The 57,671-nt window shown below is 42.7% G+C and carries 56 protein-coding genes and 1 riboswitch (1 of these 57 running past the window's edge); of the genes, 43 read left to right on the top strand and 13 right to left on the bottom strand.

Translation table 11 applies throughout. From position 1 onward, the window contains the following. On the bottom strand, positions 1-342 hold the 5' end (the start) of the coding sequence (locus tag TY49_RS12485) for a TetR/AcrR family transcriptional regulator (RefSeq protein ID WP_041966241.1). 528 nt of this gene lie to the left of the window's left edge; the window shows 342 of its 870 coding nt (coding positions 1-342); its start codon is at positions 340-342; its stop codon lies off the left edge, out of view. A gap of 181 nt (positions 343-523) precedes the next feature. Between TY49_RS12485 and TY49_RS12480 the strand changes: the two genes are divergently transcribed. From TY49_RS12480 to TY49_RS25000, 3 genes are all read left to right on the top strand, one after another. Next, entirely contained in the window at positions 524-2,062 is a 1,539-nt protein-coding gene (locus TY49_RS12480; RefSeq protein ID WP_041966240.1) for a DHA2 family efflux MFS transporter permease subunit, read from the top strand. Between the two features lie 70 nt (positions 2,063-2,132). Continuing rightward, complete coding sequence (locus TY49_RS12475; protein ID WP_041966239.1) at positions 2,133-2,471, top strand: nuclear transport factor 2 family protein; 339 nt, start codon at positions 2,133-2,135, stop codon at positions 2,469-2,471. A gap of 268 nt (positions 2,472-2,739) precedes the next feature. Then, positions 2,740-2,889 carry a hypothetical protein gene (locus TY49_RS25000; RefSeq protein WP_198135616.1) on the top strand — a complete coding sequence of 50 codons (150 nt, stop codon included), beginning with the start codon at positions 2,740-2,742 and terminating at the stop codon, positions 2,887-2,889. Between the two features lie 24 nt (positions 2,890-2,913). Here TY49_RS25000 and TY49_RS12470 read toward each other — a convergent pair whose 3' ends face one another. Continuing rightward, positions 2,914-3,750: a GDSL-type esterase/lipase family protein gene (locus tag TY49_RS12470; RefSeq protein WP_041966238.1), complete on the bottom strand. Its 837-nt coding sequence runs from the start codon at positions 3,748-3,750 to the stop codon at positions 2,914-2,916. Positions 3,751-3,923: 173 nt separating this feature from the next. Between TY49_RS12470 and TY49_RS12465 the strand changes: the two genes are divergently transcribed. Together TY49_RS12465 and TY49_RS12460 are read left to right on the top strand one after the other, a co-directional pair. Continuing rightward, complete coding sequence (locus TY49_RS12465) at positions 3,924-5,291, top strand: MATE family efflux transporter (protein ID WP_041966237.1); 1,368 nt, start codon at positions 3,924-3,926, stop codon at positions 5,289-5,291. A 177-nt stretch (positions 5,292-5,468) separates the two neighbouring features. Then, complete coding sequence (locus TY49_RS12460; RefSeq protein WP_041966278.1) at positions 5,469-6,029, top strand: DUF1572 family protein; 561 nt, start codon at positions 5,469-5,471, stop codon at positions 6,027-6,029. Here the strand turns inward: TY49_RS12460 and TY49_RS12455 are convergent. Next, entirely contained in the window at positions 6,026-6,457 is a 432-nt protein-coding gene (locus TY49_RS12455) for a DUF4395 domain-containing protein (RefSeq protein ID WP_041966236.1), read from the bottom strand. The genes TY49_RS12460 and TY49_RS12455 overlap by 4 nt on opposite strands. A gap of 173 nt (positions 6,458-6,630) precedes the next feature. On the opposite strand from TY49_RS12455, the gene TY49_RS12450 reads away from it, so the two are divergent. The 3 genes from TY49_RS12450 (at position 6,631) to TY49_RS12445 (ending at position 8,302) form a co-directional block, all read left to right on the top strand. Further along, positions 6,631-7,650, top strand: a complete 1,020-nt coding sequence (locus TY49_RS12450) for a VanW family protein (protein WP_041966235.1) — start codon at positions 6,631-6,633, stop codon at positions 7,648-7,650. A gap of 110 nt (positions 7,651-7,760) precedes the next feature. Continuing rightward, positions 7,761-7,916 (top strand): hypothetical protein, encoded by a 156-nt coding sequence (locus tag TY49_RS24670; RefSeq protein WP_156972677.1) that lies wholly within the window; start codon positions 7,761-7,763, stop codon positions 7,914-7,916. Between the two features lie 35 nt (positions 7,917-7,951). Further along, complete coding sequence (locus tag TY49_RS12445) at positions 7,952-8,302, top strand: hypothetical protein (protein WP_156972676.1); 351 nt, start codon at positions 7,952-7,954, stop codon at positions 8,300-8,302. A gap of 16 nt (positions 8,303-8,318) precedes the next feature. Here the strand turns inward: TY49_RS12445 and TY49_RS12440 are convergent, their stop codons facing one another. From TY49_RS12440 to TY49_RS12405, 8 genes are all read right to left on the bottom strand, one after another. Beyond that, entirely contained in the window at positions 8,319-8,537 is a 219-nt protein-coding gene (locus TY49_RS12440) for a hypothetical protein (RefSeq protein WP_041966233.1), read from the bottom strand. A gap of 63 nt (positions 8,538-8,600) precedes the next feature. Beyond that, positions 8,601-9,449 carry a hypothetical protein gene (locus tag TY49_RS12435; RefSeq protein WP_041966232.1) on the bottom strand — a complete coding sequence of 283 codons (849 nt, stop codon included), beginning with the start codon at positions 9,447-9,449 and terminating at the stop codon, positions 8,601-8,603. Beyond that, on the bottom strand, positions 9,439-9,978 hold the full coding sequence (locus TY49_RS12430; protein WP_041966231.1) for a sigma-70 family RNA polymerase sigma factor: 540 nt from the start codon (positions 9,976-9,978) through the stop codon (positions 9,439-9,441). The genes TY49_RS12435 and TY49_RS12430 overlap by 11 nt, the downstream gene beginning before the upstream one ends. Before the next feature lie 286 nt (positions 9,979-10,264). Then, on the bottom strand, positions 10,265-13,717 hold the full coding sequence (gene metH / locus TY49_RS12425; protein ID WP_041966230.1) for a methionine synthase: 3,453 nt from the start codon (positions 13,715-13,717) through the stop codon (positions 10,265-10,267). Then, the gene (locus TY49_RS12420) at positions 13,698-15,560 is read right to left on the bottom strand and encodes a bifunctional homocysteine S-methyltransferase/methylenetetrahydrofolate reductase (protein WP_041966229.1); all 1,863 of its coding nucleotides are present in this window, start codon (positions 15,558-15,560) and stop codon (positions 13,698-13,700) included. Before TY49_RS12420 ends, metH begins: the two co-directional genes overlap by 20 nt. After that, the gene (gene metC / locus TY49_RS12415) at positions 15,560-16,741 is read right to left on the bottom strand and encodes a cystathionine beta-lyase (RefSeq protein ID WP_041966228.1); all 1,182 of its coding nucleotides are present in this window, start codon (positions 16,739-16,741) and stop codon (positions 15,560-15,562) included. Before metC ends, TY49_RS12420 begins: the two co-directional genes overlap by 1 nt. Beyond that, on the bottom strand, positions 16,738-17,853 hold the full coding sequence (locus tag TY49_RS12410) for a methionine biosynthesis PLP-dependent protein (protein ID WP_041966227.1): 1,116 nt from the start codon (positions 17,851-17,853) through the stop codon (positions 16,738-16,740). Before TY49_RS12410 ends, metC begins: the two co-directional genes overlap by 4 nt. 177 nt (positions 17,854-18,030) lie before the next feature. After that, a riboswitch (SAM riboswitch) is annotated at positions 18,031-18,146 on the bottom strand. Between the two features lie 466 nt (positions 18,147-18,612). Next, a complete protein-coding gene (locus TY49_RS12405) occupies positions 18,613-20,244 on the bottom strand; it encodes a M4 family metallopeptidase (protein WP_041966226.1) in 1,632 nt (543 codons plus the stop codon). 315 nt (positions 20,245-20,559) lie between these two features. On the opposite strand from TY49_RS12405, the gene gvpA reads away from it, so the two are divergent. The 13 genes from gvpA (at position 20,560) to TY49_RS12340 (ending at position 29,805) form a co-directional block, all read left to right on the top strand. Then, complete coding sequence (gene gvpA, locus TY49_RS12395; RefSeq protein ID WP_041966224.1) at positions 20,560-20,793, top strand: gas vesicle structural protein GvpA; 234 nt, start codon at positions 20,560-20,562, stop codon at positions 20,791-20,793. Between the two features lie 72 nt (positions 20,794-20,865). Then, positions 20,866-21,750 carry a gas vesicle protein GvpN gene (gene gvpN / locus TY49_RS12390; protein ID WP_052442180.1) on the top strand — a complete coding sequence of 295 codons (885 nt, stop codon included), beginning with the start codon at positions 20,866-20,868 and terminating at the stop codon, positions 21,748-21,750. After that, entirely contained in the window at positions 21,747-22,499 is a 753-nt protein-coding gene (locus tag TY49_RS12385) for a GvpL/GvpF family gas vesicle protein (protein WP_041966222.1), read from the top strand. Before gvpN ends, TY49_RS12385 begins: the two co-directional genes overlap by 4 nt. Positions 22,500-22,501: 2 nt before the next feature. Further along, positions 22,502-22,744 (top strand): gas vesicle protein GvpG, encoded by a 243-nt coding sequence (locus tag TY49_RS12380; RefSeq protein ID WP_041966221.1) that lies wholly within the window; start codon positions 22,502-22,504, stop codon positions 22,742-22,744. A 12-nt stretch (positions 22,745-22,756) separates the two neighbouring features. Then, entirely contained in the window at positions 22,757-23,584 is an 828-nt protein-coding gene (locus TY49_RS12375) for a GvpL/GvpF family gas vesicle protein (protein ID WP_041966220.1), read from the top strand. 1 nt (position 23,585) lies between these two features. Then, positions 23,586-23,912 (top strand): gas vesicle protein, encoded by a 327-nt coding sequence (locus tag TY49_RS24265; RefSeq protein WP_084135462.1) that lies wholly within the window; start codon positions 23,586-23,588, stop codon positions 23,910-23,912. Further along, positions 23,797-24,060 (top strand): gas vesicle protein K, encoded by a 264-nt coding sequence (locus tag TY49_RS12370; protein WP_041966219.1) that lies wholly within the window; start codon positions 23,797-23,799, stop codon positions 24,058-24,060. The genes TY49_RS24265 and TY49_RS12370 overlap by 116 nt, the downstream gene beginning before the upstream one ends. A 19-nt stretch (positions 24,061-24,079) precedes the next feature. After that, positions 24,080-24,466, top strand: a complete 387-nt coding sequence (locus TY49_RS12365; protein ID WP_041966218.1) for a gas vesicle protein — start codon at positions 24,080-24,082, stop codon at positions 24,464-24,466. 259 nt (positions 24,467-24,725) lie between these two features. Continuing rightward, a complete protein-coding gene (locus TY49_RS12360) occupies positions 24,726-26,468 on the top strand; it encodes a carbon starvation CstA family protein (RefSeq protein ID WP_041966217.1) in 1,743 nt (580 codons plus the stop codon). A 59-nt stretch (positions 26,469-26,527) separates the two neighbouring features. After that, positions 26,528-26,791, top strand: coding sequence for a cory-CC-star protein (locus tag TY49_RS12355; protein ID WP_041966277.1), 264 nt, complete (start codon positions 26,528-26,530; stop codon positions 26,789-26,791). 11 nt (positions 26,792-26,802) lie between these two features. After that, on the top strand, positions 26,803-27,762 hold the full coding sequence (locus tag TY49_RS12350) for an ArsA family ATPase (RefSeq protein ID WP_041966216.1): 960 nt from the start codon (positions 26,803-26,805) through the stop codon (positions 27,760-27,762). Between the two features lie 111 nt (positions 27,763-27,873). Next, entirely contained in the window at positions 27,874-28,551 is a 678-nt protein-coding gene (locus TY49_RS12345; RefSeq protein WP_041966215.1) for a hypothetical protein, read from the top strand. 72 nt (positions 28,552-28,623) lie between these two features. Further along, positions 28,624-29,805 carry a thermonuclease family protein gene (locus tag TY49_RS12340; protein ID WP_052442179.1) on the top strand — a complete coding sequence of 394 codons (1,182 nt, stop codon included), beginning with the start codon at positions 28,624-28,626 and terminating at the stop codon, positions 29,803-29,805. A 503-nt stretch (positions 29,806-30,308) separates the two neighbouring features. On the opposite strand, the gene TY49_RS12335 is transcribed toward TY49_RS12340, so the two are convergent. Next, on the bottom strand, positions 30,309-31,088 hold the full coding sequence (locus TY49_RS12335; protein WP_041966214.1) for a hypothetical protein: 780 nt from the start codon (positions 31,086-31,088) through the stop codon (positions 30,309-30,311). Positions 31,089-31,374: 286 nt separating this feature from the next. Between TY49_RS12335 and TY49_RS12330 the strand changes: the two genes are divergently transcribed. From TY49_RS12330 to TY49_RS12320, 3 genes are all read left to right on the top strand, one after another. Continuing rightward, positions 31,375-32,625 carry an ATP-binding protein gene (locus tag TY49_RS12330; RefSeq protein ID WP_052442178.1) on the top strand — a complete coding sequence of 417 codons (1,251 nt, stop codon included), beginning with the start codon at positions 31,375-31,377 and terminating at the stop codon, positions 32,623-32,625. A 293-nt stretch (positions 32,626-32,918) separates the two neighbouring features. Then, positions 32,919-33,119 carry a cold-shock protein gene (locus tag TY49_RS12325; RefSeq protein ID WP_023614341.1) on the top strand — a complete coding sequence of 67 codons (201 nt, stop codon included), beginning with the start codon at positions 32,919-32,921 and terminating at the stop codon, positions 33,117-33,119. A gap of 136 nt (positions 33,120-33,255) precedes the next feature. Next, positions 33,256-34,212 carry a UCP032817 domain-containing protein gene (locus TY49_RS12320; RefSeq protein WP_052442177.1) on the top strand — a complete coding sequence of 319 codons (957 nt, stop codon included), beginning with the start codon at positions 33,256-33,258 and terminating at the stop codon, positions 34,210-34,212. A 33-nt stretch (positions 34,213-34,245) separates the two neighbouring features. Here TY49_RS12320 and TY49_RS12315 read toward each other — a convergent pair whose 3' ends face one another. Further along, on the bottom strand, positions 34,246-35,088 hold the full coding sequence (locus TY49_RS12315; RefSeq protein WP_041966213.1) for an STAS domain-containing protein: 843 nt from the start codon (positions 35,086-35,088) through the stop codon (positions 34,246-34,248). A 283-nt stretch (positions 35,089-35,371) separates the two neighbouring features. On the opposite strand from TY49_RS12315, the gene TY49_RS12310 reads away from it, so the two are divergent. The 19 genes from TY49_RS12310 (at position 35,372) to TY49_RS12220 (ending at position 57,522) form a co-directional block, all read left to right on the top strand. Continuing rightward, positions 35,372-36,517, top strand: a complete 1,146-nt coding sequence (locus tag TY49_RS12310) for an exonuclease SbcCD subunit D (protein WP_041966212.1) — start codon at positions 35,372-35,374, stop codon at positions 36,515-36,517. Further along, complete coding sequence (locus tag TY49_RS12305; RefSeq protein WP_041966211.1) at positions 36,514-39,651, top strand: AAA family ATPase; 3,138 nt, start codon at positions 36,514-36,516, stop codon at positions 39,649-39,651. The genes TY49_RS12310 and TY49_RS12305 overlap by 4 nt, the downstream gene beginning before the upstream one ends. 145 nt (positions 39,652-39,796) lie before the next feature. Then, entirely contained in the window at positions 39,797-40,858 is a 1,062-nt protein-coding gene (locus TY49_RS12300; protein ID WP_041966210.1) for a DUF3900 domain-containing protein, read from the top strand. A 146-nt stretch (positions 40,859-41,004) separates the two neighbouring features. Beyond that, positions 41,005-41,496, top strand: a complete 492-nt coding sequence (locus TY49_RS12295; protein ID WP_041966209.1) for an NUDIX hydrolase — start codon at positions 41,005-41,007, stop codon at positions 41,494-41,496. Positions 41,497-41,520: 24 nt separating this feature from the next. Continuing rightward, the gene (locus tag TY49_RS12290; RefSeq protein WP_041966208.1) at positions 41,521-42,300 is read left to right on the top strand and encodes a class I SAM-dependent methyltransferase; all 780 of its coding nucleotides are present in this window, start codon (positions 41,521-41,523) and stop codon (positions 42,298-42,300) included. A gap of 144 nt (positions 42,301-42,444) precedes the next feature. Next, a complete protein-coding gene (locus tag TY49_RS12285) occupies positions 42,445-43,197 on the top strand; it encodes an SDR family NAD(P)-dependent oxidoreductase (RefSeq protein ID WP_041966207.1) in 753 nt (250 codons plus the stop codon). Between the two features lie 40 nt (positions 43,198-43,237). Then, a complete protein-coding gene (locus TY49_RS12280; RefSeq protein WP_041966206.1) occupies positions 43,238-44,851 on the top strand; it encodes a long-chain-fatty-acid--CoA ligase in 1,614 nt (537 codons plus the stop codon). A 79-nt stretch (positions 44,852-44,930) separates the two neighbouring features. Continuing rightward, positions 44,931-45,494 (top strand): TetR/AcrR family transcriptional regulator, encoded by a 564-nt coding sequence (locus tag TY49_RS12275; protein ID WP_041966205.1) that lies wholly within the window; start codon positions 44,931-44,933, stop codon positions 45,492-45,494. A 125-nt stretch (positions 45,495-45,619) separates the two neighbouring features. Further along, on the top strand, positions 45,620-46,021 hold the full coding sequence (locus TY49_RS12270) for an acyl-CoA thioesterase (protein WP_041966204.1): 402 nt from the start codon (positions 45,620-45,622) through the stop codon (positions 46,019-46,021). 39 nt (positions 46,022-46,060) lie between these two features. Next, entirely contained in the window at positions 46,061-46,840 is a 780-nt protein-coding gene (locus tag TY49_RS12265) for an SDR family NAD(P)-dependent oxidoreductase (RefSeq protein ID WP_041966203.1), read from the top strand. Positions 46,841-46,878: 38 nt separating this feature from the next. Continuing rightward, on the top strand, positions 46,879-47,670 hold the full coding sequence (locus TY49_RS12260) for an enoyl-CoA hydratase/isomerase family protein (protein WP_041966202.1): 792 nt from the start codon (positions 46,879-46,881) through the stop codon (positions 47,668-47,670). An 11-nt stretch (positions 47,671-47,681) separates the two neighbouring features. After that, positions 47,682-48,656, top strand: coding sequence for a quinone oxidoreductase family protein (locus tag TY49_RS12255; RefSeq protein WP_041966201.1), 975 nt, complete (start codon positions 47,682-47,684; stop codon positions 48,654-48,656). Positions 48,657-48,672: 16 nt separating this feature from the next. Continuing rightward, on the top strand, positions 48,673-49,671 hold the full coding sequence (locus TY49_RS12250) for a phosphotriesterase family protein (protein ID WP_041966200.1): 999 nt from the start codon (positions 48,673-48,675) through the stop codon (positions 49,669-49,671). Positions 49,672-49,721: 50 nt separating this feature from the next. Then, complete coding sequence (locus tag TY49_RS12245) at positions 49,722-50,666, top strand: MBL fold metallo-hydrolase (protein ID WP_041966199.1); 945 nt, start codon at positions 49,722-49,724, stop codon at positions 50,664-50,666. 42 nt (positions 50,667-50,708) lie between these two features. Next, positions 50,709-52,226, top strand: coding sequence for a class I adenylate-forming enzyme family protein (locus TY49_RS12240; RefSeq protein ID WP_041966198.1), 1,518 nt, complete (start codon positions 50,709-50,711; stop codon positions 52,224-52,226). A 24-nt stretch (positions 52,227-52,250) separates the two neighbouring features. After that, entirely contained in the window at positions 52,251-53,144 is an 894-nt protein-coding gene (locus TY49_RS12235) for a R2-like ligand-binding oxidase (RefSeq protein ID WP_041966197.1), read from the top strand. 281 nt (positions 53,145-53,425) lie between these two features. Beyond that, positions 53,426-54,955, top strand: coding sequence for an aldehyde dehydrogenase family protein (locus tag TY49_RS12230; protein WP_041966196.1), 1,530 nt, complete (start codon positions 53,426-53,428; stop codon positions 54,953-54,955). A 30-nt stretch (positions 54,956-54,985) separates the two neighbouring features. Continuing rightward, positions 54,986-56,200 (top strand): iron-containing alcohol dehydrogenase, encoded by a 1,215-nt coding sequence (locus TY49_RS12225; protein ID WP_041966195.1) that lies wholly within the window; start codon positions 54,986-54,988, stop codon positions 56,198-56,200. Positions 56,201-56,307: 107 nt separating this feature from the next. Further along, on the top strand, positions 56,308-57,522 hold the full coding sequence (locus TY49_RS12220) for an acyl-CoA dehydrogenase family protein (RefSeq protein ID WP_041966273.1): 1,215 nt from the start codon (positions 56,308-56,310) through the stop codon (positions 57,520-57,522). The last annotated feature ends 149 nt before the right edge of the window (positions 57,523-57,671 follow it).

Below are 57,671 nucleotides of genomic sequence, written 5' to 3'. Positions count from 1 at the left end.
TTGTTTGAGCTCTTTATCACCTGAGAAAAATACTTCTTCAAAAAGCGGAACGATCTTATTTTCCCGGTTTGCGGTCATCTGTAATTCGATTTGGCTTATAAAGATTTCCGGGTCACCAGGATCCTTGCCAAACAGCAATCCATTCCTGTCAATCTCTATCTTCTTGAAGGTTGTTCTAAAAATATCCATGAGCAGTTGATTTTTGGAAGAAAAATAATTATAGAATGTTCCTTTCGATATTCCGCTGTAATCGAGGATATCCTGAATAGAGGTGGTCTGGAATCCTTTTTCTATAAAAAGCTGATGTGCTTTTTCAATAACATGGCGTTTTCTGTCGTTCATTTCATCACCTTAACCTTTTTGTACCGATTGTATAAAAATATACTACATTAAATTTTCGGACTTTACAAACCCCTAGTAATGGCTGTTTAAAAACGTTGCAAAAATTGTACCGATGGTATATGCTAGTGTCTATGCAATTACATTGTTTACAAATTTGTGAACAATATAGGGGGAAACTAGAATGGAACAAAATATGAATACACCTGACAAACCGCCCTATGGAATATTGGCGGTATTAATTGTTGGAGCGTTTATAGCCTTTTTAAATAATACATTGCTTAATATAGCTTTGCCTTCCATAATGACTGACTTGAAGGTAGAGGCAACGACAGTACAATGGCTTACAACTGGATTTATGCTCGTCAGTGGCGTGATGATTCCGCTAAGTGCGTATTTGATTCAAAAGTATTCGGTAAGAAATTTATTTTTGACAGCAATGGGTTTATTCACAGTTGGTACAATTATTGCGGGTTTATCGCACGTTTTTCCTCTTTTATTAGCAGGGCGAATGATTCAGGCCTCGGGTACGGCAATCATGATGCCTCTGTTGATGAATGTTATGCTTGTAAGCTTTCCAATCGAGAAACGTGGTACGGCAATGGGAGTATTCGGTTTGGTACTTATGTTCGCCCCGGCAATAGGTCCAACACTTTCAGGCTGGCTTATTGAGCATTACGACTGGAGAATGCTTTTCCATTTTGTAACGCCAATCGCAGCCACGGTCTTGTTACTCGGATTCTTCCTGTTAAAAGATAAAAAAGAGAAAGTGCATATGCGTCTGGACTTTATATCATTATCACTATCGAGCGTTGGATTTGGCGGACTTCTATACGGCTTCAGCTCTGCCGGTTCGAAGGGATGGGACAGTCCACATGTTTATCTTACATTAGCGATAGGGGCAGTTTCACTTATCGTCTTTATCCTTCGTCAATTACGCCAGGATAATCCGATGTTGAATTTCAAAATTTATAAGTATCCGATGTTTGCTTTATCTTCAGTAATTTCGATGATCGTGACAATGGCGATGTTCTCCGGCATGCTGTTACTGCCAATTTACGTGCAGACAATACGCGGAATTTCACCATTGGATGCAGGCTTAATGCTGTTGCCAGGCGCGATTGCCATGGCAATTATGTCACCGATTACCGGAAGATTATTTGATAAATTTGGCGGTCGTGCAATGGCGGTCATTGGCCTGACCATCACGCTTGTGACAAGCTACTATTTCAGCAAGCTTTCAATGGAAACAACTTATACTCAGCTAATCATCCTTTATACGGTTCGCATGTTCGGTATGTCGATGGTTAATATGCCTGTTAATACGAACGGACTAAACCAATTGCCTGCACGTTATTATCCACACGGCACAGCAATGAACAATACGATGCAACAGGTTTCCGGTGCAATAGGAACAGCGTTGTTGGTGACGGTTATGTCGATGCGTGCAGAAACCTATGGAAAAGAATTAGCTGCCTCAGCGCTCAAAGAGGCTGCTGCTGCAGGTAAAGCTGTTACACCTGCTGTTCAAGCTGAACTGGAACAGCAGATAGCAATGCAAGCGATGCTTCACGGAATCAATGATGCTTTTTATGTGACAGTATTTCTTTCCTTCATCGCTTTGGTGCTCGCATTCTTTATCAAAAGGGCAACACAGGCAGAGGACACAATTGGCAAAAAAGCCCCAGCAAAGAAACACTCTCATAAGTTGGTTAATAACTAATTACTTCCTCCTGGATTCCAGGGGGTTTTGTAAAAGTAAACAAATTTCTATATAAAGGGGGGACATATTTATGGAAAGAATCTCAGAAATGCTCGCACAAAAACAGCTCGATGCTTATAACAAACAAAATTTAGAAGATTTTTTATCAGTGTATAGTGAAAATGTAGTAATCATGGAATTTCCGAGCAACGAGGTAACCACCAGAGGTATAGATGAAATGCGTACCAGATATGGCAAGCTTTTTAAACAGCATCCAAATAACCATGCGGAACTTTTGGGCAGGGTGGTTCATGGAAACAGGGTTGTTGATCATGAACTCGTTACAGGCAGGGAAAATTCCGAGCCGAAAAAAGCGGTTGCCATATATGAAATTGAAGGCGAAAAGATCGTGAAAGTTTGGTTTTTGTAACACCTCCTAATAGTAAGCTAGCCCCTGTACTCTACAAGGCGCTGGCTTTTTTTTATTCTTAGGACTTTTTGGAGTATTGTAATATACATCATAATACTGTAAAAGCCGACCATAAACGGTGTAGTAATACCATTATAATTTCGTTTTTAAGGGGGGAATCTATCCTTAAACTCTTGTAGGGTATGTATGAAGACACACTGCTGTTGGTACATTCTGAACCAAACCCGGCCCAGACTAAGACTGACCAATAGAAAGGAGGAGTATAGAAATGAAGAAAGATAAGGCAGATCATGCCTATGAGAATGAAGTAGCTAAATTATTCGGATTAGATGAAGAAACGAGTCTGCAATCCGTCAATTTTGCCACAACTGAAAACTCCTTGTTAAATGAACATTTCCAGGAGGAACAGCAAAAATAAAAAAAGCCAGGCTTATAGCCCAGCTTAATTTTGGCGGTTTGCCAGGACGGCATCCGCTTTATGCTGTTGTTGGAATTGCTCAAGCATCTGACTTGATATAGCTGTATTGCCTGAAGGGTTTGGATGCACTCCATCGCTAGCCAGGAATTCCAAATTCTCGCTGTTGATGACATTTGTAGTTTGTACCACTATGGAAGACGATGTACCTTTTGAAGCTTCGTAAATCATTAAATTCCACTTTGGAAGAAGTTTATCCGCAAAAGAATAGAATTGATGATCGGCTGGCATCGGGTTATAAAGCTCAAGAAGGACGATTGTCGCCGAAGGATTCAACTCACCAATTTTTGAAGTGATCTCAGCAAGGTTTTGTGAAAAACCTTCTTGCAGACTTTCAAAGGATTTCAGCGCACTATAGATATCGCTTTTTTTGACTACTTTGAGGATGTCATTGCCACCAACATTAACGGTAATAAGGTCAGCTTCCTTGATCGCTTCGTCATACACACCATCCTGTACCAGAAGATTCAACCTCTCACTGGTAATCCCGATCACTCCTTCGTTTTGTGAAAGAACTTGTTTGCCAGTTTCTGCACCGAGTTGGGTGGAAAATTGACTGATGAAATTCTCTTCCTCTGGAATACGGTAACCACGTATGATGGAATCTCCGAGAGCGAGATGGTTAATGGTACTGTCCGTAATTGTTCTGTAGTAATCTATATAAGTAAGCTTATTTGTCTTTTCAACAGTAGGTGCAGTTTCCTGCTTTATTTTATTGATTTGGTATTGGGGATAGTAAATCCATGCTGAAAATGACAGGACGGCAAGCAGAGACGAAAGCAATAGAATTTTTATGATTTTCATGATGATTCACTCCTCGATATATTTCTATTGTATCAAGGATTTTGAAGGAAATAATCAGGGGGGTATTTCCATTTTTAAAAATAGTGATAATATTTAGGGATCCGAAAAAACTTCCGTTATCGGAAAGATATTTTGTTATAATTATATAATTAATATATTCAAGGAGTACACAGATGTACCAGACTTTTTCGACAAAGGAAAAAATAAAACAGATTTTTGTCATGTTGATTCCTATCTTGATCACTCAATTAGGGATGTTTTCAATGGTCTTTTTCAATACGATCATGTCAGGGAAATATAACTCTTCAGACCTCGCGGGTGTAGCCATAGGGTCATCGATTTGGAGCCCGGTCTTCACAGGTCTCAGCGGGATACTCCTTGCTGTTTCTCCAATAGCAGCCCAGCGCTTTGGTGAAAAGAAAGGGAAAGAAGTTTCATCGATCCTCACTCATGGAATATATTTGGCATTAATCATCGCAGTAATTGTCATCATTTTAGGTGTTTTTCTGCTAGATCCTATATTAACAGCGATGAACCTGCCTGGAAGTGTACATGAAACAGCGTACCGCTACCTTGCTGGATTAGGCTTTGGAATAATCCCATTGTTTATTTTTAACGTATTAAGATCATTCATTTACGCACTCGGAAAAACTCGAGTAGTGATGTATATCCTCCTCATGTCGTTACCAATCAACTTCTTCTTGAACTATGTCCTGATTTTCGGTCATTGGGGTTTTCCTGAATTAGGAGGAGCCGGAGCAGGTTATGCTACTTCAATTACTTATTATCTGATTGCGGGATTGACGGCAGCAGTCATAATCAAGCAAAAACCATTCTCGGATTTTGTCGGTTTGAAATACTTCAAGGAATTTTCCGGTGAAAAAGTGAAGGAGATTTTGAAAATCGGTGTGCCGATGGGATTATCAATCTTCTTTGAGACCAGCATGTTTGCTGTAGTCACAATTCTCATCAGTAAATTTAACATTACGACGATAGCTGCCTATCAGTCAGCCCTAAACATAGTTTCCTTTCTATATATGATTCCGATGAGCATCTCAATGGCGCAAACTGTTTTGGTCGGATTTGAAGTCGGTGCCGGCCGGTATAATGATGCAAAAGCCTACAGCTGGATGGGGATTTATCTTGGTGCCATTATTGCAGTTGGAGCCGGATTGCTAGTCGTGCTATTTCGTTATGAGGTAGCAGGATTTTATTCAAATGAACCAGCAGTAATCGCTTTAACTGGACAATTTTTGATCTATGCCTTGTTTTTCATGATATCCGACGCAATCCAGGCCACTGCGCTCGCAGCATTGCGCGGGTACAAAGACGTGAATATATCATTTATTATCACTTTGATCGCCTACTGGCTCATCTGTTTGCCGGTTGGCTATCTGCTGGCTCATAATACTGGACTAGGAGCGTCGGGATATTGGGTAGGACTGACCATCGGATTGCTTGCAGCGGGAATATCGTTGTCACTAAGATTGATATTTATCCAAAAACGTCGTTTTAACGGTAACTTGGCAGAGGTTGTATAAAAAAGTGAGGTTCCTTATTAGGAATCTCATTTTTTTTTTTGCAAATCTAATATGATTAATCTTATTGTTCTCATCAAATTTAAAGGAACCAATCATGAAAATTTTATCCTGATTATGGAAAAAGGCAGAAGGAATCCAGTCTTTTTGGAGGAATATTATTTTAGGGAGGTGCGGAAAATGAGTTATTTAAAGTTGGCTAATGAAAATTTCGAAAACATTAAAATTCAGGTAGAGAGAGCGATGGAACAATTGAATCTGGACCAGCTCCATTTTTCTCCAAATGAAGAGTCCAACAGTATTGCCATAATTGCAAAGCATATGAGCGGGAACCTTAAATCGAGATTCCGTGACTTTTTGACCTCTGATGGTGAAAAACCAGACCGCACCAGGGATGGAGAATTCGTAGGAACATTTGGCACGAGGGAGGACTTGCTAACTCATTGGAATGATGGCTGGACGGTGCTTTTTCAGACGCTTTCACAGTTAAAGGAAAAGGACTTGGAACAAACAGTCCTAATCAGAAACGAACCGCACACTGCGATTCAAGCCATCCAGCGCCAAATTGTCCATCAAGCAACTCATGCTGGGCAGATTGTCTATCTAGCAAAGATGATCAAAAATGAGGATTGGAATACACTCAGTATTCCTAAGGGTCAATCTCAGAAATTCAACGAAAAAATGATGGGGATATCAAAAAAAAGAAGAGACCCGCTAGTAAAAAAGACGGGACCCTCTTAAGAATTTGTTGCATGTTTCTTTGGCTTGTACTTAGACAATTGAAAACGGATGAAGCAACCTATGCAAAATCCCAGAATTGCAATAAAAGCGGCCAACGCTACCATCACGGTAAATATATGTCCCAATGCCGTTAAACCACTGGCATAGGAAATGATTCCGCCTGCTAAGCAGAAAACAGCGATTTTTTGATTGAACTGCTGTTGTTCCCAGTCTTCTGGGATATATTCAGACGTTTGTTTTCGCAGGAAACGTCTACCGATTCGCATTACCGGATTGTATCCGAACAGCAGTCCTGATATTCCTGCGAGCAGTGGCAAAGTCAAAATCCATTCAATACCTGTTAACCAGGTGCTTAAAACACTAATGACAATGAACCACTGATTTGTTCTTACCAGGGGCCGAGGAATTGAGCGAATCTCAGTAGTCATGTTAAATCCGACCTTTCTTATTGGTTTATATGTATTTTATCTTTTTTTTCCTGAAATGTGAAGACAAAAGCAATTAATTTTATTTGAAGAGTACTTTTTTGGAAATATGGAAAAGTATTCCTGAATACAATAGAATGCTGGTTTTAAATATAAATAGAAATGATGGGGGAAACATGGGGAGAAATTTGAAGGTCATTTGGTTTTTATTTTTTGCGGCATTCATTGGATTAGCTGGCTGTTCACAACCAATTGCGGAGAAAGCAGGAACTGAAAAAAAGGAGATTGAACAGGAGGGCAAGACAGGAAGTGAAGATGAAAAAAAAGAAAAGGAGGCAGTTGAACAAGAAGAACAAGAAGCTATACCAATAGTAGTGAATGTAATTGAGCCTACCACTCAAGAAGTGATCAGGTCACTTACACCTGTTGAAATGGGTTACGGAAGCGATGATGAGAAGTTTAGAGCTGAATTGGAACAATGGGCTCATGAATTGGTGGCTCGCGGAAATGACGCGACGCCGGGATACGATCAACGGATGATTCCGGATAAACTTGGTCCGGACGGCAAGGTGATAAAAGGGAGTCCTTTGATTATTCTGGAAGAATCGGAGCTGGTTGAAAGCATCATCCACGCCTCAGAAAAAGGGGGAATCGTAGAGCTTCCGCTTTATGTAACGGCAAGCGGATATGAAATCGATGATGCTGCTCATCTTGGCGAGGTTATTGTAGGAAAGTATACAACCTATTTTAACGCTGGGGTTGCGGGCAGAACAAAGAATATTGAGCTGTCAGCGGAAGCAATCAACAATGTCATCCTTGGCGCAGGGGATGTGTTTTCCTTTAATACAACTGTCGGCCCGAGCGATGAAGCCCATGGCTATCAGCCTGCTGAGGAAATTGTCAACAAAAAGCTGGTCATGGGGATAGGAGGCGGCATCTGCCAGACTTCTTCTACTTTATATAATGCTGTGGATGTTCTTGGTGTTGGTTATGTGGAGAAACATCATCATTCCCTATCTGTAGGCTATGTTCCTGAAGGAAGGGACGCAACGGTTTCCTATGGAGGCAAGGACTTCAGGTTCGAGAACACAACTGGCGTACCACTTTTACTGAAAGCAATAGTAGGAAAAGGTACTTTGACCGTAGAAGTGAGGACATCGAAGGAATACGAAGCACAAATGAAAAAAGGCATTTAACGGTCTTAAAACGAATCAGCCAAAAGACGTAGAAAGAATCAATCTGATGGAGAATGTTTCCAATCTTCAATTCCCTTATTCTTGAATTAAGAACCAGGGAGGCGAACGATATGGATATGAATTATTTAGCTTTAGAATATATCTGGAATACAAAGAAGGAAGAAATGAAGCGCAAGGATAATTTTCGAGAAACGTATAAACTTTATCAGGAATTTAAGGGATTTAGCTGGAATAATGCGTTAAGGAGGGAAAATAGATCAAAGTAATAAAGTATTTATTGTATACAGCAGGTTTTATCATTTTGCTGGTTGTTATTGGAAACCTTCAACAAAGCTTTGAGAATATTGGAAGGGAGACGTTTAGGCTCTATCCGTGGAGCATCCTTGCTGTTATATTGTATTTTCCCTTGGGTATTTATCTTGGAATACCAGGGTTAGTGAAGGAATATAAAAAGAATGGAAGATGGAAGTTCAACTGGGTAAAGATAATTTTCATTATCTTACCGCTGCTATATTTTTCATTCTTCTGGTTTATTCCGACTTCTTATCCGATACCAGATTTTATGGTAGGATCCCATTCAACGTTTAAACTTGCAATGATTGCTTCAGGGATTGTTTTCATGAATAGCATTACAAAACAAAACAGCGGCTGAGAGTCGCTGTTTTGTTTTACGATGTCCGTCTCTTTTCATTTACATTGACCAATAAGCCACGTTTGATCCAATAGTCGAAATTATCCACTGGAAAAACACTGCGATTCTCGGTGTTACTCATTTTTATGATGACGCTGCTACTTGAAACCTCTAAAACCTTCAATCTGTCTGAGTTGTACATATTCGGCAAAAAACCATTACGGATTTCAAACTCCATGTTATTTTGATAGTCCATTAAAAAACCTCCATGATTTCTTCATGGAAATAATATTTGCCAATATGTGATTAATTATCCATTCTAAAAACCAAAATAAGAATCGATAAAGGCCTGTAATTCTTCTGTTTTATCACCATCTCCCTGATAAGAGTACCCATTGTCTTGTCCGATACCTTCTTCATTGATAGCAATATCAAGATCATTAAGCAATTTTTGTAAATAATCCAATGCCAGCTTCATTTCATCCGTTGGCTCTTTCCAATATTTGTGAGCGTCAAATTTATTTACTCCATCTAAATTGACACCATCCGTCCGTTTACCTTGTTCTTCATAAATTATCATGGTTAAGTTGTATAGATTATCAAAATCCTTTTCAATATCAATGCCTTCGACTGCTATTATATTCAACCCATTTTGAATCGCCGATGCCTCTAGGTAATAAAAATACATCTCATCATATCCCCTCTGAATCAGCTTGGAATCCGGGGCAGGTATCTGATGAATTGATCTGTTTGCACTCGCGATATAATCTTTAGCATTTGTCGCCATATCATATTTTGTTCCTTGTTCCAGGACCGTGACATCCTTCCATTTTTTATCATTATCTTCCTTAGCTGACTCCTTTTCTTCTAATGCAGTTTCTACCTTAATCTTTCTGTCAACTGATTCACTCATAGTTGTGTCAGGTGGTGATATGTCCGAGTGCCGTGTGTCAGGGAAAAGGTTATAGTACGTATATGAACCAATCGAAAACATGAAAACTAATGAAAGTGCCACTGAAAGAATCGGAGCTATGAAATTATTTTTTTTAGATACATGACCATTAAGAACATTTTCTAAAATTCGGTGTTTTTCAGCACTGTTCAGACTCCCGTTCTTCAAAACGGTTTGGTTCATGCTTGAGCGCAGTTCCTTTAATTTATTCTCCATTCTCATCAACTCCTTCGTACTTTTTACGAAGCAATGCTTTGGCACGTCTTAACCTTGTTTTAACTGTTTCAAGATTGATATTGGTCAGTTTACTAATTTCAGATATGTTCAAGTCCTCGTAATAATATAGAATGATAACCTCACGATATTTCTTCGGAAGACTCATCACGTTTTCTGAAAGTGTGTGATGGGTGTTTTTTTCAATAACTTCTTCTTCAGGAGAAGCTATAGTTCCAGGTATAATAGTCCATCTAAAGTCAAAAGGGACGAATGATTTATACCATTTGCTTTTTAAATAATCCTTACATTTATTAACGGTAATCTTAAAGATCCATGTCTTATACGAACTATCACAACGAAAAGAGTCTAAATTTTTATAACAGGAGACGAACACTTCCTGGGTGATATCTTCAGCAGCTTGCCAGCTTTTCACATATGTATAGGCCAAACGGTTCACACGTTCTGCATAGTTTTCAATCAGCACTTCTAGTAATTCTTCATTACTTATATATCTTCTGCCGGGCTCCAAGTTCGCACCTCAATTCTTTTAACTGATGTATAGACGATTGTGCTGAATTAAAAGGTTCATTTTCCTGGAATTATACACTTTAGTACTTAGGACATGAACAGTCGATTGAAAATAAATCAAAAAGAGCGAAAGAAAAAGCAAGAGGGAGGAAATCCCTCTTGCTTTTGCTCTTTCTTTTGACAGCTTTTCTCCGGTTGAAGCCAAACCTGTCAGAAGTTGCTCTTTCTTTTGACAGCTTTTCTCCAGTTGAGTCCCAACCTGTCAGAAGCCTGAAATGTTTAATCCCCTATTTCTTCAACACATTGAAATACCTTGCTTCTGGATGGGAGAAAACGAGAGCCGTTACAGATGCCTCGGGTTCCATCATGTACCCTTCTGTCAAATGGATTCCGATGTCTTCTGGTTTGATCAAGTTGAAGAGCTTACGCTGATCTTCCAGATCGGGACATGCAGGATATCCGAATGAGAAGCGCTGACCTTGATACTTGGCAGCGAAACGGTCTTTCATGGTCATATCCGGGGTGTCAGGGAAACCCCAGCGGTCGCGGATTTGGCGATGGATCAGTTCTGCGTAACCTTCTGCACTTTCAAGGGCAAGTGCCTGGAGGGCATGACTTTCCAGGAAACGTCCTTCTTTCTTCAAGTGTTCTGCTGCCTGGCGAATTCCTGCACCTGCTGTGACAGCGAACATTCCAATGTAATCCTTTTTAGAATCATCCACGGATCGAACGTAATCTGCCAGGCAAAGGCCGGGAGCAACCTCCTGGCGTGGAAAGTCAAAGGTTTCCAGGATTTGATCAGGTTGTTCTGGATTAAATATATAAAGCCTATTTCCATCCGACTGGGCAGGGAAGAACTGATAAACGGCAGCTGGTTTGATCCAATCCTTTGCTTTGGCTTTCTTTAAAAGACTTTGAACAACTTCATTTAGCTTGACTGCCTTATCATTACCCTCAGCAAGCAGATTTTCTACCTTTCCCTTTAACCCGAGATGATGTCCCAGCAGCATTTGCTGGTTGATATAGGGCTCAATATGGGACAGGGAGTAAGATTTAACGAGATGCCTTTTCGTATCTTGCGGAATGAACACCGGTGCCTTTGTCGTCACTTTGGGACGCTCCAAAACGGTTGTGGATGATTTTCGCCCTGAGACCGTGAAGTCCGGCTTATTCATCGCAGCTTCTTGTTTTGCTTTTTGTTCAGCTAAAAACTGTTCATACCCATCCGGTTCCCGCAGTTGATTCGCGATAGACAATCCGTTCATCGCATCTTTCGCATACAATACTAATCCGTCATACTCCTTGGCAATCTTGGTATCAGTGAACTTTCTTGATAAAGCGGCCCCTCCCACAAGAATGGGAGTGTCAATCCCGGCTTGCTTCATATCATGGGCAGTGAGCACCATCTGCTGTGCCGATTTAACTAGCAGGCCAGAGAGGCCAATAATGTCCGGTTTTTCCTTTTTAACCGCCTCAATGAGGGCAGTTGGAGTCACCTTGATTCCCAAATCGACCACATCATAGCCATTATTGCTCAGGATAATATCAACCAGGTTTTTCCCAATATCGTGTACATCACCTTTCACAGTGGCGAGAAGCACCTTGCCCTTTGCAGCGGTTGTATCATTTTTCTCCATATGAGGCTCTAAATGAGAGACAGCAGCCTTCATGACTTCAGCACTCTGTAGGACCTCAGCCACAATCAGCTGGTTATCATTGAACAGTCTGCCTACTTCCTTCATCCCATCCATCAATGGACCATTGATGATATCCAGTGGGGCAGGGTAGAGGTCCAGTGCGATATCAAGGTCTGGCTGAAGGCCTTCTTTCGTACCCTCAACCACATAGTAGGACAGTCTTTCTTCTAATGTCATATCAGGCAGGGTGCTTTTTGTTTCCTTCTTTTTATCACGGTAAAAATTAGTGAATTCCGCAAGTGTATCATCAGTTGTATTGAATAACAGCTCTTCAGCCATTTTAACCTCATCAGGACTGATAGAAGCAAAACGTTCGAGCTTTTCCGTATTCACAATGGCGTAGTCGAGACCTGCCTGGGTGCAGTGATAAAGAAAAACCGAATTCAATACTTCTCGGCCAACAGGTGGCAGGCCGAAGGAAACATTGCTAATTCCAAGGATCGTTTGCGTTTCCGGGAAAGTTTCCTTGATCAACCTGATTCCATCAACAGTTGCTTTGGCTGAGCCAATATATTGCTCATCCCCGGTGCCGACAGGGAAGACGAGCGGATCAAAAATCAAGTCCTGTGCCGGTACTTTATATTTATTGACAAGCAAGTCGTATGATCGTTTAGCAATTTCCAATTTCTTTTCAGCGGAAACACCCATACCTTCTTCTTCAATCGTTCCAACAACGACAGCAGCACCATATTTGTGGATCAGGCGAGCCACAGACTCGAATCGTTCTTCACCATCTTCTAGATTGATGGAATTGATAATCGCCTTACCCTGGGAATAACTTAATGCTTTTTCAATGACTTCATCATCAGTAGAATCGATCACGAGCGGAGCCTTAACTTTTTTAACAACTTCTTTAATAAATTCTTCCATGTCATGAAGCTCATCTCTGTCCGGGTCAGCCAGGCAAATATCGATGACATGGGCTCCATTTTTAACCTGGGCCCTTGCAATCTCAGCTGCTTCTTCTATTTTGGCTTCGGAGATCAGGCGTTTGAATTTTCGGGAACCGATTACGTTCGTCCGTTCACCAACCATGATAGGCCTTAATGATGGATCGTCATATATGAATGGCTCGATTCCAGAAACCATATGCAGCTTGTTTTCTTCTGTTTGCCTCGGCGGTCGCTCCTGGATTTTTTCCGAAATCGCCTTTATATGTGCAGGTGTCGTACCACAGCAGCCACCGACAATATTCAGCCAGCCTTCACGGGCAAAATCAGAAAGTTTCTGAGCTAATGTATCCGGCGTTTCATGATATTGACCTTCCTCATCGGGCAGGCCGGCGTTAGGATAACAGCTGACAGCAGAAGAGGCAAGGGAGGACAATGAACGCAGATGCTCCTGCATGAATTCCGGTCCGGTTGCGCAATTCAGTCCAATCGCAATCGGATTCATATGCTGAACAGAAATATAAAATGCTTCGATGGATTGACCTGCGAGTGTCGTGCCCATTGGTTCAATCGTGGCAGAGATCATCAGAGGGAGTTCTTTGCCACTCTTCTGAAATGCACGCTGGATTCCCGTATACGCTGCTTTTACATTCAGTAAATCCTGGCTTGTTTCGAGCAACAGCAAATCAACGTTGCCATCGATTAGGCCAAGAGCCTGTTCTTCGTAGGAAGCAGACATCTCTTCAAAGGTTGCCCCTCCGGTCACGCTTAGTGTTTTGGTTGTCGGTCCCATAGAACCAGCTACAAAACGTGGCTGTGAGGGAGAGGATGCCTCGTCGGCAGCTCTTCTGGCAATAAAAGCTGCTTCCTTGTTGATTTCGTACGCTCTATGGCCCAGGCCGTATTCGTCCAGGACCAGGCTAGTTGCACCAAAGGTATTTGTCTCAATAATATCTGCGCCAGCCTTAAAGTATTCACGATGGATATTTTCAATAACATCCGGAACGGTCAGGTTCAGGATTTCGTTACAGCCTTCATATTCTTCACCGCCAAAATCCTCCGGTGTCAGGTCTGCCTGCTGGAGCATTGTTCCCATCGCTCCGTCCATGATCAGGATCTTTTTTTTCATCTGCTCAGTTAACAAGGTTGACATTTTGATTCCTCCTCATAAGACGGCTGCTGTATTCATTAGCGTAGCTCGACAACTCGACACTCATTTCATAGTTCATAAAAGGAGTGATCAAATAGATTCCGTTAAACAGTTCTGCTGCAGCCTCAATCAAACCTTTTGTAATCGCTATGCCTTCCTTTTTGGATTGCAGTGGTTCATTATTGAATTTCGCCATAATGTCGAGGATTTCCTGTGAAATCTTGATGCCCGGAACCTCATTATGGAGGAATTCTGCGTTTCTGCTGCTCGTTAGCGGCATCAGTCCAATATAAATAGGGGCATCTATATGCTTTGTTGCTTCATGAACCTCAACAAGCATTTTTTCAGAGTAAACGGGCTGAGTGATGAAATAATCGGCACCAGCACGGATTTTCTTTTCCATCCTAGCCACTGCTTTCTCGATGGAACGGACATTTGGATTGAAGGCAGCGCCGATCGAGAAAGCACCTTTTTGTCCTAAATCCTTTCCAGAATAGGAGAGACCTTCATTAAACTGCTTGATCATCTCGATTAATTCGAAGGAAGAGACATCAAAAACTGACGACGCACCAGGAAAATCACCTACGCGGGCAGGGTCTCCCGTCACGGCTAACAAATCATGAAGCCCAAGCGTATGCAAACCCATCAAGTGGGATTGAAGCCCAATGATGTTCCGGTCACGGCAAGTAAGATGCACAAGAGGGCGCAAACCGATCTTTTCCTTTACGAGATGTCCGATTGCACCATTAGATATTCTTGGTGAGGCAAGTGAATTATCTGCGAGCGTCAGGGCGTCAATACCTGTATCCTTTAGTGCTTTTGCTCCTTCAAAAAACCGAGTTGTATCCAGTTTTCGCGGTGAGTCAAGTTCGACAATCACAGAAGGCCGTTCCTTTACCACCTGATCTAGTGGAGCTAATGGCCTTTTTACGTCAGCAGGAGTGACAACAATTTTGGGCTTCTTCGCAGAAATTTTCTTGTCTAACACTGGCTGCAATCCTTTTAGCTCATCAGCAAATGCTTTTATATGTTCAGGAGTCGTTCCGCAACAGCCTCCAATCAGCCTGACTCCCTGGTCACGGAAGCTATGAGCTGACTTGCCAAAGTATTCAGGATTTCCTTCGTAGTGGAATTTCCCATCTGTATAGGCAGGCAATCCGGCATTTGGATAGACTGATAGAAATGCCTTTGAAGGCAGCTCTAGCTGCTCAAGACTTGAAATCATATGATGGGGACCAAGTCTGCAATTAAGACCGACAATATCAGCGCCAAGGTCTTCGAGTCTATGGAAAACCTCCTGAAGCGGGGTCTGGTCCTGCATGATTCCTATTTCCTGAAGGGATACCTGGGCTATGATTGGCAGGTCGGTCTCTTTTCTGGCAATCTCCAGCACCGACTCGATTTCTTCCATATCATAAAATGTTTCTAGTAAAAGTCCGTCCACACCCTCAAGGAGAAGACAGTAGAGCTGCTCCCTGAAGCTTCGTTTGATTTCTTCAATCGGAATGGCGGAAGGTCTGATTCCCCGGTTCCCGCCAATCGTCCCGAGGACATAGGCATCGGTGCCTGCAGCTTGTCGGGCGAGTCTTACTGCTGCACTATTAATCTCTTTCACCTGATCCTCGAGTCCATATCTTTCAAGTTTTATATAATTGGCTGCGTATGTGTTCGTCTGGATAAGGTCCGCACCAGCGCTTATATAAGCTTTATGAATACGAATGATGTCATCAGGATGTGAAATGTTCAACTCTTCATAACAGGTACCGGCTCCATAAGAATGGAGGAGAGTACCAATCGCTCCATCGGCGATTAAAATTTCATTTTCCAGGCGTTTCAGGAAACTCATTAGACTTCCTCCTTTTGTGCTTCAAGTGTTAGTATGGAATCCAAAGCTTGCTCAAAGTCCGTGATCAAATCATCCGCGCTTTCAAGCCCGACTGATAATCGAAGGAGACCATCACTGATCCCACGTTTTTTACGTTCATCCTGCGGCATGGCTGCATGTGACATTTTTGCCGGGTAAGAGAGGATGGATTCTACAGCTCCAAGGCTGACTGCAAACACAGGCAGTCTTACTTTTTCTATAAATCTAGCTAAAAACTCGGCATTTTTAAGTTCAAAGGAAAGCACCGCTCCGGGCCCATATGCCTGTTGAAGCTGAAGTTTTGACTGTGGATGACCCGCAAGACCAGGGTAATAGACCTTCTTAATTAAAGGGTGTTCTTTTAAAAATCCAGCGATTTTCACTGCACTTTCCTGTGATTGATTCATTCTGACAGATAAAGTTTTGATACCTCTCATAACAAGCCATGCATCCTGGACTCCCAGAACCGCACCGAAAGAGTTCTGAAGGGAATACAGCCTTTTGGCCAGTTCTTCATCCTTAACTACCGCCAGACCCGCGACCGTATCACTGTGGCCAGAAAGAAACTTTGTAGCGCTGTGAAGGACAATATCAGCTCCAAGTTCAAGCGGACGCTGCAAGTAAGGAGTCATAAAAGTGTTGTCCACAAATGTATAAGCACCATGTTTCTTCGCAATTTCACTGACAGCTTGTATATCTGTCACCTTTAACAGCGGATTAGAAGGTGTTTCTGCATATAGTAAAGTAGTATTTGGTCTAATCGCTTGTTCTACCGCGTCAAGGTCGGTCATGTCCACAAAAGTATGCTCAATTCCAAAGCGGTTCAAAACCTGTGTAACCATCCGGTAAGTGCCGCCATAAACATCCACGGTGACAACCACGTGATCTCCCTGTGAAAGAAGCAAAAATGCAGTTGAGATCGCAGCCATTCCAGAAGAAAATGCAAAACCCCTGACACCGCCCTCCAGTTCTGCAATTATTTCCTCAAGCGCTTCCCTGGTAGGGTTGAGACTCCGGCTATAATCATATTTTCCGAATTTGTCTGCCGTAGACTGGTGGAATGTTGACGCATGCTGGATCGGCACACTGACACCGCCTGTTGCAGGATCGAATTTGTGTTTATTATGGAGCAGCTGGGTTTCGAAAGTATATTGGTGACTCATATTGCTTCTGCCTCCTGGCGTGCCTTACTGAAGGCTTCTTCTAAATCCTTTTTCAAATCCTCAACATTCTCGATTCCCACAGAGAATCGCAGCAGTCGGTCACAAACACCTGTTTGTTTCCGTATTTCAACTGGTATATCAGCATGTGTCTGTGTTGCAGGGTAAGTAATGAAGCTCTCAACACCACCAAGACTTTCGGCAAAAGTGATTATGGAAAGACTTTTTAAAAATGGATTGACCATGGCAGGGAAGTGGACCCTGAAAGAGATCATCCCGCCTCTGCCAGGATAAAGGACATCTTTCACTGCATGGTGCCTCTTTAAATAATTCACAAGTTCCCTGGCGTTTTGTTCGTGGCGTTCCATCCTTAACGCCAGAGTCTTCATCCCGCGGATAAGGAGCCAGGAATCGAAAGGACTTAAAACTGCGCCACCGCCATTATGATGAAGGGCGAGAGAATCACATATCTGCTGACCCCTTGCAACGATCAGTCCCGCAAGGACATCGTTGTGCCCGCCAAGATATTTCGTTGCACTGTGGATGACGATATCCGCTCCCAGCGTGATTGGTTTTTGCAGCAGGGGAGTATAGAAGGTATTATCCACAATCAATAGAATACCGTGCTCTTTTGTTATTTTTGCAATTGCTTCAATATCAGCTTGCTCCATCAGCGGGTTAGTCGGGGTTTCCACAAAAAGAGCCTTCGTTTTATGATTGATTGCCGATTTGATTTCGTTTAAATCCGCCATGTCTGCATATGTACTATTTAATCCCCACTTTTTGAAACCTTGCTCTAGGAGACGGTAAGTTCCCCCGTATAAATCATTTGAGACAATCCATTCATCCCCCTGCCCGAACAATGAAAGAACTGTCCAGATCGCGGCCATTCCGGAGCTGCAGGCAAAGCCACGGTCTCCTTCCTCAAGGTCTGCAATCGCCTTTTCAAGAATTTCCCGAGTAGGGTTGCCCGTGCGGACATAATCGTAGCCGCTGGATTGGCCAATCCCTTCATGACGATAGGCTGTCGTTAAATAGATTGGTGGATTCACCGCACCTGTTGATGTTTCACTCCTGTTTCCAAGCTGCGCTAACTTAGTATCGATTTCTGCCAATTTACTCACTCCTAATGATTGTAGTTAGACGGCAATTTTTGTTTTATGAGTAAAGACGAAATCATCGACTTTTAAAAAGACAACTATCGCAAAGCTCCAGAAAGACGGTGCGAAGAGTCTCTAATAAAACAAAAAAGCCTTCTTTTAGAAGAAGACTTTTACAGATGATAGCCATTCTTCTTATCTGCCAAGTTTTAAAAAACTTGCTGGAATTAGCACCTTTTCAACAAAAAAATAGTTGAAGGTTGCTGAAGCTTCACCGGGCCAGGACCCTCAGCTTCTCTGGATAAGATTTCATATTATTGAATTATTAAATTTCTCTAAATATTACAGCTCTAATGAATGAATGTCAATCATTTTATTAGCGCGGTGAAGTAAATAGGTGACAGAATACAGTAATATAATAGCGGAGCATTGCTGAGTTATTCTATTAAGACAGCTTCTTAGGATAGGGGAGAAGGCTATCGAGATTCCGTTGTTTTTGTGACAGCTTTTCTTGATTCAGAACCAAAGCTGTAAAGATTCCGTCGTTTTTATGACAGCTTTTCTTGATTCAAGGCCAAAGCTGTCAAGATACCATCGTTTTTGTGACAGCTTTTCTTGATCCAGGGGCAAAGCTGTCAAGATTCCGCTGCCTCGATCCGGCTTACTCAAAACCATTATCCCAATCTTTCATACACCCCAAAGTGTGAGATCCTCAGCATAATAAAAGACTGGCTCAAATCAATAAATGAGCCAGTCTTGCTAAATATTAAGCTATTAATATATTCCTACAGCATCAAATGCTTTATTGACTGCATCTACTTCAGGGGAAGTGGATCCATACAGGTCTTTTGCTGCTTGCACCACTCCTGCTCGTGCCTGGCTGAAGTTTGTGGAAGAAGTGAAATACACTGTGTTGGCACGATAGAAGATCGCGCCCATCTTATCCGTTCCAACACCTGGAACCGATACGCCATAATGGCTGCCGCCTTGGCTTAGAAGGTATGCAGCTTTATTGATGATTCCGCTGTTGATATGGACTCCGCCATTATCGGAAGTGCCTGTGTAACGCACAGAGTAGTGATCAGGATCGCCGTATTTAGTAGGGTCGCTCATTGAACGAAGGGCATCACCGGCTGTTTTTGGTGTGTAGATATCTTCGCCAATTTCAAAATCAGGGTCATTATTATCATGGAATTCAGCAAGTGTGCCGAAGATATCTGATATCGCTTCGTTAAGTGCACCTGATTCATACTGATAAACAAGATCGGAACTGAAATCAGTAACAGCGTGAGTCAGTTCATGGGCCACAACATCAAGACCTCCGGATAGCGGAATGAAGGTTGTGCCATCGCCGTCACCGTAAACCATTTGCTGGCCATTCCAAAAAGCGTTGTTATAACTTCTGCCATAGTGGACAGTCGATCTTAATGCTGCACCATTATTATCATAGGAATTACGGCCAAAAGTGTTTTTATAGTAATCGTAAGTAAGTCCTGCATAGTAATGAGCATCTACAGCTGCTCCGTCATACGCTGCATTCAGGTTATTGTCAGCGTCCACCCAAAGGGAACCAGGCGTTCTCTGCCTATTTTTAGCATCATAGGTGAAGACACCATTTCCGCGAGTATTGTCCTGTAAATAGTACGATCCATTTGAAAGAAGGGTATTCAGCGTTTTTGTATCGCCTAGTACACCGACACCTGATCCTACTGTGTCACTTCCGTTCAAACTTGGATTATTTTTGCCAGCAGTGTGAAGTGCGTTGTACTTATTGATGATTTCACCTGTTACGGCGTTTACAAAATATTGGTAATTTCCTGGTTCAGGACTAAGGAAATTCAGTGTTACATGATAAGCGAACACAGCCTGATCTTCAGTAGGATATACAACCAATTCAGCAGATGGATCTACTTCATAATCCGCCTTGAAACCCAAATCATTTTCAGCAACTGCAATGGCATCTCTCTGCGATTTCTTATTGGAAGCTTTCACTAGTTTTTCGCCAAGACCTTTGCTGATGGTTCCGCTGAAAACTTGAAGCACTCCTGCTTCATCCACCCGGGCAACCTGGGTAGCTCCCCATACAGGTACACCCTGATGGGTTTGTTGAAGGCGAACCACGTCTCCTCCTAATTTGTCAGCTTCTTGAGAGGTAACTGCGAAACTATCATTCGTGCTTAAATTGTAATTTCCTTTCGATGCTTTCAGGTAACCAAGAACAATGTCCTTTGCTGCCTTCTGGGAGGGATTCGTCAGCTTGCCGGCAACGAATTCAGGTGCACCATGGCTTTTTGTGTAATTTTTTGCAGATGAATCTGATGAGGGGGCGGCAAAGCCAGTGGCAGCAACCAACCCGCTCAGTGCCAAGCTTGCTGTTAAACTTAGGGAAACTACTTTCTTCTTCAAATAAACTCCTCCTAAAACCAAATTCTATCTAATAAAAATTAGTAGATTATCATATTTATACTTTAATAGTCTGAACATTGCAACAACTAAGTCATATATTGTCGAATTTTTAAGTTGGGAAAATTTTTGTGTCGAAAAATTCAGGTAAAAAGACAGGGAGCATTTCCCCATACCTTCTATGATATCTCCCATACAATGTAGTACTTCATTTTTTTGAAGTGGTTTTGATTTGGACAAGGAAAGGATCCACCCACATTAATCGTCCTGTAAAACTATCACTTTCCTTGTTAGATTGAATGGAAGGGAGGTGATTTTGTGGCTTCAATCCAAAAAAGTGTCGACTCATCCAGCCTCGCTGAAGTTGTAGACCGTATCTTGGATAAAGGTGTAGTAATAGATTTATGGGCAAAAGTATCTTTGGTGGGAATAGAACTGCTTACAGTTGAGGCTCGCGTTGTCATTGCAAGTGTTGAAACCTGGCTGGTTTATGCAGAGAAGGTCGGCCTGCTAAAAACTAATCAGCCTGCAGAGGAAGCGCTAGGGTTGTAAGGCTTTTCAGGGAGCCAGAAACTGTAATTTCTGGCTTCTTTTTTGGCTATAAAATGAGAAGGAGGAATAAGGTTGGAAAATGTTGATAAGTTCGTAAATACTCCTTTTTTTGAGAGTGTTATAGAAAGAACCGAACAATATATAAGGTCTGGATTTCCCGTACATTTTGTGGGTCCTTCCGGTGTCGGGAAAACCAGCCTGGCAATACACATAGCAAGAAAATTCAACAAGCCGGTGACGATCCTCCGGGGGCATCATGAAATGAGTAATAAGGACCTTCTTGGCCAACAATACGGCTACGTAAAAAAGGAGGTTGTTGATAACTATATCCATTCAGTCTACAAAAAAGAGCAGGAAGTAAGGCCATTTTGGCTTAGCGGTGAGCTTGTTGAAGCTGTATTGAATGGCCATACTGTCATTTACGATGAATTTACCCGTTCCCGTCCTGAAACGAATAATATATTTCTATCACTTTTAGAGGAGAAGGTTCTTCCCATCTATGGCAAGGGGAAGGAATCCTTTATAGAATGCCACCCGGATTTTTCAATAATATTTACTAGTAACCCAGAAGAATATGCTGGAACCTTTCATACTCAGGACGCTCTTATGGACCGATTAATCACGATTAATTTGGAGCCATGTGATGAAAAAACAGAAATTGAAATTATAACGCTGAAGACAGGTCTGGAAAGGAAGGATTCTGCAAAGCTTGTCAGGTTATTGTCAGAACTCCGCTCTTTAGGTAATGGATATTCCCCTAGCTTAAGGTCGTCGATGATGATTGCTTTAATTTGCAAAGAGCATTCAATCCCTGTTAGGAATAGAGACAAGAATTATCAAAACATCTGCTTGGATGTACTATCCAGGCCGATAAAGCAAAAGCTGCCACATTTAAGCTATTCATCGGTTCAGGAACAGATCTTAAAGGAGATGCAGAAGAAGGAGGAGAGTAAATGAGTTCAGAAGGTGGTATTTACGTGTTTTGTACCATAGAGGCAAGTATGCCTAAAAATTTGGGTAAGGTTATTATCAATGGTGAAGAGACAGCGATTTATACTATTCATCATCAGGATACTGCAGCAGTCGTCTCCAGGGTAAACGGCGAAGTATTGCCGGAACGCCAGAATCTTTTGGCTCATCAGCAGGGTATTATGGAGGTTATGAAAACGCACACCGTCATACCAATGAGCTTCGGAAATGTTTTCAATTCTGAAGAGGATGTGATATTGATTCTTGAGCATCTATCTAAAGAGTTGAAGGCGCTGTTTTCCCAGTTGGAAAATAAGCTGGAGGTTGGCCTTAAGGTAGTGGCCAAACAGAAATGGATTGATGGTTTAATTGAACAGGACCCATATTTGAATGAATGGAAAAGCGGGAAAAAGGATGCTTCTGATCCAGCTTTGCTCTACGAAAAGATTCAATTAGGAGAGCAGGTTCAAAGAGTATTTAATCATTTGGAGCAAAAAGCCCAAGAGGAACTATTCACCCCATTATTCCATGCAGCAGAATCAGGAAAATTAAATAGCATCGTACCCGGTAAGACCATATTAAATGCCGCTTTTTTGATTGACCGGGAATATGAAGAAGCTTTTGATGAAAAAGTCAACCAGCTATATGAACAGTGGAAAGAGAGGGCTGAATTTAAATATTCCGGGCCCTGGCCTCCCTATAATTTTGTGAATATCCGACTTAGGATTGAACAATAACTATGTTTCATAAATTATTCACATTGCCTATCAGGTCAGTTATTAAACTAGCAGAAAAAATCCAGGAAGAAGCGGATGATGAACTTTATAATATACAACACATTCAGGAGAAGCTGCTCCAGCTGCATATGATGTTTGAGAATGAAGAAATTGATGAAGAAACTTACATTGAAATGGAACAGGAACTTCTGACAAGATATAAAATTGCTAAGAACCGAGAGAAAGACAGAAAAAGTTTTGAATAAGGAGGCAGCAAAATGTCCGTTGAAAAAAATCATACGGATTACTTATATGTATACGGAATCATTCCAAAAGAGGAACTTTCGAAAAGTGTTCTCCCTTTAATAATTGGAATTGATCAACAGCCATCGACTGCGATGAAATTTAATGACATTGTTGCTATTGCCACTCCAGTCAATCCACAAAAATTCTCCCAGCAAAACATCGACTCACTTTCCAAAAATATTGATTGGCTTCAGGAAAATGCTATCCATCATCATTCATGCATAGAGGAATTAAACAGGAATTTCACCATTCTGCCAATGTCATTCTGCACCATTTTCCAAAACGAACAGAAGTTATCGAACCTGCTAAAAGAGAGATATGATGAGTTATTCGGAAAACTGCAAACTTTGAAAGGAAAAGAAGAATGGAATCTCAAAGTGTTCTGCAAACTTGAAACAGCAAAACACTTTGTTCTCGAAAATAATCCGTCAATCATTGAACTGAAAGATTCCCTGGCATCAATGCCAAAAGGGAAGCAGTTTTTAATGAAGAAAAAGATAGATCTTAAAATAGGGGAGGAAATAGTTAAGGAATTCGGGAAATGGCAGGCTGAAATTCAAAAGTATCTAACAAGTTTTATAGAGGACTCAAGCCTCCGCAGTAACTGGGGAAAGGATGTCACGGGCAGAGCCGATGACATGATCATAAACTGTGACTTCTTTGTCGAAAAAAAGATGGAGGATGAATTTATTTCCGCAATACATGAGTGTGAAAAGCTTTTTAGCAAAAGAGGCTGTACCTTCCAAGTAACAGGGCCCTGGCCGCCATACCATTTTTCTAAAATGGGCAGTGACGACTAAAATGGAGCAATATAAACCGTTTGAAAACAAAGAAATGACTCTCCTCGATTTGTTGGATGGGGTCATCGAAACTGGAGTAGTTGTAAGAGGTGAAATAATCATCTCGATTGCTAATATCGACCTGATCATCATCGATCTTAGCTTGCTGATATCATCAATAGAAAGTGCATTTGGTATTAATGATAATAATTTATTGAAAGAGGGTGGGTTAGTTGGAACGGTTACCACTGGATCAGAACAATGTAGAACAGGGATTGGCGAAATTAGTTCTGACAGTCATCGAACTCCTTCGTCAATTGATGGAAAGACAGGCAATGAGGAGGGTTGAAAGTGATTCTCTCACAGACGATCAACTCGAAGAATTAGGTATTACACTGATGAGACTGGAAGAAAAGATGGAAGAATTAAAGGCCGTCTTTGGTTTGGAAAATGAAGAATTGAATATAGAATTAGGTCCTCTCGGAAAATTGATGTAATAGATAGGAGAGAATTAGAATGTCGTATCAACATACACCCCAATCCAGTAATTTGCTGGAGGTGCTAGAAAAAATTTTGGATAAAGGAGTTGTGATAGCCGGAGATATAAAAATTTCGCTGGCAGATGTCGACCTCCTTACAATAAAAATCCGATTGCTTGTTGCCTCAGTTGATAAGGCAAAGGAAATCGGAATGGACTGGTGGGAAACGGATCCCTACTATTCAACTAAATCAAAAAGAATTACCAGAGAACATGAACACATTGATTTAATGGAAAAAGTGAATCGTTTGGAACAATTAGTAGAAAAACAAGCCTTGATGCAGCAACTGTCACTACCTGAAAAAGTGCCAGCCGACCAAGGAAAGGGCTCTGTGGACGAACAAAAGCTAGAATCGAATGAGTAACAGTTTATTAGTAAAAATAAATATGAGAGATTTTTTAATGTTTGCTGTGCTAAAGGTTGATGTTGATTTTTAGTTCCTGTTTAACGGAGCCCAAATCAACATATAACGTTAACATAGCAATATTTATTTTATGGACAACCAAGTAATCAAACTTCAGAAAAAGATTTAATAAAAACATTCTGAATTTATTGACTAATCAACCAATATATTTTTATTATTAAGTTGTAGTACCAACTCATAAAAAAGGAGGTTAACAAAAATGAATTCTGTATGGTTAGCCGTGATCGGAATGATTGTGTTTGCGATCGGCTACCGCTTCTATTCTAAGTGGGTAGCAGAAAAGATTTACCGTCTCGATCCGAACTATGTCACACCGGCGCACCAGTATTCCGATGGGGTAGACTTTGTTCCAACGAAGAAAATGATCCTTTGGGGTCACCATTTTACGTCTGTGGCCGGGGCAGCACCAATTGTTGGGCCGGCAATCGCTGTCTATTGGGGATGGCTTCCTGCATTTCTCTGGGTTACTTTGGGAACCGTCTTCGCAGCAGGTGTCCATGACTTCGGTACTCTTGTCCTTTCAGTCAGGAATAAAGGGCAATCAGTGGGTACAATCACAAATAAGCTTATAGGCAAACGTGCAAAAATTATGTTCTTATTCATTATTTTAATACTTGTTTTGATGGTCAACGCCGTTTTTGCATGGGTTATTGCGAACTTGTTTGTAAAATTCCCTGCGAGTGTTCTATCGGTATTCCTACAGATACCACTTGCGATTTGGATTGGTTATGCTGTTTATAAAAAGAAGAAGGGAATGCTCATACCTTCGCTGATTGCATTAGCTGTCATGTATGGTGCCGCCATCCTGGCCAGCCGCGTACCGGCATTGCAAATTGATCTTGTGAGATATTTTGGCGGGGCGGATAGTACCGTCATGTTTGGTCTAAGTGGTGTATCCATGGCTTTCTTAGTCTGGATTGTCGTTCTGATGGTTTATGTTTACATTGCATCAACACTACCGGTCTGGAAGCTCCTGCAGCCTCGTGATTATATCAATTCACACCAGTTGGTTGTAGGTTTATTCATTTTATATGCAGGACTCATTTTCCTGCAGCCAAAGGTTACAGCTCCAGCAATGAATGCAGCGGCTACTGATGTTTCCTGGTTCCCGTTATTGTTCATTACGATTGCCTGCGGTGCCATTTCTGGGTTCCATGGACTTGTTTCTTCTGGAACATCCTCTAAGCAGTTGGAAAAAGAAACAGATGCCCGCTTTGTTGGTTATCTTGGTGCAGTTGGGGAAGGTGTCCTTGCCTTGATCGCCATTATCGCGGTTGTTACTGTATTTGCGACAAAAGCTGATTTTACTGCAGCTTATTCAAGCTTTGCGGCTGCTAGCGCAGGTGGGCTTGGCAACTTCATCAATGGTGCTGCCCAGCTTGCGACCGGCATCTGGATTCCAGCAGACATCGCAAGGACGATTGTTTCCATCATCGTCGTCAGCTTTGCCGCTACCACTTTGGACACGTCAGTAAGATTGATGCGTTATATCATCGCTGAAATCGGAAGCGAGTACAATGTCCAGGCACTGACAAAGACTCATGTGGCTACAACTGTTGCGGTTGTTTCCAGTGCGGCGCTAGTATTATTGCCAAAAGGACCTAACGGATTCGGTTCTGGCGGATACCTATTGTGGCCTTTGTTCGGAACGAGCAACCAGCTTTTGGCCGGAGTCAGCCTGCTGCTAATTTCCATCTGGCTGAAGCGTCAGGGAAGGAATTACCTTGTAACCTTCATCCCAATGGTGTTCGTATTCTTCATGACACTTTGGGCAATGGTTCAGCAGGTCGTTTTCCAGTGGTCTGGTTATGGAAGTGGCGAACTGAATATGCTGCTCTTTGGTATCGGAGGACTGATCCTGATCTTTGTATTCTGGATCATCATCGAGGCAATCGCAGCCTTCAGCAGGAATAATCCACCGCCATTAAGCAAGGAAATGTAATGAAGTGGAGGCCGGGCGACCGGTCTCTATTGTCCTTTTTAGAAAGAGAGGAATTCGCGATGGGTTTCTACGAACAATTAAAGCGTGCAATAGCTGTCTATGATGAGATTCTCAGACAGCCGCACAGGACAGAAATTGCTCGTGAATTACGAGATGAAGAGGACCTGTTTATGTTGTTGTGCTTTTCAGAAATGCTCGGTCTGCCCAACCCGGCATTTTACTACACACTTGAACTATACCCTGTCATTATCGAGCGTTTTCATGATTGGCATCTTAGGGCCGGGATGGAAAAATCCCCGCTTGAAGGAATACGCTGCTGCTAGGAGGAAGTGTTATGGATATGCTGGAAAAGAAGATCTATTTTATCGGCGGAAAAGGCGGTGTTGGCAAAAGTACAACATCCGCGGCAATGGCGCTTTTACTTGCGCAAAAAGGAAAGAAGATACTTCTGGTTTCAACAGATCCCGCCCATAATACAGGCGATTTATTTCATCGTAACTTCAGCGGGGGAAAAATCGAAAGAGCAACGGAGAATCTGGACGTACTGGAGATTGACTCGGAACAGGAGTCAAGGAACTATATAAATGGAGTAAAGGGAAACTTGAAAGGCCTGGTCAAAGCGACGATGCTGGAGGAGGTCAACAGGCAGATCGATATGGCTGCATCCTCGCCTGGGGCAGAAGAAGCCGCGCTGTTTGATAAAATCACCTCATTGATTCTTGAGGAAATCGCAAACTATGACGGTATTGTTTTTGACACAGCACCTACTGGACATACAATTCGGCTTCTGACACTTCCGGAATTGATGGGCGTTTGGATGGACGGGCTATTGGAAAGGCGCAAAAAAGTGAACGAGAATTATGCACAGTGGATGAATGATGGTGAAATCGTTGAAGACCCTTTGTATGACAAGCTTAATGAACGGAAAAACCGCTTCAAGCGTGTAAGAGAAATCCTGTTGGATGATACCAAAACACAGTATGTGTTCGTTCTTAATGCTGAAAGGCTTCCAATCCTCGAAACCGCCAAGGCAATTGATACTTTGCACGAGCATGGAATACATGTTAACTCAATCGTAATCAATAAGGTCATTCCTGATGAAGCAGATGGAAGGTTCATGGAACAAAGAAGAACGAACGAGCGAGTGTACCTTGAGGAAATCAAGGACAAGTTCAAGCATCAGAGACAAATTTTCTTGCCGCTCCTTGAGCACGATATTTCCTCTCTGGCCACCCTGCAACTTATCTCAGGCCTTTTAGGAAAACAAATCGATTATAATTTACACCATCGTTAAAAGTGGTGTTTTCATTTTATTGATTAGGGTTATATAAAAACATGGATAAATTTTAAAGTAGTATGGAAACTAAGGCTAATTGGAATTTGTAATATAGAAAGGGGCACTAGAATGAGGCGAATCTTTCCCGGCTCGATTACAGCGTATAGTCAGTTCGGACATTTGAAGGTCCCTAAGAGTATTAGAAGTATTTGTCCAGATTGCAAAGACAAAGTTGAGTTTGTTCTAAAATCGACTTATCAGAGCAGCAAACACGGATTGATGACGGAAAGTGCTTGCCCCTCGTGCAAACAAAGTGTTCCGTTTGTAATCATTACAAAAGAAAAAGAGACACAGCCTAATGTGTACATATATGATCCCCAGAGCTCGACAGATCCATCAAGCCAGATTCAACACATTCCCAGAATACCAGAAGAATTGGTCAGGGCTTATAAATCTGCGGTCAGTGTTCATCTTACAAAAGAGAATGGAGCGACTGCTGTACTGGCCAAGCGGGTCCTAGAGAATGTACTTAAAAACTTTTTAGGCGATAAAGCTAAGGGCCTTACTCTTGACCAGCAATTCGAAATACTTCCGGATCATATCAATTTAGTAAAACCAGTCACCTCATTAGGTCCATTGATGGCATCTGAAGGCGGACTTCACAAGATGCTTGAGCTGGAATCTGAGATGGATGACGAAATGACAGAACTAACAATGGATTTATTGGAGGATTTGATTCAATACCTATTCGTATTGCCTGGAAAAATAGAAATGACCCGAGAACAAATTGAAAAAAAGTTAAATTGATTTGACTTAAAGCAGCTTCCAAGGGAGGCTGTTTTTTTGGTATAGTAGTAGGGGTAAAAGGGGGGGGCAGCTGTGAATTACATAAAAAACATCAGTGTGATAACTGCCATCCTGATGGCATTTTTTATTTTACCAAACCTGGTTTCAGCGCATAATGGCTCACGGGATGAACTGGGCGGCCATTACCGAAATGCCGATTGTATGTATTTGCTTCATGAACCGACGTCGATTGCGAAAAGCGCAGCCGATATTGGCGAGCTGATCAGATTGATTAATCAGTATAACAGTAATTCTGATTGTGCAGCCAGACTCACTGAGGAAAAAGTCGATTTGGAAGGGTATACTTTCTCAGGAGCAGGAAATGCTGCGCCAGAATCTAATCAGGTTGAAGGCGAAATTCCTAAAGCTGAAGTTTCTATCGGTAAATTGCAGGTTGGAAAAATGTTTGAAGCAGAATTGTCAGAATGCACGGACGGTGATACGGCTGTGTTTACGATCAACGGCAAAGACTATAAAACACGTTTTCTCTATATTGATACTCCTGAAAGCACAAGGACGAAAGAACCATTCGGGCCTGAAGCTGCAGAGTATACATGTTCCTTTTTAAAGCAGGGGGAAATTAAACTTGAGACGGATGGCGGGAGCCTTTTCGATAAATATGATCGACTTCTTGCCTGGGTTTGGGTAGGAGACAAGCTGCATCAGGAGGAAATCACGAAGGCAGGCCTGGTCGAAGACTTTTACGATTATGGCAGCTATAAGTATGAAAATCGAATCTGGTCGGCGATGGATTATGCAAAAGAAAATGGAAAAGGCATATATGCACCTACGGATGCTCCAGAAGAGAGAAATGAACAATCACAAGAGCAACCTAAGAAGCAGGAGCAACAGCCCAAAAATGAAAATGAAGAAAGCCAACAGGAAAATCAACCTGATAGCAGGGAAGAAGATACCGAAGTAACAGACCAACAGCGTGAATCGAAACAAGAAACAGAAAAGGCTGAAACAGCTGAAGAAGAGTTTGACTGCAGCTTTTTAAACGGCCTATTATACGCTTTGTTATTTTACCTCATCGTTCCCATAAAGAAGGCGATGGGCAAGCGGACGCTGGTCGCTCACAGGTTGTGGAGCAAAAAATGGCCGCTCAACCTGTTACTTGGCTTAATGTATGCTTTCCTATGCTACATCACCTTGCTGCTATTGCTGGTGGAAGTCCTCCACCTTTTCAAAAATAAAAAGCGCAAGCGAAAATGACGGACACGATTCAATGTGTAATCTGAAAAACTGTCCGTCATCAAGGCCATGACGGACACAAATTCATAGAATATCAAAAAAACTGTCCGTCATCCAGGCTATGACGGACACAATTCGCTGGAAAATCGGAAAAACTGTCCGTCATCAAGGCCATGACGGACACAAATCGATGGAGAATCGAGAAAACTGTCCGTCATCAAGGCCATGACGGACAGAAATCGATGGAAAATCGGAAAAACTGTCCATCATCCAGGCCATGACGGACACAAATCGATGGAAAATCGAGAATACTGTCCGTCATCAAGGCCATGACGGACAGAAATCGATGGAAAATCGAGAAAACTGTCCGTCATCCAGGCTATGATGGACACAATTCGCTGGAAAATCGGCAAAACTGTCCGTCATCAAGGCCATGACGGACACAAATCGATGGAGAATCGAAAAAAACTGTCCGTCATCCTTTATGGATGGCGTTTTCTATTTTATCTAGAGCCCAGCTTTTCTTATGGTGCCGCGATCTTCAATATCTTGAAGAAATCATCCCGATTATATGCCTCGTAAAGCAATCTTTCATGATTGAAAATGGCATAATACGGCAGCGAATCGATTTTCAAATCAGGAAATTGCCGGCGTGCTTCCTCAAGGTTGTTAACCTTCAAAGAATGTGCCTTATGTACATATTTGTTATTGACCTGTTCGAGAGCCCAATTTTCCTGCAGCGCTTCTGGTTTATACAGTTCAAGTACAGCCAAGTAGCCTGGTTCTTCGGCAAGTTGTGCCTGATAAGCAACCACTTCTTCAATGATTAATGGAAAAGCATAATGATAGACTTGATCTCCGCTGGAGGCCTGGATGATTACTGTACTTTGGCCAGCCACATTGTTAAACGTATAGGTATTATCAAAAAATGTTTCAAATGGAAGGTTCCCCATCTCCAAATCTCCTTGTCCCTGTGAGCGGTAAATGGAAATATTGTCAATCCCTGCTTTTTCGGGAAAAGTGATATTCATTTCGCTGAACGGCTTCACGCTGAAAGGCAGCAGATCATGGAACAGGATTGGTGGCTCATCCTGGTCGATGACAGGTCCGGTGCCTTTTCCTACCCAGGCAAATGTACCTGATTTATATAATACTCCCTGGCCTCCAACGGTGATTACTGCTTCTGGAATACTAAATGACGGTTCTTTTTCCTGTTCCGGCATAAGTGTTCGGAATCCATCTATGGTGAGGATCAGCAATATAGCTAATAGGACGATCCCATACGGAAGCCATTTACTTTTCATAGCTAGAATTCTTCGAAGTTAGCATCTTTTCAATTTCCTCATCCGATGGCGGCGATGACTGAGGATTTAGATGATTATTCAACCTATCAATCTTCTTATGCAGCCTTACAACATCAATGAGTATTAGTAAAAGCAAAAAAATTATGATCCACGTCAACATGAAAAACACCTCTCTTTTTTCCAATATAAAACAAATAGCATGGAATAGAAAGGTGAAATTGGATAAAATTTGCACTGAGCACTGGATTATAATAATATCTTAGGGAGTACGAATGGTGGTGTTACAGTGGAAATTACAAAGCATTTATTAATGAATCTCTCACTTCTTCTTGTCCTTTTGTTTTTTACACAGTTAATCATCGAAAGGCAAGTGAAGGAAGAGAGCCGAGAAAGATATCAATTATTCTATTTCATTATATCGATTTTTACATGTTATATTTTTTCGGTACAAGTCCAGGATGGAATTCACTTTGACCTTCGACAGGTGCCGATGATTCTTGGAAGTCTCTATACTGGATATAGTTTTCTGCTAGCAGCCTTCACGATCCTTATGAGAGGTTTTTTAGGCATAAACGATGGATTCTGGGTCTCGGTGGGGGTCTTTGCAACTCTTGCCATCGTTCTAAAATGGATTCATCCCTGGTTCAACAGGCTTACTCTGAACAGCAGGGTCGGTATCTCTGTTTTATTGACCGTAATCACTTCCTTTTTGTTAATGCAAATGGTCACTGTAGTCAGCGAACCAATCAGACACCCGGAAGCCTGGATCAGTTTCATTTTGATTCCCGCACTAACTTCAGGTCTGGTCAGCTATTCAATTGAGACAATTCGTCAAACTTTCATTATCCGACAAAGACTAGCGAAAGCCGATAAAATTGAAGCCGTCAGCCATTTAAGTGCGGCTATTTCCCATGAGATCCGTAATCCGCTTACAACAGTAAAAGGATTCTTGCAACTGCTCGGCGAGAAAGATTATCCTGATGAAAAGAAAAAGGAATTCATCGATATTGCGGTCCAGGAATTAAATCGTGCTGAAGAGGTCATCAATGACTATCTTACCTTTGCAAGGCCTGCATTTGAAAAAGAAGAGCTAATCGAAGTCGATAAGGAATTGAATCAGGTTCTCAATGTACTGAATCCATTGGCAAACCTAAACGGTGTGAAAATAAGGAAAAAGTATAGTCCGGAATTAGTTATATCAGGGGATTGTTCGAAATTCAAGCAAGCATTCATCAACCTGATCAAGAACGGTTTGGAGGCTATGCCAAACGGCGGGGAACTAATCGTTCAAACCTTCCGCACGGGGACTGTGATCCATATCCTCGTGAGGGATACAGGTCTCGGGATGACTGAAGAGCAGATTGCCCGACTGGGAGAACCATACTACACGACAAAAGGGCAGCAGGGAACTGGTCTTGGCATGATGGTGACTTTCAGCATCATCCGTGCAATGAGAGGTAAAGTAGAGGTTAAAAGTCAGGTTGGCATAGGGACAACCTTCCATATCCGTTTCAGCAATTTAATAGATGAAAAGTAACAAGATCCTTCCAAAGCATGCGTGTGGTACTGGTTTTTTACAACATTTCTCACTAGAAAGCTCCTGCCAGAAAATAATCCACTTTTAACAGATTGTCAGGTTTGTCTTTTGTTGACAATAAAATCCATCGTTGCTATATTGAAATTAGCTGATTGCACACGTATTAGGCACTTTGCAATTTGCTTATTCTAATGTTTGAAGACGTTTGAATAGGTCATGTATGAGGAACTAGTCGTTGTGATTTGCTAAATTTTAATCATGGCTTGTTCGGCCGATCTAGGAGGATTTTTCACATGAAAAACGGTAAAGTTAAATGGTTCAATGCGGAAAAGGGTTTTGGATTCATCGAAGCTGAAGACGGCAATGATGTTTTCGTACATTACTCTGCTATTCAAACAGAAGGTTTCAAAACATTAGAAGAAGGCCAGGAAGTATCTTTCGAGGTTGTGGAAGGTGCTCGCGGACCACAAGCTGCTAACGTTACTAAACTATAATTCTTAATTTGATCTTATAGCTCAGCCATCTGGCTGGGCTTTTTATGTACCGAAATTTCCAATTATTTTGAAACCTTTCCATTATGAAAAACGTAATATCCGGTAACAACTATTCCACAAGGTGAGGTGTATAAAAATGGGTGTCTTCTTAACAATCGCGGCTGGAGCAGGGATACTCTTTGCCATTGTTTATTTTTCCGGCAATGGAAGCAAAAAGAAAGTTTTATTGAAAGAGAACATCCCGGACCACCTTGGCTTACTGGATGATGTGCCGGCTTCTGCTATCTTGAATAAATTAGAGAAATCTCTTTCTTATGAGTTTATAAATCAAGTGAAACTCCGTTTTTTAAGCGAACATCCCGAGATTTCAGATGATGAATTTGAATGGCGTCTATTTGAATTAAAACGATATTTTTTCCTTAATTCGTTTATTAAAAGCACGCCAATGTTCAGCAGCAAGGTCGATGAGATTTGGCATGAGATGCTGATGTTCACGAAGCAATATGAAGCTTTTAGTGAAAAATACCTTGGCAAAATGCTTCATCATACGCCGAACTTGGAACCGGAACCAGCACCACAGCAACGGGCTTTCTTTGATTGGGTGTTCGCTCAGCTTTTTGAAATAACAGAATACACATGGCAGACCTGGGGAGACTTTTTCCATTATCCACTTGATCAGCAGCTACTCCAAAAAATCGGTTCACTTAGTGACGATGAGCTGAAACAGCAATTCTTCATCGTTACTGATGATAATCAGGAGCTGGTGAATTATTTAATCAAACAGCTGAGGTCACAACTAAAAAAAGCGCAAGAAATGTACAATGTTGATAGAAAAGGGTCTTTTGAAAGGCCAGGACTTTTTGGTGACCTATCAGGACTGAGCCTGGTAATGGTGTTTTATTCTTTCTATTACTTTGATGAATACTGGGACTATGCTCAAGCCTACGCTTATTCACACCAGGTCCAAGGAACATCAGGCTGCAGTGCCGTTTTCTGCGGATCAGGCGACATAAATGATTCACATAATGATGGAGGCGGCCACAGCTGTTCCGGCAGCAGTTGTTCAAGCTGTGGCGGAGGTTGCTCATCTTAAATATGAAAAAGCCTGCTAGTGGGTAGCAGGCTTTTAACTTTGGATGAATTTTTTGATTACATTCTGCAAATTACCTTCTGTCATAATATCTGAAAAATCAATTCCCAGCTGGACAGCTGTTTGTGCAACCTCTGGCCGGATTCCTGTTACGATGGTTTGAACGCCAAGCAGCTTTAAAGCATCCATAAGCTTGAAGATTTGATGGGCAACCATCGTATCAACCATCACCACTCCTGAAAGATCCACTATCAAAGTATTGATTCTGGCATCGATACTTTGTGTAAGAGTTGATTCCATCAAGCCTTTTGCTCTCGTTGTATCGATTTCACCAATCAATGGCAGAAGACCGACTTCCTTTGTCAAGCTAATGACTGGTGCGCTCAATTCTTTAATTAGAGTTGCTTGAGAGGCTAATCGATTCATAAGGATTTCCATAAAAACAACTATAAAACTTTCAAAGACATAATCAAGAGTATAATTAATTTTTGCTTCCCATGAAAAAACGTCGTCCAGAGTTATCTCCATTTCCGCCTGTTTTACGAACTTTTGAACGTATTCCCAATATACCCGGCGGAAAACTCCTGAATTCCAAGCGACTTCTGTCAGGTCAGTTTTAGATTTAATCCGGTCTGCTGCAGTCTGGCTCGTCCAGGCAGAAATCGTTTCCTTCATCTCTTCCTCAGTCTGGAAAAGCGATTTAGCCACAAGACGAACATAATTTGAATTCTGTTCCTTTACTCTGCCCATTACTTCTGGCGGAGCGTCAGCAGAGTAATCTGATCCCTTAATAACCCGCTGGCGTTTTAGCCAGTCATCGGTAAAATTAGTGGCATTGTCGACAAGAAACTTGTATAACGCCTCTGTTTTTGTATCCATTTTAATCCCTGCTTTTTTGATTAGTCGTTACCTCTATTGTGAAAAACATGAACTGAAAAGTCAAATTTCAAATCACTAAAAGTTATCCCTACAGACTAAACTTGTGGAAATTTCAGGTAGATTTTAAAGAGAATGTTGATAGAATTAGAACAAATGTTCTATAAATCTTTCCTTTTTTTGAGTGCCCACTAAATTTTTGAGTTTGTTATAATAGTAGCATTGTCAAATTGGCTTTTAAAAATTATTTAAATAGATAACTTCATAAGAAACAGGGGGGATTTGCATGAAATTTATTCATACAGGTGACTGGCATCTCGGAAAGCTTGTCCACGGAATGTACATGACCGAAGACCAGAGAGAGGTATTGAATCAATTTATTGAGCTTGTCGCAGAAGAACAACCTGATGCTGTTGTAATTGCAGGGGATCTATACGACAGGTCCGTACCGCCAACTGATGCAGTAGAGCTTCTTGACGAAGTGCTATTCAAAATCAACGTGGAACTGAACACGCCTGTTGTAGCGATTGCAGGGAACCACGACAGTGCAGAACGTCTATCATTTGGCAGCTCATGGTACCGCCATAATCATTTTTACCTTACCGGAAAAATGACGAACGACTTTAGGCCAGTGCATATAAATGGGGTCAATTTTTACCTGATTCCTTATGCTGAACCTGGTGTCGTCCGCCATATGCTTGACGATTCTTCAATCCACTCCCATCAGGACGCGATGAAGGCCGTGATCGGCAAAATTGAAAAAAACCTGAATCCTGACGAAGCAAATGTTTTTGTTGGACATGCTTTCGTTCTCGGTGGCGACTCAAGCGATTCAGAGCGTTCATTATCGGTCGGTGGATCAGGCTGTGTCACCCAGGACCTGTTTGACCCATTTGCATTCACTGCACTCGGCCATCTCCATAGCCCAGACGCAATCAAACATGACAAAATAAAATACTCAGGCTCCCTATTAAAATACTCTTTTTCAGAGGCTAAACAGCGCAAATCGATTACAATCGTTGAAATGAACGAAAACGGCAGTTTTGAAATGCGTTACAGGACCCTGAAACCGAAGCAGGATATGCGTGAATTGGAAGGCCATCTGGAACAGCTTCTGGATCCTGCCTTTTATGAAAAAGAAAATATAAATGATTATTTAAAAGTAACTTTGCTTGACGATGGAGCCATAATCGACCCAATGGGCAAGCTGCGTCAGGTCTTCCCAAATGTCCTTCATCTTGATCGTAAAATTGAATCCATTGATCAAAAGGATAAGCAGCACTTCAACTCGATCAGGGAAGAAAAAAAGTCCGAGCTAAATCTTTTCGAGCAGTTTTACAAGGAAATGACAACAAGCGAATTTACTGAAGATAAACGAGGTGTAATGACAGATGTGATAGGCAAAGTATTGAAGGAGGAGGGACAAAAATGAAACCTCTGAAACTGACGATGCAAGCTTTCGGGCCATATGCCGGTGCGGAAACGATTGATTTCAGGCAGCTTGAAAACCGGACGATGTTTGTCATTTCCGGTAAAACTGGTTCCGGAAAGACAACCATTTTTGATGGTATCAGTTATGCGATTTACGGCAAGGCAAGCGGTGAGGACCGGAATGGTTCCGACTTGCGAAGCCAGTTTGCGGATGATGAGTTGTTGACTGAAGTTACGCTTGAATTTTCATTGCGTCAAAAGACTTATCAGATTACCAGATCACCGCAGCAGGAAAGAAAAAAGAAGTCTGGCGAAGGCACGACAACTGTCGGTGCAAAAGCAGAATTATTTTTAATTGACGAAAACGGAGAACTGCAGCTGCTTGCTTCAAATGTTCGCGAAGTGGATGAAAAGATCAAGGAAATCATGATCATCGACAGCAATCAATTCCGACAGATTCTGATGATTCCCCAGGGAGAATTCCGTAAGCTTCTAACGTCGGACAGTAAAGAAAAGGAAGTCATACTGCAAAGACTTTTCCATACGGAAATCTATAAAAGAGTAGAAGAAAAACTTAGAGAAGAAGCAACTGTCCTGAAAAAATCGGTTGAGGACCAGGTTGATAAAAGGAATTCAGCCCTTCGCAGCATCAAGGCTGTCGAAAATGAAGAATTGAAGGGTTATGTTGAAGCCGGCAGTACAAATGATGTCCTGATCCTCCCGCTTTTGAAAGTAGAAATTGGCGCAATGGAAACAAAACTTGAAAAGTTGAATAAAGACCGTGAAAAGCTTCAGCTGGACCGTGATAAAATGCAGCAGCGTTTGTTCGAAGCGGAAGCAACCTTAAAACAAATCCAAACACTAGAAACCTTGAAGATCACAAAGGAAAAGCTTGAAGCCCAAAAGGATCTTTTTGAAGAAAAAGAAAAACAAACTTTGCTTGCAAAAAAAGCAGCCCTTCTGAATGCACAGGAACAGCTTTGCCACCGACTTAAGGCCGACCTGGACAGTATAACAAACCAGGTAAGTGTGATCACGAAGCGAATTGAACAATTAACAGCAAGACTCACAGCAGCCGAAAAAGAACACCAGAAACAAATTGATCGGGAACCTGAGCGAAAAGCAGCTGCTGAACAGGTTAACAGCCTTGAAAATATGAACGAAGATGTCCATGCATTCGCCAGCATAGCTGCACAGTTTGCAGAGCTAAAACAAGCACTGGAATCATCGGTACAGAACCGGGAGAACAATGAAGCCAAGCTTAAGTCAACTGAAGAGCGGCTTAAAGTCTTGCTTACAGAAAAGGAAGATGCCGAAAAGGCGCAGATTACTTATCTGGAGAATGACCGGAAATTGGAAAAGCTGCTGCTTGAATTGGACAAGCTGAAAAGGCTCGGCAACCACAATCAGAAAGTCAAACAGGTTCGGTCGAGTTTTGAAACCCGCAAAGGTCAGTTTAACCAAGCTGTTTCCAGACTGAATGATGCCAAAGCCGCAGTAGAAGCTCTTGAGCAAAAATGGCTGCATTCACAGGCTGCTGTTTTGGCTGCATCTCTGCATGAAGGTGGCGCTTGCCCAGTTTGCGGATCAGAGGATCATCCTGAACCCGCGAAAGCAACAGAAGGTTTTATCCCGACCGAAGAAGATCTGAAAGCTGCACGGGAGCAGATCACTGGTGTTGAAAAAGAGAAGAGCGCTGCTGAAAAGTCTTATATTGAAACAGATACGACATTAAGGTCTATGATTGAAACAGGAGAAGAAATGATGGCTGAGGTCGTCAAATTCCGGCCTGACTTAGATGTCGGCCAGTTAGCTGATGCCGTACTCCTGACTGAAAGTGATATTGAAAAGCTCCAAAATGAGCAGAAACAGTATTCGGTAAAAATAAAAGCATTGGATAAAATCAAATCTGAAATCAAAAGGTTTGAAGACGATAGAGAAAAGCTGAATAAGCAGCTGAAAGCTATCGACGGAAGCTATCAAAGCCTGATGATCCAGTATACAGAAAAGAAAACCACCCTGGAGAGAATAACAGGGAAAATACCTGAACAACTGCGCTCACTGCAAGTATTCGAATCGAAATTGAAATCAGCACGACTCTTACAGAAGCAGCTTGATGAAGAACTGGAGCAGGCCCGCAAAAATTATCAGGAAGCGAAAGAACTTCTGGGAACCGAAAAAGCACGGAGTGAAGAGGCCGAAAAGAGATTGAAGGAAATAGATTCGCAATTGACAGCCGAGCGCGAAACATTCAAAAACAATATGACATCCCAGGGCTTTGAAAACTATCAGGCCTATCACCAGGCGAAAATATCAGAACAGGCTATTCAACAGCTTGATGCCGACATCTTGAATTATCGGGAAGAGGTCAGATCAGTAACGGATCGTTTCGCAGAGCTGTCTGATATGCTAAAAGATGTCAGGAAGCCAGATATGGAAACACTTCAATCAGAATTCGCACAATTAAATAAAATAATTAAAGAAACAGACGAAGCATACCAGGATTTAAATCTAAAAAAACGCGATAATCAATCTATTCTGGAGCAGGTAGACTCTTTGAATGAGCAGATGAAGTTGCTTGAGGAAAAATACAAGTTAGTCGGCCATTTATTCGAGATTTCAAAAGGCCAGAACACATACAGGATTACGTTCGAGCGCTTTGTCCTGGCAGCTTTCCTTGATGATATTCTTGCAGAGGCTAATGTAAGACTCAACAAGATGACGAGCGGACGATACCGATTATTACGAAAGACTGATCGTTCAAAAGGCAATGTACAGAGTGGATTGGAGCTATTGGTTCTGGATGCATATACCGGACAGGAGCGCCATGTAAAGACATTGTCTGGCGGAGAAAGCTTCAAGGCGGCGTTATCACTTGCCCTGGGATTGGCCGATGTTGTCCAGAATTACGCAGGTGGAGTTTCATTAGAGACAATGTTCATCGATGAAGGCTTCGGAACCCTTGATCCAGAGTCCCTAGACCAGGCCATAGAAGCATTAATCGATATCCAGAGCAGCGGCCGACTTGTAGGAATCATTTCCCATGTACCAGAGCTAAAGGAACGGATCGACGCAAGGCTCGAGGTCATATCCACCCAAACCGGAAGTAAAACAGAATTTCATTTAATGAATTAAACTGAGAAATACAGCATCTTGAAATAGGTGCTGTATTTTAACGATTTTTCAGCAGCCTCCACAACGAGAAGTGCCGGTCTAATTGTTTTGAGGTCTGCTTCTATACAGGGAAGAACAAAGACAAACGTCAGCAGGGAGTTTTATCATGGAATTTGAAGTTCAATATTTATCATTTTATGTTGTACAGGTAGAAGGCAAGGGCGAGCAGGCTGATAAAAGGTATAAGCATTTCCAGACATTGAATGAGCAAGAATATGAATCTAGTCATTTAAAGGATTTTCTTGATGGTGAGTTCGCTAAAATCGTCAAGCGCAAGGTAGATCGCCATCCAAAAACAGATGAAGTTCCCACCAAGCTCGGCTACTTCATCGTTGAAGAGGGCCATGATTTAACCTCCAACCCAAACTTCAACCTCTTCCATCGTGTCCGTTTTGCGGAGTCTAAGGAAGACTTCCAGCAAGAGAGTGAAAAATTCGCCATTGCCTACGTAGATACAAGCGCAGTAAGAGGAGGGGCTTTCATCGTAGCAAGAGCAAAGCTACGCAAGTTTTTTGATGATGCATTCGTGTTCATCCTGAAATGTGATTTTGAACCAAAGGTTGCCTCTATTTCCGATGAATCGACATTGATCCGGCAGGTGGAAATGGCGATAACGACTAAGAACATGAAATCAATACAGTATCCCTATATGCCAGAAGAGGGAATGATTCAGGATAATGAACTTAAAATCAACCAGTCCTCACATGCACGTTATTTTGAAGACTTCCTTAAATATGTAGAGTATGGTCAGTCGATGCCGGAAATCGTTAAGACTCAGGTCATTGAGATGGTCCGCGGACATATGGAAGAAACATTTGAGCCAGAAAGTGAAGAACGGGAGCAGCTGGAGAACGCAATGGAAATTTGGGCGGCCAGCGACAAACGCGAGCTCCAGGAACGCTTCGAACCCGAGCAGGTCATTGAAGCCGCTGCACAGCTTATCGAACATACCCCTGAACTCGAGCTGAAAATGAAGCTTGACCACATTTCGGTAAAAGGGTTGCTGGCTGATTACGGTGACAGCATCCATCTGGCAAAGGTTAATGGAAAGTATGTAATCATGATCGAAGCCGACACCATTACCTTCGAAAAAGGCTTTTCCCCAGTAGAATTTGCAAAACCGGATGAAATCGGCACTGTAGTTGAAAGAATCAGGCAAAAGAGCTGACCTTTCTCATACACAGCAAGGCATTTTGTATTACTCATACACAGAAAAGCATTGGCATAATTGCCAGTGCTTTTTTACTTCTTGTCATCAACTTCATTTTTTGGTTACAATTGGAAAGAAGGAATGGTAAGTAAGGAGGCTAAGGAATGCTTACTACATATGTAAACTGGAACAATGCGAAAGTTAAGTTATCCTGGCAGGAAGATGACCAGCTTCCACCGAGGGAGTTGATCAGCAGTGTCCATGGTTTCTGTTTTCACGAAGATAAGGTACTTCTGGTAAACTTAAATCATCGCGGTTGGGATATGACTGGCGGTCATATCGAGGCAGGTGAATCAGCTGAGGAATGCTTTAAGAGAGAGACAATGGAAGAGGCATATGTTTCTGGTGATTGCAGGCTTTTAGGTTCAATCATTGTCGATCATAGTGAAAACTCGCAATGGATTGATAATAGTCCATACCCCAAAATTGGGTTCCAGGTGTTTTACCGGATGGACATTAAAGAAATACATGATTTCGATGCAGGATATGAATCTTCTGAAAGAATTTTTGTCGATCAAGACCAGGTACGCGAATATTATCACGATTGGCACGAGCTGTATGAACACATTTTAAATTATGCTGCTAATAATTTATAGATTAAGATAGTTAGGGTGATTCAAATGGATGCTGTTAAACAAAATAGTCATGCATGGGACAAGAAGGTTGAAAGTGAAGCAGTTTATACCAAGGCTGTTTCAAGAGAAGTTATTGAAAAAAGCAAAGCGGGAGAATGGGAAATTACGGTAACAACTGAAAAACCGGTCCCAAGAAGCTGGTTTCCACAATCACTGGCAGGATTGAAAGTTCTTTGTCTTGCTTCTGGAGGCGGACAGCAGGGTCCTGTTCTGGCTGCAGCAGGAGCTGATGTTACAGTTGTTGATATTTCAAAAAAACAGTTGGAACAGGATGAGTTTGTTGCGAAAAGAGATGGACTCAATTTAAGTACATTACAATGCAGCATGACAGACCTTTCAGCCTTCAGTGATGAGCAATTTGACTTGATCATCCATCCAGTGGCCAATTTATTCGTCGAAGACATCTCACTAGTTTGGAAGGAAGCATCAAGAGTATTGAAAGACAAAGGGACGCTAATATCCGGCTTTACAAATCCTCTCTTATTTATTTTCGATGATGAAGAGGACAAGAAAGGAAACCTGGTGGTGAAACATAAGGTTCCGACGTCGTCTCTTGATAATCTGACAGATAAAGAAAAGGAAGAGTATTTGAACTCTGATCAAACGATTGAATTCGGCCATACATTAGAGGATCAGATCCAGGGTCAAATTGATGCCGGCCTTGTCATCGCTGGATTATATGAAGACGATTTTGGCGGCAGAAGGCCTCTTGATGAGTATATTAAATGCTTTGTAGCAACAAAAGCAGTTAAGATTAAGCTCTAAACTGCTAAAGCCCTAAGTTTCTTTAGGGCTTTTTCTTATATATTTAGAATATTTAGACTAATAGTTGAATATTTCAATATAAACGTTATAATAAAGTTAACAATACATACCGACCGGTTAGTAGATAGCCTGAGGGGGAATACAATGAGATTAGAAAACAAGACAGCAATCATTACTGGCGCTGCCAGCGGGATAGGCCGTGCAGCCGCACTTCGATTTGCGGCGGAAGGAGCTCTGCTGGTGATTGCCGATGTGAATGGTGATGGCGGGCGAGAGACAGTTCAGCTTATTGAACAACAGGGAGGAAGCGCTCTTTTTTACGAGACAAATGTAAGCGATTCCAAACAGGTGAAAGAACTCATTTCAACAACTGTTGAAGCATACGGGAAGCTTGATATTCTCTTTAATAACGCAGGTATAGGAAATCCAGATGTTAAGAGTGTCGATCTCGAGGAAGAAGATTGGGACAGGATTATAGACATTAACCTTAAAGGGGTATTCCTCGGCATTAAATATGCTGTACCAGAAATGAAAAAAGCTGGAGGTGGAGCGATCATTAACACCTCTAGTTTACTGGGGATTAAGGGACAAAAATATTTGGCAGCATATAACGCATCCAAGGCCGGCGTCATCCTGCTGACCAAAAATGCCGCGTTAGAATACGGCAGAGATCATATCCGTGTAAATGCAATTGCCCCGGGTGTTATCGACACGCAAATTATCGACGGGTGGAAAAATGATGATCGAAAATGGCCAATTATTTCGAGGGCCAATGCCTTAGGCAGAATCGGAACACCTGAAGAGGTCGCAAATGCGGTCCTGTTCTTAGCCTCCGATGAAGCTTCCTTTATTACTGGTGCCACTTTGTCAGTCGACGGCGGTGGACTGACATTTTAGCCATATACAATTAAGTTATATTTTGAATGGGGGAAATTAAATGAGCGAGAAAAATGTCTGGCTTTCCAAGTATCCTGACTCCATTGCATCCACTATCACTATTCCTGAAAAATCTTTGCCGCAAATGCTTCGAGAATCAGCAGAGAAGTATCCTCATAACAATGCTTTATCCTTCTATGGCAGGAAAGTTACTTATGAACAATTGTCCCAGACTGTGACACATTTTGCCTCAGCACTTCAAAACAGAGCAGTCGAGGCTGGAGACAGGGTTGCCATCATGCTTCCGAACTGCCCTCAATATGTTATTTCGTATTTTGGTATATTGACCGCAGGAGGGATTGTCACCCAGGTTAACCCCATGTCCGTTGAACGTGAGCTTGAATATATCCTCAATGACTCAGGAGCGGAAACGATTGTCGTGTTTGATGCGCTCTATGCCAAGGTAAAGAGTGTTCAGGCTTCTACCAAACTAAGAAATATCATTGTTGTAAGTCTCCAGCCTTCTGAGCATGCTTTTGGGCCAGATACAAAATTTGAAGTGTTCATATCAGAAAGCAGCGGCAGGACTTCCGTAGTGGATGTTGACCCCACAGAGAATGTCGCTGTGCTGCAGTACACCGGCGGAACGACAGGAAGATCCAAGGGAGCGATGCTGACCCATCAGAATTTGCTAGCTAATGTCCTGCAATCATATGAATTTTTCAAGAATGACATCACACCTGGCGCAGAGCGTTCGTTGACGGTGATTCCCCTGTTCCATGTGTTTGGGATGACAGCATGTATGAATCTATCAATCTATACAGGGGCAGAGATTATTTTGTTGCCGCGCTTTGATCTGGAAGAGGTCCTGAATACGATAAAAAATGAGCAGCCGACCATGTTCCCAGGTGTGCCAACGATGTACGTCGCTATCACGAATCACCCGAAAGCAGAGGAATATGGAATCGGCAGCATAGAAATTTGCAACAGCGGCAGTGCCCCTATGCCAGTCGAGCTGCTAAAAGAATTTGAGAGAAAAACTGGTTCAAAGATCCTTGAAGGCTATGGCCTTTCGGAGGCATCGCCAACTACACATTGCAATCCAAGTTTTGCGGAGAGAAAGCCTGGCAGTGTCGGTATCGGCATGCCATCAACAGAATACAAAGTTGTCGACCTGGCAACAGGAACAGAAGAAGTACCAGCTGGAGAACTGGGTGAAGTAATCATCAAAGGGCCGCAGGTTATGAAGGGCTACTGGAATATGCCAGAGGAGACAGCAAACACATTGAGGGATGGATGGCTCTTTACGGGAGATATCGCTAAGGTAGATGACGAAGGATATCTCTATATAGTCGACAGGAAAAAAGACATGATCATTGCGAGCGGCTACAATATTTATCCACGTGATACCGAGGAAGTATTGTATGAACACCCAGCTGTCCAGGAGGCCGTGGTGATTGGCATCCCGGATGAATATCGAGGTGAGGCAGTCAAAGCAGTGATCGTGCTAAAAGCAGGTAAGGAAGCGGATGAAGCTCAAATCAAGGAATTTTGCCGGCAAAATATGGCGGCATACAAGGTTCCGAACGTCGTGGAGTTCCGTGAACAGCTGCCGAAGACGAGTGTGGGCAAGATTTTGCGCAGAGCATTAAGAGAAGAAGTGAAAAGTAAATAAATACTTTCTGCTTAATGGGACAGGGGGTAAAATATGGTATAATTTCTGTGCAGACTAGTATGATTGCGAGGACAGCAAAGTGAAAGAGAAAATTACCGCACACAGCATAAAATTATTTGAGAAAAAAGGCTTCAGTGAGACATCCATCCAGGATATTGTTGACTCACTCGGGGTAACGAAAGGTTCATTTTATTATTACTTCTCCAGCAAAGAAGAATTACTGATGGATATACATCTTAGATATATCGACGAATTACTTGGCCGTCAGGAAGAAATACTCTTGGAAAAAAAAACAAGCAAGCAAAAATTGTTCGATATCGTTTATATGCTGATCAGCAGCATTAAATCCAAAGGAGCATCAGCAAAAATATTTTTCAGGGAAATGCGTCACTTAAGTGATGACAGGCTTGCCCAGATTGTCGCAAAGCGAGATCAATTCAGGATGAACGTTGAAAGACTGATTCGTGAAGGAATCGATAGCGGCGAATTTCGGAAGGATTTGAATCCTGTTATTGTTACCTTTGGTATACTGGGTGCTGCCAACTGGAGCTACCAGTGGTTCAATCCTCAGGGGAAGATATCAGATCGGGAAGTGGCGGAGATTTTTGTCGAAATGATCCTAAAGGGAATCGAAGTCAATTGAAGAATAAATGTAGGGAGGGGCTTGTGAGAGCCAAGCCTCTTTCTATACCATTTACATACCAACCGGTTAGTACGAAGAATGTTTTACTTTAATGTTTATACAGTAGAGAGTAAAGGAGAGATATAATGCAGGAAATCCAGGTTCAGGCTCGATTCGGCGAGACGGACGCACTTGGACATATTAACAATACCAGTTATTTTGTTTATCTGGAGGAGGCAAGGATTCGTTTTTTCGAGTCTTTAGGCTACAGCATGGAATTGAATGACTGGAAATTTATTTTAGCTTCCACTAAATGTGATTTCGTTAGCCAGGGTTATTTTGATCAGTTATTAACGGTAAAAACTTATGTATCAAGAATTGGCTCAAAAAGCTTTCAGCTGGAGCATGATATTGTTTGCTCGCAAACACAGCAGTTGATTGCAAAGGGAAACGCAATCATTGTGTATTATGATTTTACAAATCAAAAGAGTGAGTCTTTGCCAGAATTGCTTAAAGAAGGCCTGAAAAGCTATTTATTGCCCGCTTAAAAAACTGAATATTCCGTTTATATATAGGAGGTGCTAGAAATGAGATTTGCAGAATCAGTCGTTCTTGTTACAGGAGCGGGGAGCGGAATTGGGAAAGCGGCAGCCGCCCGGTTTGCCAGTGAAGGAGCAAAAGTGATAATGGTCGGACGGACGAAATCCAAGCTTGAGAGCGCGGCTAAGGAAATTAATGAATACCTTAAGGTTCCTAGAGCAGAAATCTTTCCAGCTGACGTAACAGATGAAGAAGATGTCAGGGAGTTAGCCCAATATATTGAGGAGCAATTTGGCGAATTACATGTCCTTGTCAATAATGCAGGCGGTTCGGCCCACTCAAAGATCATGGACACCTCAGCAAGCGATTGGGACTTTGTACAAAATACGAACTTAAAAAGTGTTTTCCTTGTCTCGAAAACGCTTGGAAAGCTCATGGCAAATAGTGCAGAGAAGGAAGGAGATCTGTCTCAAAACCGTTCGATTGTGAATGTAGCCAGCTTATCCGGACACCAGGCAGGGGCCCATATCCCCCATTATAGTGCTGCTAAAGCTGGTGTCATCAATTTTACAAAAGCAATGGCATTAGAATTGTCTCCTTACGGAATCAGGGTCAATTCAGTATCACCTGGTTTTGTGGAAACTCCCCTGACTGAGGAGGGGATGAAGAATGAACAATTTGTTAAAGCAATCAGAAGAAATACAGCTCTAAGGCGAGCTGGCAATCCTGATGAAATTGCGAATGTGATTGCTTTTGTCGCATCAAGGGAAGCTTCCTACATGACAGGTTCTGACATTCTCGTTGATGGCGGATGGTTGATTAAATAAGTTTATAATTCTATCAAATCCGAGAAAGGGTGATCGCTTTGACGAATGTTAGTACGAGTGACCATTTAGTTATTAATAAAAATGAAACAGTACTGTCCTTAACCTTAAACAGACCTGAAAGCTTGAATGCCTTCAGTCCGGAAATGATTCTTACACTGACGGAGGCATTGAAAGAGGCACAGAACGACCCCGAGGTAAAGGTAATCGTTTTATCAGGTGCCGGCCGATCGTTCAGTGCAGGCGGCGATGTAAAAACGATGGGCCAGGCAAACGCGGCAGGCGTCTATGACCACATCGGCAGGCTGAATGAGTGTATTCTTGCCCTGAAAGCTACAGAGAAGCCAATCATTGCAGCAGTTCATGGTTTTGCTGCTGGTGCAGGTTTTAACCTAGCCTTAGCTTGTGACCTAATTATCGCAGCCAATGACAGTAAATTCGCGTTAAGCTTTTCGCAGGTTGGCCTCGTCTCTGACGGCGGGGGTTCCTATTTTGTCCCAAGACTAGTTGGACCCCATCTGGCAAAACAATTCTTGTTCACTGCAGAACCCATACCGGCGGAGCGTTTATACCAGCTGGGGGTCATCAATTATCTTGTACCTGTGGAAAAGTTACAGGAAGAAACACTGAAGCTTGCCGGTCAGCTGGCAAATGGCCCGACCAGAACATACGGGATGATCAAGAAGCTAGTCGACCATTCAATGACAGCAACACTGGAAGAGATTCTTGAGCAGGAACGAATCACACAGACAATGATGGTATCAACTGAAGACCATCAAGAAGGCATTGCAGCCTTCAAGGAAAAAAGAAAGCCAAACTTTATAGGCAACTAAGGAGGAAAACCATGAAAGCAATTCAACTGAAAGAATATGGAGGTCCAGAGGTTCTCCAAGTGGTAGAACTAGAACGCCCAGTTCCTAAAGGTCATCAAGTATTAATTGAAATCCATGCGATTGGAGTCAATTATGCGGACACAGCAAGAAGAGAAGGTCAGTACGTTGTTCCAACTAATCTGCCGTTTATCCCTGGAGCAGAAATTGCGGGAGTAGTGGTTGAGACAGGAGAATCAGTAACGACTGTCCAAAAAGGTGACCGTATCGTTACCTTGATTGAATCAGGGGGTTACGCGGAGTTCGCCCTTGCTGACAGCCGCGGGCTGATTCCTTTACAGGAGAAGATGGATTTTGAGCAGGCAGTCGCATTGCCACTACAGGGCCTGAGTGCTTATCACATCCTGAAGACGATGGGAAGGCTTGAAAAAGGTGAAACAGTACTTGTCCATGCAGCGGCCGGAGGAGTAGGAACTCTGGCTGTCCAACTAGCCAAGCTATCAGGTGCAGGCAAAGTAATAGCAACTGCTAGCACAGATGATAAACTCGCATTGGCCGCTGATATGGGAGCTGATGTACTTATTAATTATACTGAACAAGGATGGGAGGAAAAGGTTCTTGAAGCGACCGGCGGTAAAGGGGTCGATGTCGCGTTGGAAATGGCAGGAGGCGAGATTTTCAATAAAACATTGAAATGCCTTGCCACGTTTGGGCGGCTGGTGATCTATGGAGTTGCCAGCGGAGAGCAGAGCCGCTTTTATCCATCATCCTTAATGGCCAGGAACCAGTCTGTCATCGGTTTTTTCCTGCCGCAAATCATGAGAAAGCCGGCGCTGATTCAATCTAGTATGGCTGAGATGCTTGGTTATTTATCGAAGGGGCAATTGAAACTGACTATTGGAGGCGTATATTCGCTTGATCAGGCAGCAGAAGTCCATCGCCTTTTGCAATCACGCCAGACAAAGGGAAAGCTGATTCTTAAACCTTAATAAGGGGTGTACTAAAATGACAACGATAAATACGGTAACTGGTCCCATAAAAAGTGAGCAATTGGGCAAGACGCTGATTCATGAGCACTTTATCTTTGGCTATCCTGGTTTCCAGGGGGATGTGACGCTGGGTGGATTTAATGAAGAATCAGCTTTGGAAGAGGCAATCAACATTTCCAGATATATGCAAAGCTTTGGTGTGAAGACAGTCGTGGATCCGACCCCAAATGAATGTGGAAGAAACCCGGAATTTTTAAATAAAATCTCGGAAGCTACTGGCCTCCAGATTATTTGTGCTACGGGCTATTATTACGAAGGTGAAGGAGCAACTCCTTATTTTAAGTTCAGGCAGGCACTGGGCACAGCGGAAGAAGAAATCTATCAAATGTTCAAGAAGGAACTCACCGATGGTATCGCAGGTTCTGCAATTAAGCCAGGAGTGATTAAGCTCGCTTCAAGCAAGGATGAAATCACGGAGTATGAAAAGATGTTTTTCCGTGCCGGGGCACGCGTGCAACAAGAAACAGGGGCGGTCATCCTCACACACACCCAGGAAGGAACAATGGGCCCAGAGCAGGTCAGGTTACTGATTGAGAATGGAGCAGATCCTGGAAAAATCATTATCGGCCATATGTGCGGAAATACCGACCCTGAATATCATAAACAGGTAATGGACCAGGGAGTCAGGATCGGCTTGGATCGTTTCGGCATCCAGGGAATGGTTGGAGCTCCTTTCGACCAGGAACGGGTACAGACTTTATTGGCTTTACTTAATGAAGGGTACGAAGATCAAATTTTACTGGCACATGATACCGTGAATATCTGGCTCGGCCGCCCTCCGGTTATGCCAGAGCAGGCAGTAAAGATCATGGAGAACTGGCAGCCAGGACATATTTTCAATAATATCCTTCCACAGCTCAGAGAAAGTGGAGTGACTGAAACGCAAATTGATAAGATGCTCGGCGAAAATGCTGTTGGTCTATTTAATGGGGCTCCGGCAAAGGTAGTTTCCTAGAAACAGTTATCGGAGCTCATTCAGATTCTATTAGAAAGGGGCGATGACCTATCCAAAAAATTATACCTCTTACGCTGGATTCGCCTTTTTCTGAAGGGATCGTTGTCGTTTATGCCGTATTGGGTGAAACAGCAACACTTATAGATACAGGCAATCCAGGCGAGAAATCCTTTTACCAGCTGAAATCTCTTCTAAATGAAAATAATCTCAGTTTTAAAGACTTTGATCATATCATTGTGACCCATATGCATACGGACCATTGTGGTGGAGTCAGCCTGATCCAACAAGAAGCACCCCTTCCAGTATTTGTACATGAGCTTGCCAGGCCAGCGATTACAGGAGGAGAAGCAGAGTTTAATAGGATTGACCATTTTTTTACTGATTTCATTAAACAGTGTGGTGCTGACCCTTCCATCCATCAGCATGCACGGAAATACAAGGAAGAAATCTGGCGTGACGTCCATTATGTCAGCGAAGGTGATGAAGTATACATAGGTGGAAGACCCTATAGTGTGTTGCATGTTCCGGGCCACAGCCAGACAGATATCCTTCTGATTGATGAGGAGCAGGGAATCACATTTGTTGGTGACCATATAATACCTGAGCTGGCCGTCAACGCCTTTATCGAACCACCTGTGCCAGGGAAGAGTCATCGTCCCGCTCCATTGATCCAATACAGGGAATCTTTGATCCGCTCAAAAGGCAGACAGCTTGGAAAATGTTATTCAGGACACGGAAAACCCTTTAAACAGCACATAGAACTCATTGATAAAAGATTAGCTCAGCAGGATGCACGCTGCCAGCAAATACGGCAGGTTCTAAAAGAACGTGATAAAAATGTTTACGAGATTTGTCAGGAGGTCTACCCGCACTTGAAGGGTGGAATCGTTTTCCTTGGGCTCTCACAAATACAGGGCCATCTTGATTTGATGGAGGCCCGAAATGAGGTGATGAAAGGGGAACGGAACTCAATCACATATTACAAGCTGATCTGATAGTTGCCCAAGCTTCTTAAACTTTTAACAGGAGAGGATTACATGAAGCTGAAAGAGCTGCTTGAAAATAATATCAGTAAATACGGTGAATACCCATTTATCTATTATAACGGTCAGCAGTATACAAATATAGAAACTAGGAATTATGCTGACCAGATTGCGAATGGTCTCCATAAGCTTGGAGTCGGAAAAGGCGACAGGGTTGTCGTCTGTATGCCAAATAACCCTGAAGTGATTTTCTCCTATCAAGGCATCACCAGAAGCGGTGCAGTCATTGTACCAATCATGTTCACCCTGCATCCGAAAGAAATTCAGTACATCATCAGAAATTGCGAAGCCAAAGTTGTCCTTTCCTCTTCCTATACAGCAGAAAATATGAAAAAGGCGATTGAAGGCCTGGAAGTCAAACCAGTGCTGGTCGTTACAGATCTTCCTGGCAGTGATAATGTGTTGAACCTATATGATTTAATGTCTTTGGAGTCAGCTGACACCGAGGATGATTCTGATGAAAACGAACCCGCCGTGCTTTTATACACCTCAGGAACGACTGGAAATCCGAAAGGCGTTCTATTGACCCACAAAAACCTCTACACCAATGCTGCTAACTCCGCTGCCCATAATGAAACCGAAAGAAGCGTAACAATTGGCGTCCTGCCACTAGCACATGTATACGGGCTTACCATATCGAATACATGCTATATAACCGGAAGTTCAGTTGTTGTATTCGCCAGGTTTGACCCAGAAGAAATTTTCAAAGCTATTGAGACTTATAAAGTAAAAGCATTCTCTGCAGTGCCTGCGATGATCCACGCCATGGTTGGCAGCCCACATGCTGACCGTTATGATACGTCCTCGCTAGAGTGGATTGGCTCAGGGTCGGCACCATTGCCAATTGCGTTACTCAATGGTTTTCGGCATAAGTTCGGTGCGAAAGTTTTTGAAGGTTATGGTTTATCAGAGGCAGCCCCTATCGTTACCGCACACAATAAGAAAATCGAAATAAAACCAGGTTCAGTCGGAATCCCGATTCCAGGAATTAAGATAAAAATCGTTGATCATCAGGGCAAAGAAGTTCTCGCAGGTGTAGTGGGAGAACTTATTGTTTCTGGTGACAATGTTACTCCCGGCTACTACCATAACCAGAAAGAAACAAACCGTGTCATCAAGGAAGGCTGGCTATTCACCGGTGATATGGCCAGAGTTGACAACCAAGGCTATCTCTACATTGTCGACAGGAAAAAGGATTTGGTGATCAGGGGTGGTTTTAATGTGTATCCCCGTGATATTGAAGAGCTGCTGAACGCCCATGAGTCTGTCTCAGAAGCAGCTGTCGTTGGAGTACCTGATGAAGCGATGGGTGAAGAAATCGTTGCATGTGTCGTGAAAAAAGCGGGAGCCACTGCGACTGAAGAGGAACTAATTCTTTACTGCCAGGACAATCTTGCCAAAAACAAAACACCGAAGCGCATTGTTTTTATGGAAGCTTTGCCACGGAACGGTGTGGGCAAGATCCTGAAAACTCGTTTAAGAGAAACAGCTGCAAATATCATCACAAAATAAGCCATTTACCAAGGAGGAGCGCAAGTGGAACAAAGAACAATTTTAACAACCAGCAAGCGAGGACTACAGATAGATTCATTCCCGTTCCGTCTCTATCAAAAAGCGAAGAAGTTCGGCATCTGGAACCCGGCTGATATGGATTTTACCCAGGACCAAAAAGACTGGAAGCAACTGAATGCTGAACAACAGAATGATATTTTGCGTTTGATTTCACAATTCCAGGCAGGGGAGGAAGCCGTAACCCTTGATTTGCTGCCGCTGATCATGGCCATCGCTAAAGAAGGCAGGCTCGAGGAAGAGATGTTTTTAACCACCTTCTTGTTCGAAGAGGCCAAGCATACAGAGTTCTTCCGTCTTGTCTTGAATGCGCTCGGTGAAACAGGTGATCTATCAGGACACCATACAACTACTTATAAAACAATTTTTTATGAAATCCTGCCAACTACAATGGACCGTCTGCTGACAGACCAATCACCAGAAGCGATCGCCGAAGCAGCAACTGTCTACAATATGTTCGTTGAGGGGGTCCTTGCAGAAACTGGCTATTACTCATTCTATCAAAATCTTGAAACACTTGGTTTAATGCCAGGACTCCTCAAGGGGATCGGCAATTTGAAAAGAGACGAATCAAGGCATATTGGTTATGGTACCTTCCTGCTGCAAAGACTGATTTGTGAGCATCCACATTTGTACGAGTATGTCGAAGGCAAAATGCAGGAACTTACCCCGCTTGCCATCCGGCTGAACCAGGAGGGCTTCAAGGGCAAAGATGTAAGTACTTTCGGCAACCAGATTGAAGATACGATGAATTTTACGATGAAACAGCTTTCTGTCCGGATGGACATTCTGTCCCGGGCAAGAGGCAAGCGCATTGAAGAGATTTATAGAGTCACAGAAACAGAGATGGGAGTTCTGTAAGTACTGTTAAACAGGCCAGAATAAGCAGCCTGGTCGAATTATTTGAGAATGTGGTCGAATTAATCGAATATGTGGTCGAATTAATTACAAATGTGGTCGAATAATTCACAAATGTGGTCGAAAAAGTCGGGAAAGTGGTCGAAATAATGAATTCAGGCCGAATAACAAGGTAGATATAACTATGATTTGAGAAATGGAGTCTAAGAAAAGGACAACTTTTGAAAACGACCATTAATAAGGGATATAACCAACAATTTTTTATAAGTGAAGGAGGAAGCAAAATGACTGTAAATGTCGATGTAAAAACGTTCCCGCTATTTATCAATGGAAAATGGGAGGCAGCGAGCAGCCAGGAAACGTTTGATGTCTTTAATCCGGCGACTGGAGAACTGGTGGCACGCGTGGCAAAAGGAAATGGAGCTGATGTTGACAGGGCCGTTAATGCAGCACGTAAAACATTTGATGAAACTGACTGGAAGGATATGAAGCCAAAGGACAGATCGAAGGTGCTTTATGCTATCTCCTATCAAATAGCTGCCCATGCGGAAGAATTGGCTTATCTTGAAGCGGTCAGTTCCGGCGGTACGGTGAGAAGAATTGGCGCAAACGATATTCTTCAAATGGTCGATTTATTCCAGACATTGGCTAAGTTCGTTGAAGAATATGAGTTTTCTGAAACGCTGCCAAGCCCGCCTTTTCCGGGACCGGCACATAATTTTATCTGGCGTGAACCTATCGGAGTTTGCGCAGCAATTACTCCTTGGAACCTGCCAATGGTGATCGCGACATGGAAAATCGCTCCTGCACTGGCGATGGGAAATACAGTTGTCGTCAAGCCAGCAAGCTACACTCCTTTATCGACTTTGAAGCTGGCTGAAATCATTTCACAGGTCGTGCCGCCTGGAGTCATCAATGTCGTGACTGGACCAGGTGCTGAAGTTGGGGAAAAGCTGGCCTGTCATCCAAAAGTTGATAAGGTTGCTTTTACAGGGTCGACTGAAGTGGGCCGGAAGGTGATGCAGCTTGCTGCAGGGACAGTGAAGAACACGACACTTGAGCTTGGCGGCAAATCACCTAACATCATCCTCGAAGATGCTGACTTAAGCATCGCCCTGCCAGGAAGCTTATTTGGGGTGTTCCTGCACTCAGGACAGCTTTGTGAATCAGGGACGAGACTTTTTGTTCCAGATCATTTGCACGATGTGATTGTTGAGAATCTAGTAAAGCTGGCTGCGAAAATCAAGCTAGGCAACCCACTTGATCCTGCTACGGATGCTGGCCCGGTCATTTCAAAAAAGCAAATAGAGACGATTTTATCCTATATCGAAACAGGAAAATCAGAAGGAGCCACCCTTGTTTGCGGTGGAAAAGAAGTTAAGGTTGATGGCTGCGAAAATGGACATTTCATTGAACCAACGATTTTCACGAATGTAACGAATGACATGAAAATTGCCCGTGAAGAAATTTTCGGTCCCGTTTTGTCTGTAATTCGTTATACAGATGTTGACGAAGCCATCAGAATGGCGAATGACTCCATTTACGGTCTTGCTGCCGGCGTATGGACCAGGGACGTGAATAAAGCATATGAAGTTGCCCGCAAGTTACAGGCTGGTGTGGTCTGGATCAATGACTGGCATATGCTTCGCAATGATGCCCCATTTGGTGGATACAAGCAGAGCGGAATCGGCCGCGAAATGGGCAAGCATTCACTCGATTCCTACACTCAAGTCAAGCATGTGCACACTTCAATGGTACCGGAAGCTCATAAGCGAACATGGTATGGCTTGCTGCTTTCCGACAGTGCTGAATAAGAAAATAAAAATTTTAATGAGGTGAAAAAGATGCAAAGTACAACATTATCACAGTTCTCCCTTCGTTCGGCAATTTACAGTGGATCAAATTCCCGTGCAATGGTACCTGATTTGTTCAAGGGCTTAGGGTCTAAAAGAGTTGTTCTTTTTAGCGACAGAGGTCTGGAAAAAGCCGGCGTAGTAGACAAGGTCGCCCAAATTTTCGAGCTGACCAGTAAAGGAACCGGCCCTGAACTTGCCGGGATTTATGTCGACATTGCCCAGGATGCCGAAAGCACATCGGTGAATGAAGCACTTCGTTATGCAAGGGAAGTGGGGGCTGACGGATTGCTTGCTGTCGGAGGCGGCAGCGTGCTTGACACAGTTAAAGGAGTAAAGTATGCCCTGCATAAAGGGTTAACCGATATTAAGGAAGCGATTCCTGGCGGCTTTGTATTCGAGCAATTCCCTAAAGCAACCCATATCCCGATTCCGCACATCGCCATTCCGACAACTGCGGGAACAGGATCTGAGGTCTCGCCGATCGCGGTCATCTACAATGAAGATATCCAAATGAAGGGCAATATCATCAATCCTTTCCTCAGTGCGGACATTGCGGTACTGGATCCTGACTTGACGGTAGGTCTGCCGCCTGCAATCACTGCTTTTACAGGCTTTGATGCACTGACCCATGCGATCGAGGCATTTGCATCACCTAGTTCTACTGCACTGACTGATGCTCATGCTTTGCATGCAATCAGGCTGATCGAAAAAAATCTTCCGATTGCTGTAGCAGAAGGTTCCAATCTTGACGCAAGAATGGAAATGCTGCAGGCGAGCCTTATGGGAATCACGGCATTTAGTTTTGCTTTGAACGCCATTCCAGTCCATAACTTCGCCCATGCATATGGAGCATTGTTCCGAATTCCTCATGGACTAGCAAATGCCGTTTTCCTCCCTGTGGTGATGGAATATGTACCAAGTTTGTATCTTCCGAAGGTAAAAGAGTTAGCCGCGGCATTGCGGGTTGACTTTGATACTGATCAGGATCATGAGTCTGTCCTGGCAAAAGTTGTTGAAAAAATCAGGGTGCTTCAGCATAAGACCGGATTGCCATCGGACTTTACAGAATACAATTTAACTGAGGAAGACCTGGAGCGGGTTGCAGGTGCCGTTGCCAAGGACCCTGCCGCCGTATCCTTCCCGATGCCAAAAGAACTGATTCAGGCTGTCGGACAGCAAGTCGTGCCACTTGGCGTAAAATAATATGAATTAAGAGGGGAATCCGGACGCGGTTCACCCTCTTTTTACAGTAAAAAGGGATCTTCAATCTAATTTGCTTGCACATTCTCATAAAGGAGTGGTTACCGATGATGAATTTTGATTTTACAGAAGAACAAGAACTATTGAGAAAAACGGTCAGGAGCTTTGTAGACAAGGAAATCATGCCATATATAAAAGAATGGGATGAAAACCAGCATTTTGAAACCAGTATTTTAACAAGGCTTGCTCACCTGGGATTAATGGGAGTCTGCATCCCTGAACAGTATGGCGGAAGCGGGATGGACTATAATTCCCTGGCGATTGTATGTGAGGAACTAGAACGCGGCGATACAGCATTCAGGACAGCGGTCTCGGTGCACACCGGACTGAACAGCATGACCTTGCTTCAGTGGGGAAATGAGGAACAAAAGCAAAAGTACCTGGTTCCTCAGTCCAAAGGGCAGAAGGTTGGAGCATTTGGGCTTACTGAACCAAATGCAGGTTCCGATGTGGCCGCGATGCAGACAAAGGCAATTGATGCAGGAGACCACTATGTGCTCAATGGATCAAAAACATGGATATCATTATGTGATGTAGCGGACCACTTCATTGTATTTGCTTATACGGACAAAAGCAAAAAACACCATGGCATCTCTGCCTTTATTGTGGAAAGAACCTGGGAAGGCTTCTCCTCTAAAGCGATAAAAGGAAAGTTGGGTATTAGGGCCGGAAATACCGGTGAAATTTTCTTTGATAATGTAAAGGTTCCTAAAGAAAATTTGTTGGGGGAAGAGGGAGATGGATTTAAAATTGCGATGTCTGCACTGGATAATGGCCGCTTCACGGTAGCTGCCGGTGCATGCGGAACAATCATGGCAAGCCTTGAGTCTAGTGTAAAATACTGCCATGAACGAAGCACCTTTGGCAAAGAGATAGGCAGACACCAGCTCGTCCAGCAAATGATCGCCAAGATGGAAGCAGGGTTGGTACAATCACGATTGCTCGTTTACCATGCCGGCTGTCTTAAAAACCAGGGTAAGAGGAATACCCGGGAAACCTCCCTGGCCAAGTGGCAGGCATGCGACTATGCCTATGAAGCCGCAAATGATGCCGTGCAAATCCACGGTGCGTACGGATTCTCTAACGATTATCCGGTTGAACGATATTTAAGGAACGCCAAAGCGCCTGTCATTTATGAAGGAACACGAGAAATACACACAGTCATGCAGGGAGAGTATGTTTTAGGTTATCGAGTCGATAAGCCATTATCCAAAATGCTTCCAGCCTGGCCGTTTGAGTCTGTTACTGAGGAGGCCGTGAATTAAGACAGTAAAAAATGTTGCATTGCCCGGAATTCGATGGCGGAGCCAATTTGGGGTAATGCAATGGCTCTGCATTACCCGTAATTCTGTGATGAAGTCCATTTGGGGTAATGCAACGGCTCTGCATTACCCGTAATTCGGTGGAGGATTCC

Origin of the sequence: Mesobacillus selenatarsenatis SF-1 (assembly GCF_000813125.1) — a bacterium.
Taxonomy (GTDB): domain Bacteria; phylum Bacillota; class Bacilli; order Bacillales; family Cytobacillaceae; genus Mesobacillus; species Mesobacillus selenatarsenatis.
Note: the sequence above shows the minus strand (reverse complement) of the source record. Positions and strands in the feature narration are given on the sequence as shown.

Excerpts from the sequence above, each read along its gene's own strand:
- TY49_RS12480 (WP_041966240.1), top strand. The coding sequence starts at position 524 with ATGGAACAAAATATGAATACACCTGACAAACCGCCCTATGGAATATTG.
- TY49_RS12475 (WP_041966239.1), top strand. The coding sequence starts at position 2,133 with ATGGAAAGAATCTCAGAAATGCTCGCACAAAAACAGCTCGATGCTTAT.
- TY49_RS25000 (WP_198135616.1), top strand. The coding sequence starts at position 2,740 with ATGAAGAAAGATAAGGCAGATCATGCCTATGAGAATGAAGTAGCTAAA.
- TY49_RS12470 (WP_041966238.1), bottom strand. The coding sequence starts at position 3,750 with ATGAAAATCATAAAAATTCTATTGCTTTCGTCTCTGCTTGCCGTCCTG.
- TY49_RS12465 (WP_041966237.1), top strand. The coding sequence starts at position 3,924 with ATGTACCAGACTTTTTCGACAAAGGAAAAAATAAAACAGATTTTTGTC.
- TY49_RS12460 (WP_041966278.1), top strand. The coding sequence starts at position 5,469 with ATGAGTTATTTAAAGTTGGCTAATGAAAATTTCGAAAACATTAAAATT.
- TY49_RS12455 (WP_041966236.1), bottom strand. The coding sequence starts at position 6,457 with ATGACTACTGAGATTCGCTCAATTCCTCGGCCCCTGGTAAGAACAAAT.
- TY49_RS12450 (WP_041966235.1), top strand. The coding sequence starts at position 6,631 with ATGGGGAGAAATTTGAAGGTCATTTGGTTTTTATTTTTTGCGGCATTC.
- TY49_RS24670 (WP_156972677.1), top strand. The coding sequence starts at position 7,761 with ATGGATATGAATTATTTAGCTTTAGAATATATCTGGAATACAAAGAAG.
- TY49_RS12440 (WP_041966233.1), bottom strand. The coding sequence starts at position 8,537 with ATGGACTATCAAAATAACATGGAGTTTGAAATCCGTAATGGTTTTTTG.
- TY49_RS12435 (WP_041966232.1), bottom strand. The coding sequence starts at position 9,449 with ATGGAGAATAAATTAAAGGAACTGCGCTCAAGCATGAACCAAACCGTT.
- metH (WP_041966230.1), bottom strand. The coding sequence starts at position 13,717 with ATGTCAACCTTGTTAACTGAGCAGATGAAAAAAAAGATCCTGATCATG.
- TY49_RS12420 (WP_041966229.1), bottom strand. The coding sequence starts at position 15,560 with ATGAGTTTCCTGAAACGCCTGGAAAATGAAATTTTAATCGCCGATGGA.
- metC (WP_041966228.1), bottom strand. The coding sequence starts at position 16,741 with ATGAGTCACCAATATACTTTCGAAACCCAGCTGCTCCATAATAAACAC.
- TY49_RS12385 (WP_041966222.1), top strand. The coding sequence starts at position 21,747 with ATGAGTTCAGAAGGTGGTATTTACGTGTTTTGTACCATAGAGGCAAGT.
- TY49_RS12380 (WP_041966221.1), top strand. The coding sequence starts at position 22,502 with ATGTTTCATAAATTATTCACATTGCCTATCAGGTCAGTTATTAAACTA.
- TY49_RS12375 (WP_041966220.1), top strand. The coding sequence starts at position 22,757 with ATGTCCGTTGAAAAAAATCATACGGATTACTTATATGTATACGGAATC.
- TY49_RS24265 (WP_084135462.1), top strand. The coding sequence starts at position 23,586 with ATGGAGCAATATAAACCGTTTGAAAACAAAGAAATGACTCTCCTCGAT.
- TY49_RS12365 (WP_041966218.1), top strand. The coding sequence starts at position 24,080 with ATGTCGTATCAACATACACCCCAATCCAGTAATTTGCTGGAGGTGCTA.
- TY49_RS12360 (WP_041966217.1), top strand. The coding sequence starts at position 24,726 with ATGAATTCTGTATGGTTAGCCGTGATCGGAATGATTGTGTTTGCGATC.
- TY49_RS12355 (WP_041966277.1), top strand. The coding sequence starts at position 26,528 with ATGGGTTTCTACGAACAATTAAAGCGTGCAATAGCTGTCTATGATGAG.
- TY49_RS12350 (WP_041966216.1), top strand. The coding sequence starts at position 26,803 with ATGGATATGCTGGAAAAGAAGATCTATTTTATCGGCGGAAAAGGCGGT.
- TY49_RS12345 (WP_041966215.1), top strand. The coding sequence starts at position 27,874 with ATGAGGCGAATCTTTCCCGGCTCGATTACAGCGTATAGTCAGTTCGGA.
- TY49_RS12335 (WP_041966214.1), bottom strand. The coding sequence starts at position 31,088 with ATGAAAAGTAAATGGCTTCCGTATGGGATCGTCCTATTAGCTATATTG.
- TY49_RS12325 (WP_023614341.1), top strand. The coding sequence starts at position 32,919 with ATGAAAAACGGTAAAGTTAAATGGTTCAATGCGGAAAAGGGTTTTGGA.
- TY49_RS12320 (WP_052442177.1), top strand. The coding sequence starts at position 33,256 with ATGGGTGTCTTCTTAACAATCGCGGCTGGAGCAGGGATACTCTTTGCC.
- TY49_RS12315 (WP_041966213.1), bottom strand. The coding sequence starts at position 35,088 with ATGGATACAAAAACAGAGGCGTTATACAAGTTTCTTGTCGACAATGCC.
- TY49_RS12310 (WP_041966212.1), top strand. The coding sequence starts at position 35,372 with ATGAAATTTATTCATACAGGTGACTGGCATCTCGGAAAGCTTGTCCAC.
- TY49_RS12305 (WP_041966211.1), top strand. The coding sequence starts at position 36,514 with ATGAAACCTCTGAAACTGACGATGCAAGCTTTCGGGCCATATGCCGGT.
- TY49_RS12300 (WP_041966210.1), top strand. The coding sequence starts at position 39,797 with ATGGAATTTGAAGTTCAATATTTATCATTTTATGTTGTACAGGTAGAA.
- TY49_RS12295 (WP_041966209.1), top strand. The coding sequence starts at position 41,005 with ATGCTTACTACATATGTAAACTGGAACAATGCGAAAGTTAAGTTATCC.
- TY49_RS12290 (WP_041966208.1), top strand. The coding sequence starts at position 41,521 with ATGGATGCTGTTAAACAAAATAGTCATGCATGGGACAAGAAGGTTGAA.
- TY49_RS12285 (WP_041966207.1), top strand. The coding sequence starts at position 42,445 with ATGAGATTAGAAAACAAGACAGCAATCATTACTGGCGCTGCCAGCGGG.
- TY49_RS12280 (WP_041966206.1), top strand. The coding sequence starts at position 43,238 with ATGAGCGAGAAAAATGTCTGGCTTTCCAAGTATCCTGACTCCATTGCA.
- TY49_RS12270 (WP_041966204.1), top strand. The coding sequence starts at position 45,620 with ATGCAGGAAATCCAGGTTCAGGCTCGATTCGGCGAGACGGACGCACTT.
- TY49_RS12265 (WP_041966203.1), top strand. The coding sequence starts at position 46,061 with ATGAGATTTGCAGAATCAGTCGTTCTTGTTACAGGAGCGGGGAGCGGA.
- TY49_RS12255 (WP_041966201.1), top strand. The coding sequence starts at position 47,682 with ATGAAAGCAATTCAACTGAAAGAATATGGAGGTCCAGAGGTTCTCCAA.
- TY49_RS12250 (WP_041966200.1), top strand. The coding sequence starts at position 48,673 with ATGACAACGATAAATACGGTAACTGGTCCCATAAAAAGTGAGCAATTG.
- TY49_RS12240 (WP_041966198.1), top strand. The coding sequence starts at position 50,709 with ATGAAGCTGAAAGAGCTGCTTGAAAATAATATCAGTAAATACGGTGAA.
- TY49_RS12230 (WP_041966196.1), top strand. The coding sequence starts at position 53,426 with ATGACTGTAAATGTCGATGTAAAAACGTTCCCGCTATTTATCAATGGA.
- TY49_RS12225 (WP_041966195.1), top strand. The coding sequence starts at position 54,986 with ATGCAAAGTACAACATTATCACAGTTCTCCCTTCGTTCGGCAATTTAC.
- TY49_RS12220 (WP_041966273.1), top strand. The coding sequence starts at position 56,308 with ATGAATTTTGATTTTACAGAAGAACAAGAACTATTGAGAAAAACGGTC.